This is a genomic window from Plantibacter sp. T3, from assembly GCF_902506515.1.
Classification (GTDB): Bacteria; Actinomycetota; Actinomycetes; order Actinomycetales; family Microbacteriaceae; genus Plantibacter; species Plantibacter auratus.
In genome coordinates this window covers 1,809,647-1,864,595 of sequence record NZ_LR733286.1, presented here as the reverse complement: position 1 = coordinate 1,864,595, position 54,949 = coordinate 1,809,647, and the positions used below count along the sequence as shown (strand labels likewise).

Below are 54,949 nucleotides of genomic sequence, written 5' to 3'. Positions count from 1 at the left end.
GTGCTTCACCTCGGCCACGATGCCGACGGGTCGTCGGTGCGCTTCGGCCGCGCTGCGCACGACCGCGACGAGGTCGGCGAACCGCAGGATGCCCTCGGTACCGTCGAATCCCGCACTCACCGTCCGTACCTCGGGGATCCGCTCACGTGCGGTCAGGGTCGACAGCTCGGCCCAGGTGAAGTCCTCGGTGAACCACCCGGTCAGCTCGTGGCCGTCGACGCGTTTCGTCGTCCGCCGGTCGGCGAACTCCGCTCGGGCGGCGACGTCGGTCGTCCCGGAGATCTCGTTCTCGTGTCGGACCACGAGGACGCCGTCCTTCGACGCGACGAGATCGGGCTCGACGGCGTCCGCACCGAGCGCGACGGCCAAGCGGTAGGAGGACTCGGTGTGCTCCGGGCGGTAACCGGGAGCCCCGCGGTGTCCGATGACGAGCGGGTTGGGCAGGGAGTCGATGCGCACGCCATCAGCCTAGGACGACGCTCCGGCGTGCGCGCAGGGAGCCGGCTGTCAGCCCGCCGCGAACATCGGCTGATTCAAAGGGAACTCGGATACTCTGGGTGTCAGCAGCGCCGCTTGGCGCGACACAGCCTCCACGACTGAGAGTAGGAATCAGCCATGGCCCTCGACAATCCCGCGTTCTCGAAGAACCCGGCATTCGCGAAGCAGGGAGGCGGGACGCTGCAGGCAGCTCAAGCAGCGAACCCCTCGCTGACCGCCGAACAGCTCCGCAAGATGTACGAGCAGCCCACCGCACCGGCGGGCGTCGGCACCGCCGACCGCATGACGATCGAGAACACGCTCGTCAAGACCCTCGGCTCGTTCGCCGTCCTCGTCGTGTTCGCCGTCATCTCCTGGATGTGGACGACCTCCCTCCTGCAGGCAGGCAGCGGCTACGCCCTCCCCATGATCATCGGCATGATCGGTGGCCTCGGCCTCGGTCTCGTGAACTCCTTCAAGAAGGAGCCGGTCCCGGCGCTCATCCTCGGGTACGCGGTCTTCCAGGGACTCTTCGTCGGCGGCATCTCGCGCGTCTTCGAGGCGAACCCGGCCTGGTCCGGCGTCGTCGTCCAGGCGGTCCTCGCGACCCTCGCCGTCGTCGGCGTGACCCTCGCCCTCTTCGCCAGCGGCAAGGTCCGCGCCTCGAAGAAGCTGACCAAGGTCTTCCTCGTCGCCATCATCGGCTACGGCGTCTTCCAGCTCCTCAACCTCGTGCTCATGTTCACGGGCGTGCTGAACAACCCGTTCGGCCTCTACGGCGCGACGATCTTCGGCATCCCGCTCGGGATCGTCATCGGCATCTTCGCGGTGCTGATGGGTGCGTACTCGCTGGTGCTCGACTTCGACTTCATCCAGCGTGGCGTGCAGAACCGCGCACCCGCAAAGTACGGCTGGACCGGCGCCTTCGGCATCATGGTCACGGTCATCTGGATCTACGTCGAGATCCTGCGTCTGCTGGCCATCTCCCGCAACTAGGAGCGCACGCACTGCAAGGCCCGTCCCGTTCGCGGGGCGGGCCTTCGTCGTTCCCCGGGCCGGTTGAGGTACTGCCCTTCGACAGGCTCAGGGACCGAACCCCTCGGACCGAGGCACCATCCCCGGTCCCACCCACCCCGGTCCCTGAGCCTGTCGAAGGGCGCGGACGATGGAAGGCCGCCCCGCGAACGGGACGGCCTTCCGATGGCTCAGGGAGCGATCACTCCCACTCGATGGTCCCCGGTGGCTTCGACGTGACGTCGAGCACGACGCGGTTGACGTCCTTCACCTCGTTGGTGATGCGGTTGCTGATGCGCGCGAGGACGTCGTACGGCAGGCGGGTCCAGTCGGCGGTCATGGCGTCTTCAGACGAGACCGGTCGCAGCACGATCGGGTGGCCGTAGGTGCGGCCGTCGCCCTGCACGCCCACGGAACGGACGTCCGCCAGCAGGACCACGGGGCACTGCCAGATCTCCTGGTCGAGCCCGGCCGCGGTCAGTTCCTCGCGGACGATCGCGTCGGCGTCGCGGAGGAGGTCGAGACGCTCGGCCGTGACCTCACCGACGATGCGGATACCGAGTCCGGGACCGGGGAACGGCTGACGTCCGACGATCTCCTCCGGGAGGCCCAGCTCGCGACCGATAGCCCGGACCTCGTCCTTGAACAGGGTGCGCAGGGGCTCGACGAGTTCGAACTGGAGGTCTTCCGGCAGGCCGCCGACGTTGTGGTGGCTCTTGATGTTGGCCGTACCGGATCCGCCGCCGGACTCGACGACGTCGGGGTACAGCGTGCCCTGGACGAGGAAGCGGATGGGCTCACCCTCGCTCTGGGCCTCCTTCACGAGGTCGATCTCGGCCTGTTCGAAGGACCGGATGAACTCGCGGCCGATGATCTTGCGCTTCTGCTCCGGGTCGCTGACGCCGGCGAGCGCCGACAGGAACTGCTCGCGGGCGTCGACCGTGACCAGCCGGACACCGGTCGAGGCGACGAAGTCCTCCTCGACCTGACGTCGCTCGTCCTTCCGGAGCAGGCCGTGGTCGACGAAGATGCAGACGAGCTGGTCGCCGACTGCCTTGTGCACGAGCGCCGCGGCGACGGCCGAGTCGACACCGCCGGAGAGTCCGCAGATGACCTTGGCGTCGCCCACCTGGGCGCGGATGCGGTCGACCTGTTCGGCGATGACGTTGCCGCTGTTCCAGTCGGCCGGGATGCCGGCCGCCCGGTGGAGGAAGTTCTCGAGCACCTGCTGGCCGTAAGCGGAGTGCTTGACCTCGGGGTGCCACTGGACGCCGTAGAGGCCGCGTTCCGCGTTCGCGAAGGCGGCGACCGGGGTCGAGGCGGTCGAGGCGAGGACCTCGAAGCCCTCGGGGGCCTTGGAGACGGAATCGCCGTGGCTCATCCAGACGTTCTGCTCGGTCGGGACGCCGTGCAGGAGGGTGCCAGGGACGTCGACGACGCTGGTCGCGTCGGTGGCGCCGTACTCCCGGAGACCGGTGTGCGCGACCTCGCCACCGAGCTGCTTGGCCATGACCTGAAAGCCGTAGCAGATGCCGAACGTCGGGACGCCGAGCTCGAGGATGCCCTCGTCGAGCGACGGGGCGCCCGGCTCGTACACGCTGGACGGGCCACCGGACAAGACGATCCCGACGGGGTTCTTGGCGGCGACCTCGGCGGCGGACACGGTGTGCGGCACGATCTCGGAGTACACGCCGGCTTCGCGGACGCGACGCGCGATCAGCTGCGCGTACTGCGCACCGAAGTCGACGACGAGGACCGGTCGGGCGGCGGTCTGCTCCGCTGCGGCTGCGGGGGTGGTTTCACTCACTGCATGGACTCCACGGGTTCGGCGGCCGCTGCTGCTTGGCGGCCGGAGAGGTAGCCCTTCACTTCCCGCGGGATGCGGCTCTCGAAGAAGAAGGACAGGAACGGGATGATGCCGCCGAGCGCGAGCCAGAGCAGACGCAGGACGTTCCACCGCATGAGGCTCCAGAGCCGGAACGCGGCGAACAGGTACACGACGTAGAACCAGCCGTGGATGATGAGGATGCCCGTGCTGAGGTTGACCGCGGTGGCGGTGCCGGAGGGCACGAAGGCGAGGAAGCCGTAAGCACCGCCGAGCTCGAGCTCGAGGCCGAACGCGTACTTCATGAGCATCTCGGCGCAGAGCGACAGGAGCAGCACACCGGTGATGGGGGCGGCCACCTGGTAGAACTTCAGCGCGCCTCGGATCGCGGGAAACGTCGACGGTTTCGGCTGGAGGGGCATGCCCCCATCTTACCCGCGGCCGCCAGGCGACCGGACATCACTGACGGAGCGCTGCGGCCTCCTCCTCGGCGTCCTCGAGCTCCTCGGTCTCGCGCTCCCAGGCGTCCTTGGCGAGCCGGAACCAGAGGAACACGGCGAAGCACGCGAAGACGACCCACTCGGCCGCGTAGAAGATGTTCAACCAGTTGAGCTGGATCTCCTGGCTGGGCGCGGGCGACGAGATGGGCTCGAGTCCGTCGGCGGCGACGTCGTCCACGACGAACGCGCTGAACACCCGCAGGCCGTCGGCGTCGTTCCAGCGGTTCAGCAGTGCGGCGACCGACATGTTGTCGAGGTCGGTCGGTGCGGCGTCCGCTGCCGGCTCCTCCGGGCCCTCCGGCGGGTTCAGCCGCCCTTCGAGCTCGACGGCGCCGGTGGGGGCGTCCGCGTTCAACGCCTCGGCGACGCGGTCGGCGGTCTCGCGGTCCTTCGTCCAGCCGAGCGCGACCGCGAGACCGGCATGGTCAGGGCGGTCCGTCGCGAGGTGGCCCGTCACCCAGTACCCGAGCGTTCCGTCGTTCACCCGGTTGCCCACCACGAGGTAGTCCTCCGGCACCCAGGTTCCCGACACGCTCACCCGCTGTCCGGCGTCGGCCTCTCGGATGCCGACACCCGGTTCGAGGACGTCCGCGAGCGGCCGGACCGACTCGGTCTCGGTCGGCACCACCTGCCCGGATTCGATGGCGCGTGCGAGCTGCCACTGCCCGAGCGCGGCGAACGCGCCCGCGACGGCGAGACAGAGGACGAGGACGCCGATCCACCGGGGACGCAGCATGACGGAGCGGAGCGTCGGACGGACCTGTCCGTGGTTGTCGGGGCCTGGTGCCGACGGGGCGGTGCTAGTAATCGGGCTCTCGCTTTCGTGCTGGTGGTTCCTGGTCGTTCATCGCCTGTTCGACGAGTCGGTCGATGGCCGCCTGATCGGTGTCGGCGGGTGTCGTGTCCTGGGCGTCGCCCGCACCCTCGACGAGCGCGATGGCCTCCTCCGCCGTCGTGTCGACCTGCTCCACTCGGCGCGCCTTCCGGCGGCGCGGACGCAGGATGACGGCGCCGATCTGCTCGGACCGACCGGCGACGATCGGGCCCATCACGGCCATGATGAGCACGTAGAGCCCGGCGAACGGTTGGATGAGCGGATTGAGCCCCGCGCTCAGCGAGAGCGTCGCGAGGATGAGGGCGAACTCGCCGCGATTCTGCAGGATGACCGCGGCGTTGATCCCAGCTTGCGGCCCGAGTCCGTTGAGCCAGGCGACGAACTGACCGGCCAGGACGTTGAGGACCACCGTCATGAGGACGGCGAGGAGCACCGGGACGAGGACGCTGCCGAACTTCGTCGCGTCGAGCGCGAGCCCGAAGTTCAGGAAGAAGAACGCACCGAACACGTCGCGGAGCGGGATCGCGATCTGCTCGATCTTGTTGCGGAACCGGGTGGCACCGAGAACCAGGCCGATGAGGAAGGCGCCGATCGCGTCGGTGACCCCGAGGAGCTCGCCGATACCGCCGAACGCGACCGCGAGGCCGAAGAACAGGATCGTGAAGAGCTCGTCGTCCTTGGTGCGGAACAGCCGCGATACGAACCGACCGCCGAACCGGGCGATCGCGAACATCACGAGGATGAACGTGAAGGCGATCGCGAGCTTGCCGATGACCGGCCACACCTCGGTCTCGCCGCTCAGGACGACACCGACGATGGCGAGGTAGATCGCGATGAAGATGTCCTCCACCACGGTGACGCCCAGGATCATCGGCGTCTCGTCGTTCGTCAGCCGTTTGAGCTCGATGAGGAGCTTCGTGACGATCGCGCTCGAGCTCGTCGCCGTGATGCCGGCGATGATGAGCGCCTCCCGCGTGCCCCACCCGACCAGGAACCCGAACACCAGCCCGGCGGCCATGTTGACGAGGATGTAGGAGCCGCCGGAGACGATGAGCTTCCCGGCGTTGCCGAAGAACTCGTCCTGATCGAACTCCAGGCCGAGGTTGAACAGCAGGAGCACGAGGCCGAAGACGGCGATGAGTTCGATCTGCGCGCTGGCGAAGTCGAGCGGGAACCAGCCCGTGTACGGACTCGCGAGCAGGCCGACCAGCATGTAGACGGGGATCGACGGGAGGCCGATCAGCTTGCCGAGGCGGCCGAGGATGTAGGCGATGACGAACAGGACGCCGAGGATGAGCAGATCCTGGCCGAGGTGGGGGTTGTCGGTCGCGGCGTGCAGCATGCCTACCCTCCGGGCGGAGCGTCGACGGCGACCTTCTTGACGGCGCCCGAACGGAAGTAGGCGAAGGCCTTGGCGACCTTCTCGGGACTGCCCGCGACGACGAGGGTGTCTCCGGGGAAGACCCGGAAGTCCGCAGCAGGGGCCGGGTTGGCGGAGTCGCCGCGCACGACGGCGACGACGGTCAGCCCGACCATGCCCTTCTCGGCGGGGTTGCCGAGCGGCTGCCCGGCGATGTGGTCTTCGTAGTCGACGGTGAACCAGTCGATGCTGAGCCCGGGGATCTGGTCGAGCGCGCTGAGCGACTCGGTGATCTGCGTGCCACCGAGGAGTTCGGCCAGCGTGTGCGCCTCGTCCTCGTTGAGCCGGAGCGACACCTTGCCGGCATCGGCGCCGTCCTCGTGGTCGGCGAAGGTGATGAGGTCGCTGTGGCCGGACCGGTGGGCGATGACGCCGACCTTGCCGCCGTCGTCCGTGACGAAGGTGTGGAGCACACCGACCCCGGGAAGTTTGACCCGCCGAACATCCACCATGGCTGTACTCCTCAGGCTTGTTGTGGCAGTCCTCCTAGTCTATCCGCCACACCTGGCCCGCTCGCCCGAGGCGCCCGCAGCCGTTGCGCTGCGGGCGATCACCGCCGGTTCAGGCCCCGGGGACGATGTCCGGTGCCTCCAGGCGCACGCGGTCGGCGGCCTCGTCGTTCGGCTGTTCCTGCGAGGCCCGCTCCGCCGCGACGCGCGTGAGGTAGTAGGAGACCTCCTTCTCGATGCGCTCCTCGTCCCACCCCAGGACCCCACCCATGAGCTTCGCCGCGACCGGGGCCGCCGAGACGCCGCGGTCCCAGGCCTCGATGGAGATGCGCGTCCGACGGGCGAGGACGTCGTCGAGGTGGAGAGCACCCTCGTGGGAGGCCGCGTAGACGACCTCCGCCCCGATGTAGTCGTCCGCCCCCGGCAGCGCTTCGGCGAGCGTCGGGTCATCCTTGATGAGGTCGAGCAGTTCGTCCGTCAGCACGCCGTAGCGGTTCAGCAGGTGCTCGATGCGAGCCGTGTGCACCCCGAAGGCCCGCGCGATCTTGCCACGCTTGTTCCAGGCCGCCTGGTACCCCTCGGCTCCGAGGAGGGCGATGTTCTCCGTCGCGCTGGCCGGGATCTTGCCGTCGAGTGCATCCACCGCGGCGTCGATCGCGTCCTTCGCCATGACCCGGTAGGTGGTCCACTTGCCGCCGGCGATGACCACGAGACCGGGCACGGAGTGCGCGACGAGGTGCTCGCGAGAGAGCTTCGACGTCTGCTCCGATTCGCCGGCCAGCAGCGGACGGAGGCCGGCGTAGACGCCCTCGACGTCCTCTCGGGTCAGCGGCACGGCGAGGATCGTGTTGACGTGGTCGAGCAGGTAGTCGATGTCGGCCGCGGTCGCCGCCGGGTGCGCCTTGTCGAGGTGCCAGTCCGTGTCGGTCGTGCCGATGAGCCAGTGCCGGCCCCACGGGATGACGAAGAGGACGCTCTTCTCCGTGCGCAGCAGGAGACCCATGTTCGACTGGAAGCGGTCGCGCGGGACGACGAGGTGGATGCCCTTCGACGCGCGGACCTTGAACTGGCCGCGCTCCCCCACCATCGACTGCGTGTCGTCGGTCCACACCCCGGTCGCGTTGACGACCTGCTTGGCACGGATCTCGAAGCGCTCGTCGGTCTGCAGGTCGTGCGCCTTGACGCCCACGACGCGCTGTCCGACCTTGACGAACCCCTCGACCCGCACGCGGCTCGCGACGTGCGCGCCGTAGGCCGACGCCGTCCGCGCGAGTGACGAGACGTACCGGGCGTCGTCGACCTGGGCGTCGTAGTAGGTGAGCCCGCCCACGAACGCGTCCGACTTCAGACTCGGGATCGAGGTCAGGACCTGACGCTTGGACAGGTGCCGGTGGTGCGGGACGCCGGGCGGACGGCCACCGCTCCAGCTGAAGAGGTCGTAGAGCAGCATGCCGGCGCCGATGTAGAGGCGTTCGAAGACCGGCTTGTTGAGCGGGTACAGGAACCGGACCGGCTTCACCAGGTGCGGCGCGATGCGCTGCAGCAGCAACCCGCGCTCGATGAGCGCCTCCCGCACGAGTCGGAAGTCGAGTTGTTCGAGGTAGCGGATACCGCCGTGCACGAGCTTCGAGGAGCGGCTCGAGGTGCCGCTCGCCCAGTCGCGTGCCTCGAGCAGACCGGTGCTCAGACCGCGCGTGACGGCGTCGAGCGCAGCACCGGTGCCCACGATGCCACCACCGACGACGAGGATGTCGAGCTCTTTCGACTTCAAGGCTTCGATCGCGGCGTCGCGCTCCTCCATCCCCAGCTTGGTGGAACGTGACACGTTGTTGTGGGTGGTGGCCATCGTCGAACTCCGCTCGCTGGAACCGCCCTCGCGATGATCCTGCCGGAGGCAGGTGCTCGTCCACGAGGCTCTGTCTCAGAGGCTAGTCGGCGCGATGCGACCCGACAACCGCTTGCGGAAGCGACTCGCTTCCGGCAGCGCTAAGCGCCCTGGTACGGCGCGACGACGACCTCGACCCGTTGGAACTCCTTGAGGTCGGAGTAACCGGTGGTGGCCATCGAGCGACGGAGCGCGCCGATGAGGTTGGCCGTGCCGTCCGACTTCGGCGACGGGCCGTAGAGGATCTCCTCGAGGGTCGCGACGGTGCCGACCTCGACACGTCGTCCGCGCGGCAGGTGCAGGTGGTGCGCCTCGGCACCCCAGTGCCAACCACCACCGGGTGCGTCCGTGGCGCGGGCCAATGCGGTCCCGAGCATGACGGCGTCGGCACCCATCGCGACGGCCTTGACGATGTCGCCCGAGGTTCCGAGACCGCCGTCGGCGATGACGTGCACGTAGCGGCCGCCGGACTCGTCGAGGTAGTCGCGACGCGCACCGGCGACGTCGGCCACGGCGGTCGCCATCGGGGCGTGGATGCCGAGCGAGGCCCGCGTGGTGGAGGCGGCACCGCCGCCGAAGCCGACGAGCACACCGGCCGCCCCGGTCCGCATGAGGTGCAGGGCCGCGGTGTAGGTGGCCGCGCCGCCGACGATCACGGGGACGTCGAGCTCGTAGATGAACTTCTTGAGGTTGAGCGGCTCCTGGTTCTTGGAGACGTGCTCGGCGGACACGGTGGTGCCGCGGATGACGAAGAGGTCGACCCCTGCGGCGACGACCGTCTCGTAGAGCTCCTGCGTGCGCTGCGGCGAGAGGGCGGCGGCGACGGTTACTCCGGCCGCGCGGATCTCGGCGAGCCGGGCCGTGACGAGTTCGGGCTTGATGGGCTCCGAGTAGATCTCCTGCATGCGCGCGGTCGCGCGGCCGACCGGCAACGACCGGATCTCAGCGAGCAGCGGCTCAGGGTCTTCGTACCGCGTCCAGAGGCCCTCGAGGTCGAGGACGCCGACGCCGCCGAGCTGGCCCATCATGATCGCGGTCGTCGGCGAGACGACGGAGTCCATCGGTGCTGCGAGCACCGGGATCTCGAACTGGTAGGCGTCGATCGACCAGGACACCGAGACGTCCTGTGGGTCGCGGGTCCGCCGCGACGGGACGACGGCGATGTCGTCGAACGCGTAGGCGCGCCGTGCGCGCTTTGACCGGCCGATCTCAATATCCATGCTCACCGCACCAGCCTACCGGTCGCCTGGAACGAGGACGGTCCGGCAGGCGGAAGCCTGCCGGACCGTCGGTGTTCGTGCGGGTGCCTACTTGCGGTAGTTCGGCGCCTCGACGACGATCTGCACGTCGTGCGGGTGCGACTCCTTGAGGCCCGCCGAGGTGATGCGGACGAACTTGCCCTTGGCCTTCAGCTCGCCGATGTTGCGCGCACCGACATAGAACATCGACTGACGCAGCCCGCCGATGAGCTGGTACGCGACGGCCGACACCGGGCCGCGGTAGGGCACCTGGCCCTCGATGCCCTCGGGGATCAGCTTGTCGTCGCTCGGCACGTCGGCCTGGAAGTAGCGGTCCTTCGAGTACGAGGTCTTCTCGCCTCGCGTCTGCATGGCTCCGAGCGATCCCATACCGCGGTAGTTCTTGAACTGCTTGCCGCCCACGAACACGAGGTCGCCGGGGCTCTCGTCGGTGCCGGCGAGGAGCGAGCCGAGCATGACGGTGTCGGCACCCGCGACGAGTGCCTTCGCGATGTCGCCCGAGTACTGCAGACCGCCGTCGGCGATGACCGGGACGTTCGCCTCGCGCGCCGCGAGCGACGCCTCGTAGACGGCCGTGACCTGCGGGACACCGACACCGGCGACGACGCGCGTGGTGCAGATTGAACCCGGACCGACGCCGACCTTGATCGCGTCAGCACCGGCCTCGATGAGGGCCTGCGCGCCGGAGCGGGTCGCGACGTTGCCGCCGATGACGTCGACACCGGCGAACGCCGGGTCGGCCTTGAGCTTGCGGATGATGTCGAGCACGCCGGCACTCTCACCGTTGGCAGTGTCTACCACGATGACGTCGACGCCGGCGTCGAGCAGCTGGCCCGCACGGGACCAGGCGTCGCCGAAGAAGCCGATGGCCGCACCGACCCGCAGACGACCGGTGTCGTCCTTCGTGGCCAGCGGGTACTTCTCGCTCTTGTCGAAGTCCTTGACGGTGATGAGGCCCTTGAGCTTGCCCGCCTCGTCGACGAGGGGCAGCTTCTCGATGCGGTGCTGCGCGAGGAGCGCCATCACCGCGTTGCGGTCGGTGCCGACGGGAGCGGTCACGAGACCGGTGCTCGTCATGACCTCGCTGACGCGGGTCGTGGCCTTCTCGAACGGCGACACGAAGCGCATGTCGCGGTTCGTGATGATACCGACGAGCACACCCTTGTCGTCGACGACCGGGAGGCCCGAGATGCGGAACTGACCGCACAGTTCGTCGACCTCGGCGACGGTGGCGTCGGCCGTGGTGGTGATCGGGTTCGTGATCATGCCCGACTCGCTCCGCTTCACGCGGTCGACCTGTTCGGCCTGGTCGGAGATCGACAGGTTGCGGTGCAGGATGCCGATGCCGCCCTCGCGAGCCATCGCGATCGCCATGCGGGCCTCGGTCACGGTGTCCATCGCGCTCGACAGCAGCGGCGTGTTCACGGTGATCCGCTTCGTCAGGCGGGACGAGGTCTCCGCCTCGCTCGGGATGACGTCGGTGTGCCCGGGCAGCAGCAGCACATCGTCATATGTGAGTCCTACGAATCCGAACGGATCAGGCTGGTCCATTTATCCCTCTCATAGCCACGAACACACCGGAGAAACGCAGACCTGCCGGTATCACCATCGTAACCGAGCAGGGCCTACCCCTATTCCACGATCCCGACAAATCGATGCGGAGAAATACGCACGGGCGAAACATGTAGGCAATAATCAGGTTCTATCGTCGAACAGCGTTGTCCGACGCAGGAGAACGGTCCACGGAAGTGGCCCGGCACTGGAGGTGCAGTGAAGTTCGCTGGAACGACCCGAAACCCGAGACTGGCACGGAGATTCGTGCTCCTCATCGCCCTGTTGTTCGGGGCCATCACCCTCACGTCCGTCATGAGCGCCGTCCCGGCCCATGCTGACGAGGTGGGCGAGGAGTACGACTTCTACTTCGCTGGGAACGTCAAGTACGACGACAAACCACTCGAAGGCGTGAACATCACGGTCGACGGCAACGGCTACAAGGCCGATGTCGACACCGACGCCGACGGCAAGTGGAAGATCGGCGTCCCCGAGAAAGGTACGTACAAGGTAACGCTCGACGAGGAGACCCTCCCGAAGGGCGTCATCGTCGCCGAGGGCGGCTCGACCATCGAGGCCGAGTTCGGTCTCACCCAATCGAAGTCGGTGAACTTCTTCCTCGGCGAGGGCGTCCGCGTCACCGTCAGCTTCTGGGATCAACTCGCAGAGCGACTCGTCAACGGCCTGAACTTCGGGCTCATGCTGGCCCTCGCGGCCATCGGAGCCTCCCTGGTGTTCGGCACCACCGGACTCAGCAACTTCGCCCACGCGGAGATGGTGACCTTCGGCGCGATCATGGCGCTCGTGTTCGGGGTGTTCCTGCAATGGCCGATCTGGTTGGCCATCATCATCGCCCTCGCGTTGAGTGCCGCGTTCGGCTTCGCGCTCGACGCCGGCATCTGGAGACCCTTGAGACGCAAGGGCGTCGGCATCGTGCAGGTGATGATCGTCTCGATCGGCCTGTCGCTGGCGCTCCGCTACGTCTTCCTCTACTTCGTCGGCGGCGGCACGTTCCAGCTGCCCGGTTCGGGAGAGGAGAACATCAAGCTGTTCGGCACGGTCTCGCTCAGCGTGACCGACATGATCAGCATGGCGGTCAGCGTCGTGGTGCTCCTCGGTGTGGCCTGGTGGCTCATCAAGACGAAGACCGGCAAGGCGACGCGAGCCATCTCGGACAACCCGAGCCTCGCAGCGGCCAGCGGCATCGACGTCGACCGCGTGGTCCGCATCGTCTGGATCCTCGCAGCGACCCTCGCCGGCCTCTCCGGCATCCTGTGGGCGTACTTCCGACCGGGCATCAAGTGGGACATGGGAGCGCAGCTGCTCCTCCTCATCTTCGCGGCCATCACCCTCGGCGGGCTCGGAACCGCCTTCGGCGCCATGGTCGGCGCCCTCATCATCGGCATCCTCGTCGAGGTCTCGACGCTCTGGATCCCGTCTGACATCAAGTACGTCGGCGCCCTCGTGGTGCTCATCGCGGTGCTCCTCGTGAGACCGCAGGGCATCCTCGGACGTCGCGAGAGAATCGGTTAGGGGCACGCGCATGGACTGGGGAAGCATTCTCTCGAACACGCTCGCTTGGGTCATCAGCCCGGAGACGATCGCGTACGCGCTCGCAGCACTCGGCTTGGCCGTGCACTTCGGCTACGGCGGTCTGTTGAACTTCGGTATGGCGGGGTTCATGGCGCTCGGCGCCTACGGCTACGCCATCTCGATCCTGAGCTTCAACCTCCCGTGGTGGGCGGGCATCATCGTCGGCTGTCTGGCCTCGGTGGTCTTCGCCTTCATCCTCGGCATCCCGACCCTGCGACTGCGGGCGGACTATCTGGCCATCGTCACCATCGCGGCGGCCGAGATCGTCCGACTCCTCTTCACCACGCAGGTCTTCGACGAGTTCACGAACTCGGCCGACGGACTCGGTAACTACCACGCAGGGTTCCGGGCCGCGAACCCGATCCCGGAGGGCATCTACGGCTTCGGCCCGTGGGAGCTCAACGCGAACCAGTGGTGGGTTCGGATCTTCGGCATCCTGCTGCTCGCCGTCGCCGCCCTCCTCGTGTTCCTCCTCATGCGCAGCCCGTGGGGCCGTGTGCTGAAGGGCATCCGCGAGGATGAGGACGCCGTGCGCGCCCTCGGCAAGAACGTGTTCGCCTACAAGATGCAGGCGCTCGTCGTCGGTGGTGTCTTCGGCGCACTCGGCGGGGTGGTGCTGGCACTCCCCTCCGCGGTCGTGCCGAGCGTGTACGTCACGAGTCTCACCTTCTTCATCTGGACGATCCTCCTCCTCGGTGGAGCCGCGACGGTCTTCGGGCCGCTGCTCGGCTCGGTGATCTTCTGGGTGATCATGGCGTTCCTCTCGAACGTCCTCCCGGCGCTCGTGAAGGCGGACGTCCTGCCGTTCATGAGCTCGACGCAGGCGTCGACGCTCCGCTACGTGCTGGTCGGTGTCGCGCTCATGCTGATCGTCATCTTCAGGCCGCAAGGCATCCTCGGAAACAAGAAGGAGCTGACCTTTGTCAAGTAACAGCTCACCCACCTCGCGACCGGTCAAGACCACCGGCCTCCACGTCGGCGAGATCGTCCCGGGCGTCAAGAAGGTCGACCCGATCCTCATCGCGGACCAGGTCACCCGGACCTTCGGCGGCCTGCAGGCGGTGAACGTGGAGCACCTGGAGGTGCCCCGCAACGCGATCACCGCCCTCATCGGCCCGAACGGTGCCGGTAAGACCACGCTGTTCAACCTGCTGACCGGCTTCGACAAGCCGAACACCGGGACGTGGAACTTCGACGGCAAGAGCCTCGGGGGCGTCCCGGCGTTCAAGGTCGCCCGCATGGGTCAGGTCCGGACCTTCCAGCTGACGAAGGCGCTCGGCCTGCTCACGGTGCTCGAGAACATGAAGCTCGGCGCGACCGGCCAGACCGGCGAGGGCATCTTCTCCAGCCTCGTGAAGCCGCTCTGGCGGAAGCAGGAGGAGGACCTCGAGGTCAAGGCGATGGACCTCCTGCGTCGCTTCAAGCTCGACACGAAGCGTGACGACTACGCGGCCAGCCTCTCCGGTGGGCAGCGGAAGCTCCTCGAGATGGCGCGGGCGCTCATGAGCGATCCGAAGCTCGTCATGCTCGACGAGCCGATGGCCGGCGTCAACCCGGCGCTCACGCAGTCCCTGCTCGACCACATCCTGGCGCTGAAGGACGAGGGCATGACCGTGCTGTTCGTCGAGCACGACATGCAGATGGTCCGGCACATCGCCGACTGGGTGGTCGTCATGGCCGAGGGTCGCGTCGTCGCCGAGGGCCCGCCCGACACCGTCATGGAGGATCCCGCCGTCATCGACGCCTACCTCGGGAGCCACCAGGACGTCGACCTCGGGGTCGTGACCGGCAGGATCGCCGGAGAGGACAGCGCTGCGGCCGAGGAGCTGCTCGCCGAGATCGAGGACGAACGGCTCGCGGCTGGTGCCGAGCCGGAGGAGGAGCGGAAATGAGCGACGTGAAGGGTGCGCCGGTCGGCGGCACTGCGGTCAAGACCGCCGAGATGGTCGTGGAGGTCACCGATCTGACCGCCGGGTACCTCCCCGGCGTGAACATCCTGAACAGTGCCAACCTGACCGCCCGGAAGGGCGAGCTCATCGGCATCATCGGACCGAACGGTGCGGGGAAGTCGACGCTGTTGAAGGCGATCTTCGGTCAGGTGAAGGTGCGCAGCGGACAGGTGCTGCTGAACGGCGAGGACATCACGGGGCTCCGGGCGAACAAGCTCGTGGCCCGCGGCGTCGGGTTCGTCCCGCAGACGAACAACGTGTTCCCGAGCCTCACCATCGAGGACAACCTCAAGATGGGGCTGTTCCAGAAGCCGAAGCAGTACAACGAACGCCTCGAGTTCGTCACCGGGATCTTCAGCGAACTCGGCAAGCGGCTCAAGCAGCGCGCCGGTTCACTGTCGGGTGGTGAGCGCCAGATGGTCGCGATGTCGCGGGCCCTCATGATGGATCCGCACGTGCTGCTTCTCGACGAGCCGTCCGCGGGATTGTCGCCGGTGCGCCAGGACGACGCGTTCATCCGGGTCTCGGACATCAACAAGGCCGGCGTCACCACGATCATGGTGGAGCAGAACGCACGTCGCTGTCTGCAGATCTGCGACCGCGGGTACGTGCTCGACCAGGGTCGTGACGCCTACACCGGGACGGGCCGCGAGCTCCTCTCGGATGACAAGGTGATCGGCCTCTACCTGGGCACGCTCGGCCAGGACGAGGACTGATCAGGGCGATCCCCACTCGCGGGTCGGCGGGTACTTCGGTACCCTCGAACATGCTCGTCCCGGCCGCGTGCCGAGCGACGGGCCAGAAGCCACCGGATCCCGACCGGTGAACGAACCACAACTCCTCCCTCCCCCGAGGGGCACCGTCGTACCAAGACGGCCTCCTGAGACGGGGACGGAGGAGTTGTGCATTCCCCCTCCTCCGCCTTTCGCCAGCGCGGTGCGCTGACGCGAGCGCGGTCCTGGCGCGTGAGCGCGGGTCTCCGGAGGCGCGCGCTCACGCGCTGGACCCGCGCTCACGCCGAATCCCCGCCCCCACGGCACAGCGACCCGCGCTGAGGCCGACGACCCGCGCTGGCGTCAGCGCACCGCGCTGGGCGCCGCTCCACCCTCGCTCCACCGGAGGCTGGCTGGGAGTAGTTCTCCACATCGCTTCCACGACACGAGGTGACGGCGGAGGCGAACGGGCACGGTGAGGCGATGGAATCCTTCGATCTCAACCTGCTCCTCCGCCCGAACGGACTCCTGCTCGTCCGCGACGCACGTCGGGTCGGTGCCGAGCGTCTGGTGAGCGCCGCCCACCGCGACGGCGACCTGGTGCGACTGCGGAAGGGCATCTACGTCCCTGAACCGATATGGAGTTCTCTGTCCCCCGATGACCGCTACCGGGTCCGGATCGATGCGGCGGCCGTCGCGCTCCGGAAGGACGCACTGTTCAGCCACTACTCGGCGGCGCGGTTGTGGGGACTCCCGATCGTGGGTCCGTGGCCTCCCGAGGTGCACACGCTGACGAGCGGTGATCGCGGAGGGCGTTCGGCACCCGGCATCATCCGTCACACGACGCAGGGCTCCGTCACGCGACGGATGCGGCACGGGCTCGCGGTCACGGACCCGGCACGGACCGTTGTCGATCTCGCTCGGATCGCCCGCCTCGAGGACGCCGTCGCCGTCGCCGACGCTGCCCTCCGGCTCAAGCTCACCGACGAGACGGCGCTCCGCTCGCTCGCACGAGACCTGCCGGGCCGTCGGGGAGGGCGCCAGGTGCGTTTTGCGATCGAGTTCGCGGACCCCCTCGCCGCGAACGGTGGTGAATCGAAGATGCGGGTCGTGATCGCGCAGCTCGGTTTCGCCCTGCCGGTGCTGCAGCAGGCCTTCTCCGACGCGGACGGACCGGTCGGTGTGGTCGATGCGGTCTGGCCGGACGAACGCATCATCCTCGAACTCGACGGCCGCCAGAAGTATGTACGGGAGGAGTTCACGCAAGGACGGGATGTGGCCGACATCGTCCTGGCGGAGAAGCATCGGGAGGATCGGCTGCGCGCGCTCGGCTACACGGTCGTCCGCGCCACCTGGGAGGACCTCGTCCATTCGAGCCGGCTCGCCGCGAAGCTCGAGCGCGCGGGACTGCAACGCGCGTTCCGTTGACTCGGGCGCCCAACTGGTCGCTGTCAGCGCGGTGCGCCGACGTGACCGCACCGCACCCTCCGTCAGCGCGGTGCGCCGGCAGGCGCCCCTCCGTCGCCAGCGCGGTGCGTCGGCGTGAGCGCGCCCCGCTGTGCCGCATGGGCTCTGAATCGGCGTGAGCGCGCCGCAGGCGCGTGGGCGCGGGTCTCTGGAGACCCGCGCTCACGCGCTGGACCCGCGCTCGCGTCAGCGCACCGCGCTGGCGCCACCACACACGGCACACCACACGCGGGGTGCATCGGACGGCCGGACACGACGAAGGCCCCGGATCACTCCGGGGCCTCGTCAGTCGCGTGGGCGATTAGTTGGTGCGGGTGTACTTGTTGTCGTCACCGTACTGGTAGATACCGATGGTCGCCTCGGTCGGGTCACCGTTCTCGTCGAACGTGATCGGACCGGAGTTGCCGTCGTAGTCGATCTTCTTGCCGTCGGCGATGGCCTTCGCACCCTCTTCGAAGGTGGTCACCTTCTCGCCCTTGTCCTTACCACCGGACACGGACTGGAGCTGGGCCGCCATGTCGGCACCCTCGGTCGAACCGGCCTGCAGCGCCGCGAGGGCGAGCAGGATGACGGCGTCGTAGGATTCAGCCGCGTAGCTGTAGTCCTTCAGCGGCTCGCCACCCTCGTCCTTCACGAACGCCTGGAGGCGGTCGGTGAAGTCACCGAGCTTCGCGGTGTCGAGACCGGGCAGCGTGCCCTTGGCGCCCGTCAGGGTGCCCGGAGCGAAGTCCGCGCTGTAGTCGGCGAGGTTGCCGTCGACGAAGTAGAGCTTGTCCGACGGGAAGCCTGCGAGACCGGGGACGATCGTCTTGGTCTCCTCGAACGCGATGATCGCGATCGCGTCGGGGTTCTCCGCCTTGACCGCGCTGATCTGCGCGTCGAACGAGGTGTCACCGGTGTTGTACGATTGCTCGGCGACCACTTCACCGCCGGCGCTCTCGAACGCCTCCTTGGTGAACTTCGCGAGACCGGTGCCGTAGGAGTCGTTCAGGTAGATGATGCCGAGGGTGGCGTTGCCGTCCTCCGCGATCAGGTTCCCGAGGACCTCGCCCTGCAGCACGTCGGACGGCGCCGTCCGCCAGTAGAGACCGTTGTCGTCCCACGTCGTGAAGTCCGCGGAGGTGTTCGCCGGGGAGAACTGGATGACGCCTGCGCCGGTGACTTCGTCGATGAAGAGCTTCGACACACCCGAGGACGCTGCACCGATGATGGCCGTGACACCCTCGGAGAGCAGACGGGGGACCTCGGTCGCGTACGCCTTGTTGTCGGAGTCACCCGAGTCGCCGAGCGTCAGGTCGATCTTGATGCCGAGGTCGGCGTCGTTGACCTCCTTGACCGCGAGACCGACACCGGCCTCCTCGGGCGGGCCGAGGAACGCGAGGTTACCGGTCTGCGGCAACGCCGTGCCGAGCTTCAGGGTCAGGTCGCCAGCAGGCTTGCTGCTGCTGCCGCTGTCGCCGCTACCACTTGAGGCGCAACCGCTCAGAACCAGCGCGCTGGCTCCGATCAGTGCGATACCACCGAGAACGATGGAACGTGGGCGGGAGCGAGCGGCCGTGGCCTTCGAAAAGACGCTCATGGTACTCCTTGCTTGTCAGAAGAGTGGCAGCTCCAGGGGCTGCCGTTGAGTCAAGTTATCCGCTGCACGTGCGCTGGACAATGTCGTTGACGTTACAAGCGTGTAACACGACCAAATCGTTACCTCAGGAGCGCCAGTTTCGCGCTTTTCCTGCAGTGGTCGCGCGATCAGCGCTGGAATCCGCTGTTCAGACCCTCGTCGAGCGGCGCCGTTCGGCGCCGGCGGCCCGACGACCCCGGGTGGAGGCGACGAGCATGTCGACGGTGAGGATCGCGAGCGCCAGCCACACGAGACCGAAGCCCAACCAGCGCTCCGGCGGCATCGCCTCGTGCAGGACCGCGACACCGACGACGAACTGGATGATCGGTGCGAAGTACTGGATGAAACCCATCCAGGTGAGCGGGAGGCGGCGGGCCGCCGCCGCGAACAGCAGGAGCGGGACGGCGGTGATGACGCCGGCGCCGACGAGCAGCAGAGCGTGCCCGACGCCCGCGGTGCCGATGGTCAGCCCACCGGTCACGCCGACCGCGATGAGCTGGGCGATCGCGACCGGCATCAGCCACACGGTCTCGAGCGTCAACCCGGACACGGCGTCGACCGAGCCGCCCACCAGTTTCTTGATGTAGCCGTAGAGGCCGAACGAGAAGGCCAGGATGAGGGCGATCCAGGGGACGCTGCCGTGTCCGATCGCGAGGACCAGGACCGCGATCACGCTCACGACCACCGCAGCCCATTGGGCTGGACGCAGCCGCTCGCGAAGGAAGAAGACGCCGAGGAAGACGGTCACGATCGGGTTGATGAAGTACCCGAGCGACGCCTCGACCACTTGGCCGTTGAGCGCACCGTAGACGTACGTCTGCCAGTTGACGTAGATGAGCGCCCCGGCGAGACCCATCGTCAGGACGATGCGACGCTGGCGGAGGATGCCGAACAGCCGACGCCAGGAACGGGTCGCCAGGATGAGGACGGCACAGAAGACGAGGGAGAACAGGATCCGCCACGCCACCACCTCGAAGGCGCCGGCCGGTGCGAGGGCGATGAAGTAGAGCGGGAGCGCTCCCCACAGGCAGTAGGCGGCGACCGCCGAGAGCAGTCCGGACCGGCTCCCCTGCTGGGGCACGGCGACGCTCGCACGTCGATCCCCTCCCCCGTCGACGGTGACGGGGTGGATGTCGACGTCGGCTGGATCGCTGGGGTTCTGCACTGGTCCAGGCTAGACCCGCGACTCCCCGCGACACCCTCCGGAAACGGACACAGCCCGAACGGCGAATGCCATTCGGGCTGTTGAGCGGCCTGAGCCGCCGGATCCGTGCGCTGGTGACTAGCGGACGACGACTGCGAGGACGTCGCGCGCGGACAGGACGAGGTAGTCCTCACCGGCGTACTTGACCTCGGTGCCACCGTACTTTGAGTAGATCACCTTGTCGCCGACGGCGACGTCGAGCGGGACGCGGTTGCCGTTGTCGTCGATGCGACCGGGTCCGACCGCCACGACCTCGCCCTCCTGGGGCTTCTCCTTGGCGGTGTCGGGGATGACCAGACCGGAAGCGGTGGTCTGCTCTGCCTCGACCTGCTTGATGACGATGCGATCCTCGAGCGGCTTGATGGAGACCGACACGGTTGACCTCTTTCTTGAAACGAAGACGTGGTTAGCACTCACACTGCGAGAGTGCTGATTCCAGTGTAGGCATGTTCTGGCACTCATGCAATGCGAGTGCCAATCAGCGACTGCTACCGTTGCCGGATGCATCCAGCTCCGCCCGAGGCCCGCTGACCATGGACCGTTCGGAACTCGTCGAACTCCTCACGGCCGACGGCCTCAGGCTCCTCGACTCCCTCCCCCCTTACCCGACGAAGGACGAGGCCGTCCGCCTGGTCGGGCGCCTGCGCAAGGAGGGCCACTCCCCCGAGCTGGTCGCGGCGGTCCTCACGCAGTCGCGATTGAGGCAGAAGGCTGTCGGCAAGTTCGGACCGTTCGCCGGCCGCATGCTGTTCACCGAGGCCGGGCTCGAACAGGCCACGCGCCTTCCCGTCGCCGCGCTGCACGCCGGGCGGTTCGCCCGGGCCGGCCTCACGCGCATCGCCGACCTCGGCAGCGGCATCGGCGCCGACTCGATGGCCATGGCCTCGCTCGACCTGGAGGTCACGGCGGTCGACATCGACGAGGTCACCGCGGCCATCGCCAGTTACAACCTCGCTCCGTTCCCCACGGCGACCGTGCGGAACGCCGCCGCCGAGGACGTCTCCCTCGACGACTTCGACGCGGTCTGGTTCGATCCCGCGCGGCGAACCGCAGGACACGCCGACACCGCGCGCCTGTCGAGTGCCGCCGACTACACCCCGTCCCTCGACCTGGTCTTCGGTGCGGCGGCCCGCCTTCCCACAGGCGTCAAGCTCGGGCCCGGATTCGACCGCTCCCTCATCCCCGACGACGCCGAGGCGCAGTGGGTGTCGGTCGACGGACAGCTCGTCGAGATGGCGCTCTGGTTCGGCCCGCTGGCCCGTCCGGATGTCCGACGGTCCGCGCTCCTCCTCGCGGACGGCGTCCACCACGAGTTGCACGCCGAGGCCGACGCCGACGACGCCCCGGTGCGGGAGCTCGGCGACTACGTGCACGAACCCGACGGATCTGTGATCCGGGCCCGACTCATCGGCGACCTCGCCATCCGGTTGGAGGCCGGCATGCTCGGCCAGGGCATCGCCTACCTGACCTCCGACACGGCGACGAGCTCGCCGTTCGCCACGACCTTCCGGGTGCTCGAACGGCTGCCGATGGACGAGAAGGTCCTCAAGCGCACGATGCGTGATCGCGGGATCGGTGTCCTCGAGATCAAGAAACGCGGCGTCGACGTCGACCCCGCGGCGTTCCGGAAGCGCCTCGCGCTGAAGGGCGACGGCTCGGCCACGATCATCCTCACGAGGATCGCCGGCAAACACAGTGCGCTGCTCGTCGAACGGGTGACGCCGGCCGCCGACGCCTGACCCGACGGCGTCCGTCGGGCCGCAGCGCCCCGAGGAGCATCAGGTCGAGACGTACCCGATGATCACGACGACGCTGTAGGCGAGCCAGCCGACCGAGCAGGCGAGGCCGACGAACCCGGTCACGAGGCCGGTGAGGGCGCGACCTCGGCCCCGCGGCTCGCGACGCCTGGCCCCGAACCCGAGCACGATCGCGGCGATCGACAGGGGGAAGCCCCAACCGACGAAGACGGAGACGACGAGCCCGACGACACCGGTGATGAGCGACCAGGTGCTCCGCGAGGTCCCGGTCGACGCGGCAGGGGTCTGCGTCTGCGACTGCTGGTACGCGGCGTAGCCACCCTGGCTCGGTGCCTGGTAGACCGCCGTCGGCACCGTCTGGAGATAGGTCGCGTGATCGCCCTGCCAACCCGCCGGAGGCGCCGAGGGGGACGCCCCCTGCTGGGCAGGGTGCGTCGGCGGCGCGACGGGCGCGTCCGAGCCGCGCTGCCCGTCCGTGGGCGGCGGGGAGGCCTGGCCCTGAGGCTGGTACGGCTGCTGGGGCTGAGGCTGGTACCGCTGCTGCTGGGGCTGAGGCTGAGGCTGGTACGGCTGCTGCTGGGCCTGCGGCGCGACGCCGGCCTGCTGAGAGCGCTGTGGCGGCTGGTACGGCGACCAGGGCTGCTGGGCCTGGGGCTGGGGCTGCTGCCCCCACGGCTGCTGCGGCTGCCCGTTCGGCTGCTCGGCCTGCGGCGGGCGTGACTGCCCGTCCGCCGCACCGTCCTGGTGCTGAGGTCGTCCGTCGGGGTGCTCGTGCTGATCCATCGCCGCTCCTTCGATCCGTGACCGGGTACCGGCCCATCCTATGCGCCGACGTCCGCGCACCCGGTCGAGGGCAGGACACGGCTGGTCGAGCGGTCAGTGCACCTGGATATCGGTGACCGGCAGGGTCGAGTCGGCGCCGAAAACGAGCGAGGACGGCTCGTGTCCGGCGGAGATGAGCTGCGCGGCGAGCGCGGCGATCATCGCGCCGTTGTCGGTGCACAGCTGCAACGGCGGGATGCGGAGTTCGATCCCGGCCGAGGCGGTGCGTTCGGCGGCCACCTCGCGGAGCCGCGCGTTCGCGATGACGCCACCCCCCAGCAGCAGGCGGGGCACGCCGAGCTCGGTGCACGCCTTGACCGCCTTCGAGACGAGCACGTCGACGACGGCCTCGCGGAAGCTGGCGGCGACGTCCGCGACAGGAACCGGCTCCCCAGCATCCTGCTTCGCCTCGACCCAGCGTGCCACGGCCGTCTTCAAGCCGGAGAAGGAGAAGTCGTAGCGATGCCGCTCCATGTCCTTCGGCAGACTGAGTCCACGGGGGAACCGGATCGCCTTCGGGTCGCCGCCGACGGCCGCCCGGTCGATCTGCGGCCCGCCCGGGTAGGGCAGACCCAGGATGCGCGCGACCTTGTCGAAGGCCTCGCCCGCCGCGTCGTCGATTGTCTCGCCGAGCAGTTCGACATCCGACACGAGGTCCCGTACGAGGAGCAGCGAGGTGTGCCCACCGGACACGAGCAGGGCGATCGTCGGGTACTCGATCGTCCCGTCTTCGGAGTCGAGGACGTCCGCGCCGACGTGACCGACGAGGTGGTTCACGGCGTACAGCGGTTTGCCGAGGGACACGGCGAGCGCCTTCGCTGCGCCGACGCCGACCATGAGCGCGCCGGACAGGCCGGGGCCACTCGTCACCGCGACGGCGTCGAGGTCGGCCAGGGCGATGCCGGCCTCGGCGAGCGCCGCCGTGAGCGTGGGCTCGAGGGCCTCGAGGTGGGCGCGTGCGGCGACCTCCGGGACGACGCCGCCGTACCGTGCGTGCTCGTCCATGCTCGAGGCGATGGTGTTCGCCAGCAGGTGGTGTCCGCGGACGATGCCGATCCCGGTCTCGTCGCAGCTCGTCTCGATGCCGAGGACGAGCGGTTCTGCACGGTTCACGCGATGCTCCCGGGGTGCTGGTCGGTCTGGTCGAGCGGGGACTGCCCGTGGGCGGGCATGGGTGGCCTCGGCTGGACCGTGAGTCGCATGACGATGGCGTCGACGTCGTCCGGCTGGTAGTAGCCGGGGCGGACGCCGAGTTCCTCGAAGCCGAGGCTCCGGTACAGTGCGATCGCCACGGGGTTGTCGGCCCTGACCTCAAGGAACACCTGGGCGACGTCCTGCTGCCGGGCCTGCTCGATGAGCGCCTGCATGAGGAGTCGTCCGAGCCCTCGTCCTCTGGCGTGCGCGGCGACGGCGATGGTCTGGATGTCGGCGTCGTCGGACCGGGACGGTGCGAAGAGACCGCCGTAGCCGGCGAGTGTCGCGTCGTCGGCGTCGACCTCCGTCGCGACGAGGTAGTACCCGTGCGGCGACGACAGTTCGGCGCGCATCATGTCCGCCGACCACGCGTCGTTCACGAAGACGGTGTGCTCGAGCTCCATGATGGCGTCGAGGTCGGCGACACCGGCGCGGCGCAGCGACCAGCTCACGCCGTCACCCGCTTGGCGCCCGCTGACATCGTGACGTCGGGCGAGCGGAGGTACAACGGCTCCTCCCCCGCGAACGCGCCGTCGGTGGCGAGGAGTGCGGCGGCGACCTGTCCCACTGCACCGGCGGGGACGACCAGCGCGTCGAGGCGCACGGACTCGGAGGTCGGCAGCTCGTCGGGTTTCGCGAGGGCCGGGCCCTGCACGCGGACCGGGAGGCCGGCTGCGTCGAGTCCGGCGTAGCTCGTCCAGTAGCGTTCGCGACGGCGGGCGTCGGTGACCACGAGGAGCGTGGCGTCGGGTGCGGCGGAACCGGAACGGTAGGCGTCGAGCGCGATCGCATCGTGGCTCACCACGGGGTGCACCGGCAGGCCTGCGCCGATCCCGAAGCTGCGGGCCGCGGCGATCCCGATCCGGAGTCCGGTGAACGGCCCTGGTCCCATACCCGCGACCAGCCCGGTGAGGGCGGTGACCTCGATACCGGCGTCGTCGAGACATCCGGCGATGAGCGTCCCGATGACCTCGGCGTGCCGCATCGGGTCGTCGGAGGACCGTTCGGCCAACACCTCGCCACCCAGGGTGACGACGGCGACGCTCGAACCCGCGGATGTATCGATCGCCAACAGCACGTCGTCCAGCCTACCCGGCGTCGATGGCGGGGTGCCGCGAGAGCGTCAGGGTCCGGCGTTCGATCGGCTCCTCGCCGGCGTCGTCCGTCGCGGGCTCGTCGCCGGCTCCGGTCGGACGTTCGATGACGAGCTCGAACCAGGTGGGGACCACGCCGTCGAGCAACCCGGCTCCCCATTCCACGACGACGACGGACCGGGCGAAGTCGATGTCGAGGTCGTCGAGTTCGAGCGCCGAGCCGAGCCGGTAGGCGTCCACGTGGACGAGCGGCGGACCGCCGACGAGGCTCGGGTGCGTCCTGGCGAGCACGAAGGTGGGGCTGGTCACGGGGCCGCGGACGCCGAGTCCCTCGCCGATCCCGCGCGTGAGGGTCGTCTTGCCCGCTCCGAGCGGCCCGGTCAGGACCAGGAGCTGCCCGGCACGCAGTTCCGTGCCGAGGCGGACGCCGTGCTCGTGCATCTCTTCGGGCGTCGCCACCTCGACGACGCCCGGGGTGAGGACGTGATCGGTCATGACCGCTCCCTGGTCGTCCGGACCACGCGCGGCCCGATGCGGGTGACGAGTTCGTAGTTGATGGTGCCGGCGGCCTCCGCCCACTCCTCGACGCGCGGCGCGCCGGACGCCGGATCGCCGAAGAGCACGGCGTCGTCACCCACGGCGACCGCGTCGTCACCGACGTCGACGACGAACTGGTCCATCGCGATCCGCCCGCACACCCGGTAGCGGCGTCCGTTGATCACGACCGGACCGGCGTTCGAGGCGCTTCGCGGCACACCGTCGGCGTATCCGAGCGGGATGAGGGCGAGCGTCGTCGCCGTGCTGGTCCGGTAGCTGTAGTCGTAGGACACCCCGGCACCCGGTTCGACCCGGCGCACGGCGGCGACCGTAGCCCGGAGGGTCATGACGGGCCGGAGGCCGAAGGCGGCGGCCGAGCGGTCGGCGTCCTCGGTGGGTTCGAAGGGCGAGAGACCGTACACGGCGAGTCCGAGGCGGACGGCGTCGTAGCGGAGGGACGGCTCGCCGAGCGCTGCCGCCGACGCGGCGAGGTGCAGACTCCGCGGGGCGAGACCGGCTTCCGTGGCGAGGGCCACACCGCGCTCGAAGCGCACGGCGGCGGCTCGGTCGTCGTCGGTGGAGGTGTTGGAGACGTGCGAGAACAGCCCGTCGACCCGGACGAGCCCGGCGGCCTCGGCGGCTGCGGCGGCTTGGAAGAGCTCCGGCCAGTCGGCTTCGGCCGCGCCGTTCCGGCTGAGCCCGGTCTCGAGTTTGAACTGGACGACCGGCACGACGGACGACCGATCCCGAGCGGCCTCGATCACGCGGTCGAGCTGCGCGACCGACGACAGACCGAGGTCGATCCCGGCGTCGAGTGCGGCGCCGAAGGCAGCCTGCGGGCCGTGCAGCCAGGCGAGGATCGGTGCCGTGATCCCGGCGGCACGCAGCGCGACGCCCTCCGTGATGTCGGCGACACCCAGGCGATCGGCCCCGGCCTCGACCGCCGCGCGGGCGATAGCCTCGGCACCGTGCCCGTAGGCGTCGGCCTTGACGACGACGATGAGTTCACCGACGCCGGTCAGCTCGCGCAGACGACGGATGTTGTGGCGCAGGGCGTCGAGGTCGATGATCGCCTCGCGGGTCGGTCGCTCGTCGTGCTCGGACACGGGCGTCATCCCTCCCGCTCCGCGACGACGAACGCGACGGCGACCCCGGCGTCGTGCGTCATGCTCAGGTGCATGCTCGTGATCCCCCGCTCGGCCACGACACCCGCCGTGACACCGGACAGCGCGAAGTCGGGCTTCCCCTCCGGGCCGTTCACGATCGCCATCTCCTGCCACCGGATACCGTCCGAGGAACCCAGTGCTTTGATGAGCGCCTCCTTGGCGGCGAACCGTCCGGCGAGGGACCGCAGCGGCAGGTCGCGTTCCGACGGGACGAAGAGCCTGGCCAGCAGGTTCGGGGTGCGCGTGATCGCCCGTTCGAACCGTGCGAGGTCGACCAGGTCCACCCCGATGCCGATGATCATCCCTCTACTCTACGGCCGTCCTGCGCGGCCCGGTGGCCCGCTCGACGGGCCACCTCGGACCCCGCGGACCGCCCCTACTCGACCGTGACGGACTTCGCGAGGTTGCGCGGCTGGTCGACGTCGAGGCCCTTCGCCGTCGCGAGCTCCATCGCGAAGATGTGCAGCGGGATGACGGCGAGCAGGGGCTCGAACAGCGGACCGGCGAGCGGGATCGGGATGACCTCGTCGGCCGAGGGCAGGACGGCGGCGTCGCCCTGCTCCGCGATCGCGATGACCCGGGCACCACGTGCGCGGATCTCCTCGATGGTCGAGATGACCTTCGGGTGCAGGATCGCCGAGCCACGTGGGCTCGGGACGACGACGAAGACGGGCTGGCCCGGCTCGATCAGGGCGATCGGGCCGTGCTTGAGCTCGCCACCGGCGAAGCCTTCAGCGTGGATGTACGCGAGCTCCTTGAGCTTCAGCGCACCCTCGAGCGCGATGGGGTAACCGACGTGGCGACCGAGGAAGAGCACCGCGCGGGAGTCGGCCATCCAGTGGGCGAGCTGCGCGATCTTCTCGGAGGCGCCGAGGATGCTGGCGATCTTGTCGGGCACGGCCTGCAGCTCCTCGACCTGCGCCGCCAGGAACTGCGGAGTCTGGGTGCCGCGGACCCGCGCGAGGTGCAGCCCGAACAGGTACAGCGCCGTGATCTGAGCGGTGAACGCCTTCGTGGACGCGACCGCGACCTCGGGCCCCGCGTGGGTGTACACCACGGCGTCCGACTCGCGCGCGATCGTGGCCCCCTGGGTGTTGCAGATCGACAGGGTCTTCGCGCCGGACTCGCTCGCGAAACGCACCGCCATGAGCGTGTCCATGGTCTCGCCCGACTGGCTCACCGAGATGACGAGCGTGCGCGCGTCGATGACCGGGTCGCGGTAGCGGAACTCGTGGCTCAGCTCGACGGTGACCGGGATCCCGGCCCAGCGCTCGATCGCGTAGGTGCCGACCGTGCCCGCGTAGGCAGCGGTGCCACACGCGATGATCACGATGCGGTTGATGTCGAGGAAGAGCTCGTCGAGACCGGCGAGTTCGGGGATGACGACCTGGCCACCGTCGACCCGCCCGCGGATCGTGTTCGCGACCGCGTCGGGCTCCTCGCTGATCTCCTTCGCCATGAAGCTCGACCAGCCGCCCTTGTCGGCCGCCGAAGCGTCCCACTGGATCTCGAACGGCTCGGTCACGACGTGGTTGCCGGAGAAGTCGGTGACCGTCACGTCGTCGGGCGTGATGACGACCATCTGGTCCTGGCCGATCGCGACCGCGCGCTGGGTGTACTGCACGAACGCGGCGACGTCCGACCCGAGGAAGTTCTCGCCGTCGCCGAGCCCGATGACGAGCGGCGAGTTCCGACGTGCACCGATGACGACGCCGGGCAGGTCCTGGTGCATGGCGAGCAGCGTGAAGGCGCCGTCCAGGCGAGCGACGACGCGACGGAAGGCTTCGGTGAGGTCGCCGGTGGAACGGTACTCGCGGCCGATCAGCACAGCGGCGATCTCAGTGTCGGTGTCGCTCTCGAAGGTGAAGCCGTCTGCGAGGAGCTCTGCGCGCAGCTCGGCGAAGTTCTCGATGATGCCGTTGTGGATGAGCGCGAGGCGTCCTTCGTCACCGAGGTGCGGGTGCGCGTTGCGGTCCGTCGGTCCACCATGGGTCGCCCAACGGGTGTGACCGATACCGGTCGAGCCCGGCGCGATGGGGTTCGCGGCGAGGTCCTCGGTGAGGACGGCCAGCTTCCCGGCGCGCTTCCGCGTGTTCAGCGAACCCGTCGCGTCGAGCACGGCGATCCCGGCGGAGTCGTACCCCCGGTACTCGAGCCGCTTGAGTCCGCCCATGAGGACGTCCACCGTCTTGTCGTTCCCGACGTACCCTACGATTCCACACATGTAGAGCAGCATAATCGGGCGATTTTGCGAGGATCCTGCACCAACCTCGAGGTGCCGGCGCTCAGCCTCGGAGCAGGACGGTCTTGCCGAGATCCACCGGTTCCCGGGCCCTTCCCCTGCCGCGGGTCAGAGCTTGCGGAGCAGCACCGAGGACACCGTGTGATCGGAGTCCTTCCGCAGCACCAGCTTGGCGCGTGAGCGGGTCGGGCGGATGTTGTCGATGAGGTTCGGCTCGTTGATCGAGCGCCAGAACCCACGCGCCTGATCGGCCGCCTCCTCATCGGAGAGCTCGGCGAACACGTTGAAGAAGGAGTTCGGGTTCGAGAACGCGCCCCGCTTGAGCGCCATGAAGCGGTCCACGTACCAGGACTCGATGTCGCGCGTCCGTGCGTCGACGTAGATGCTGAAGTCGAACAGGTCGCTGATCGCCAGTCCGCTCGCCGTCGCAGCCGGCTGCAGCACGTTCAAGCCCTCGACGATCAGGACGTCGGGGCGCCGGACGACGACCTGCGCCGTCGGGATGATGTCGTAGCGCAGGTGCGAGTAGAACGGTGCCCGCACCTCGGCGGCACCGCTCTTCACCGCGGTGATGAACCGCAGGAGCGCGCGCCGGTCGTAGGACTCGGGGAAGCCCTTGCGATCCATGATGCCGCGCCGCTGGAGCTCCTCGTTCGGGTAGAGGAAGCCGTCGGTCGTCACGAGTTCGACGTGCGGGGTGTCCGGCCAGCGCGACAGCAGTTCGCGCAGCAGCCGCGCGATCGTCGACTTGCCGACGGCCACGGAACCCGCCACACCGATCACGAACGGCGTCCGGAGCGCCTGGTCGCCGAGGAACCGGCTCGTCGCTCGCCCGAGGTCCTGGGTGCCCTTCGCGTACAGGCTCAGCAGCCGGCTGAGCGGCACGTAGACCTCCTCGACCTCCCGCATGTCGAGACGGTCGCCGAGGCCACGGATCTGCACGACCTCGGTCTCGCTGAGCGGTGTGGCCGTCTCCGGAGCGAGTCGCGCCCATTCGGCACGGTCGATCTCCACGTAGGGCGTCGGCTGCCCGGAGGCACCGCCCGTCGTCGTCGAAGTCATGCGATCACTCTTCCACAGCTGAGGTGCCGACCTGCCGCCGGACGACTCAGATGGCGAGTCGCTCGCGGACGACGTCGGCGAGGCGGTGCGCCAGGCGGTCGGCGGTCGGCTGGTCGGCCGCCTCGACCATGACCCGGACGAGCTGCTCGGTGCCGGACGGCCGCAACAGCACGCGTCCGTCGTCTCCGAGCTCGGCTTCGGCAGCCTGTACGGCAGCGTCGACGACCTCGTCGCCGACGAGGCGCGTGCGGTCGACACCCGTGACGTTGACGAGGATCTGCGGGTACACCTGCATCACCGCGGCGAGCTCCGCCAGCGTCTTCCCGGTGCGCGCCATCTCGGCCACGATGTGCAGGCCGGTGAGGATGCCGTCGCCGGTGGTCGCGTAGTCGGCCATGATCACGTGGCCCGACTGCTCACCGCCGAGCGAATAGGCGTTCGCGTTCATCGCCTCGAGGACGTAGCGGTCGCCGACCCCGGTCTGGACGACGTTGATGCCGTGCTCGCGCATCGCGACGTGCAGGCCGAGGTTGCTCATCACCGTGGCGACGAGCGTGTCGTCCTTGAGCTTGCCGCGCTCCTGCATCGAGACGGCGAGGATGGCCATGATCTGGTCGCCGTCGACGACCTTGCCCGCAGCGTCGACCGCGAGGCAACGGTCGGCGTCGCCGTCGTGTGCGATGCCGAGGTCGGCACCGTGCTCGAGGACCGCCTTGGACAGGAGGTCGAGGTGCGTGGAGCCGACGCCGTCGTTGATGTTCATGCCGTCGGGGTCGTTGCCGATGATCGTGACCGTGGCCCCGGCGTCGCGGAAGGTCTCCGGCGACACTCCCGCGGCCGCGCCGTGCGCGCAGTCGAGGACGACATGGATGCCGTCCAGGCGGTTCGGGAGGCTGCCGAGCAGGTGGAGGACGTAGCGGTCCTCGGCGTCGGCGAAGCGGATGATCCGGCCGACGTCTGCGCCGGTCGGGCTGAGCTTGGGGCGGTCGAGGTACTCCTCGATCCGGCGTTCCACGGCGTCGGGCAGCTTCGTGCCGCCGCGGGCGAAGATCTTGATCCCGTTGTCGGGCGCGGGGTTGTGCGAGGCGGAGATCATCACACCGAAGTCGGCGTCGATGTCGGCGATGAGGAACGCCGTCGCGGGCGTGGGCAGCACGCCTGCCTCGAGCACGTCGACGCCCGAGGACGCCAGGCCCGCCGCGACGGCGGCGGACAGGAACTCGCCGGAGATACGTGGGTCGCGTGCGAGCACGGCGACCGGACGCTTCCCGGCGGCACGGCGGGCCTCAGCACTACGGCCTTGCCCAAGCACCACTGCGGTGGCTTGGGCAAGGCCGAGAGCGAGGTCTGCCGTCAGGTCGGCGTTCGCGAGTCCGCGTACGCCGTCGGTACCAAACAGCTGAGGCATCGAGCTTCGCTTGTCTTGAGAGCGCTTAGCGCTTCGAGAACTGCGGAGCCTTACGGGCCTTCTTGAGTCCGGCCTTCTTGCGCTCCTTGACGCGAGCGTCACGGGAGAGGAAGCCGGCCTTCTTCAGGGTGGCGCGGTTGTTCTCCTCGTCGATCTGGTTCAGCGAGCGAGCGATGCCGAGGCGCAGCGCGCCGGCCTGGCCCGAGGGGCCACCACCGGAGATGCGTGCGATGACGTCGTAGCCGCCGGCCAGGTCGAGGACGGTGAACGGGTCGTTGATGAGCTGCTGGTGCAGCTTGTTCGGGAAGTAGTCCTCGAGCGTGCGGCCGTTGACCGTGATGGTGCCGCTGCCGGGGACGAGACGCACGCGGGCGATGGCCTGCTTGCGACGGCCGACGGCTGCGCCGGGGACGCTCAGCACGGCGCGAGGCGCCGTGACTGCTGCTTCAGGAGCCGACTCGGTGGAGTAGCTCTGCGGGGTCTCTTCGATGGAATCTGCGATGTTCGCCACTGTGTAATCCTTTTTTCTTGTCCGGTGCTTACTGGGCGACCTGGTCGAGCGTGAACGGCTTGGGCTGCTGAGCGGCGTGCGGGTGCTCGCTGCCCGTGTAGACCTTGAGCTTCTTCAGCTGGTCGCGGCCGAGCGTGTTCTTCGGCAGCATGCCGCGGATCGCCTTCTCGACGGCGCGGATCGGGTTCTTCTCGAGGAGCTCGGCGTAGGTGACAGCCGAGAGCCCGCCCGGGTAACCGGAGTGGCGGTAGGCCTTCTTCTGCAGGAGCTTGGCGCCGGTGAGGGCCACCTTGTCGGCGTTGATGATGATGACGAAGTCGCCACCGTCCATGTGAGGGGAGAAGGTCGCCTTGTGCTTGCCGCGCAGGAGCGCTGCAGCGTGGCTGGCCAGGCGGCCGAGGACCACGTCGGTGGCGTCGATGACGACCCAGTCGTGCGTGATCTCACTGGCCTTCGGGGAATACGTGCGCGTCACAATAGTGCTGCTTTCTGGTCGGAGTTGGTCGTTCGTGAATCCCGCTCCTGTTGGGTGTTCCGAACGGAACGCCCGAGGTGGAGGGCTCAACTTCGGGTACCGCGCCGCAGAAGGCGCAGGCACCAACGGGAGAGTCTACGCGACGACGTCCCGGCGGTCAATTCCCACCGGGAACCTCACTCGGCGCTCGCCTCCACCTGCTCGTGGCTCCGCCGCTGACGGGTCTCGGCGGCCCGCGCGTGCAGCAGCCCCGGCTCGGGGTAACCGATCTCGACGAGGGTGAGTCCGCGCGCCGGCATCACCCGGAAATCGATCTCCCGCCGCCCGCCGTCGCGGAGCCGGACGACCTCCTCGAGCGACATGCGCCCCTCCCCCACGGCGACGCAAGCGCCGACGAGCGCCCGCACCATGCTGTGGCAGAACGCGTCGGCGGTGAGGCTCGCCACGAGCACGCCCGCTTCGTCCCGCGCCCAGCTGAAGGACTGCAGGGTTCGGATGGTCGTCGCGCGTGGTCTCGGTTTGCAGTACGCCTGGAAGTCGTGGAGCCCGACGAGCGAGGTGGCCGCCCGGTGGAGCAGCTCGACGTCGAGCGACGCCGTCGTCCAGCTCGTCGTCCGCCGGAGGATCGGGTCCTTGCGGACGTCGGCGTCCGCGAGGCGGTAACGGTAGTGACGCCAGACCGCCGAGAAGCGCGCGTCGAATCCCTCCGGCGCCGGTTCCGCCGTGTGGATCACGACGTCGCGGTCCATCCCGAGCACGCCGTTCAGTCGACGCACGAGGAGCGAGCTCGCGGTCTCGTTCCGCGGCGTACCGTCGTGGAACTCGGCGTGGCGCCCCTGCAATCGTGTGATCTTCGCGAGCTGCGGCTCGGTGAGGTCGAGGTGCGCCACCTGACCGGCCGCGTGCACCCCGGCATCCGTGCGTCCGGCCACCACGAACCGCGGCATGGGCGGGACGGTCTTGCCGAGCACGCGATAGAGCGCCTCCTCCAGGACCCCCTCGACCGTCCGGAGCCCCGGTTGCTTCGCCCATCCGGCGAAGTCCGTGCCGTCGTAGGCGATGGCGAGCCGGAACCGCTGGGTCGGGAGGACGTCCGCTGCCGCGACCTGCTCAGCGCTCACGGACGTACGCCAGATCACGCGTCGTCGCGACGAAGCCCTGTCGTTCGTACAGCCCGAGTGCACCCGTGGGGCTGGCCGTGTCGACCTCCAGGGTCGCCCGCTCGAGGCCGGCTGCCTGGATCCGGCGAAGCGCGGTGGCCAGCAGAGCCGGTGCGAGTCGTCGGCCACGCCAGTCGCGCACGGTCCCGACGAGGGCGATGTACGCGCTGGTGAAACCCTGCGCGGACCAGCTGTCCTCGTCCACCTCGGCCAGCGTGAAGCCGACGACCCGTCCATCGTCGTCGATCGCTACCACCGAGAGGTCGTCGCGGAAGTGGGATCCGCCGACGAACTGCGCCCACATCGCCGGGACCGTCTCCAGGCTGCCCCAGTGGTCCCGGAACGAGTCGTTCCGAGCCTCCCTCGTGCGTTCGGCCACGTCCGGGTGGTACGCCTCGAGTCGGACACCGTCGGGCACGTCGATCTCGTCGATGGGCGCGGAGAGATCGCGTTCCATGATCGTGAAGTACCGCGCCACGCCGAAGCCGAACCGCTCCAACAGGCGCGCCGCCCCCGGGTTCCGTTCGTCGACGTAGGCACGGGAGGAAGCTGGAGCACCCGTCTCGACGGAGGCCAGCTGCTGCTTGGATCGTTCCAGCGACCACGCGAGCAGCACTCGGCCGATCCCCCGCTCACGCCATGCGGGATGCACGCCGCCGAAGACGTACGAATACACGGACACGTCTCGCGAGGGCGACAGGACCACCATCGCGTAGGCGACCAGCGTGCCGTCGGCGGCGATCGCCAGCAGGCTGTCCGCAGCCATGTCGATCCACGCGTGGTCGAACTGGTCCGCGATCTCATCGCGGCTCGTCACCCGGTGGGGGTTGTCGAACGGATCCATGGCACGGCACAGCGCCACGATGTCGTCGATGTCCGCGCGGACCGCCGGACGCCAGTGATCGACGTCGGGGTGCTGTGGCAGGGCCGGCAGGCCGGCCGGGACGGCGGGAGTGGTACTCATGTCTCCAGCCTAGGACACCGTCGCAGCGCCGCCAGGAACGACGGAACCCCGCCCTCCAGGTGGAGAGCGGGGTTCCGTTCGTGTGTCGCTGAACCTACTTGGCGTCCTTCGCGGGAGCCTCGTCGGTGGTCTCGCCGGCGTCGACGGACTCGCCGTCGGTCTCGGTCGCCTCGACGGCTTCCGTCGCCTCTGCGTCGGCTTCGACCTCGGCGGGGGTCTCCTCGGCCGGAGCCTCGTCGACCGGCGCTGCGGCGTGCTTCGCGGACTGCTTGGCCGGCTTCGCCTTCGGCGTGACGGGCTCGAGGACGAGCTCGATCACGGCCATCGGAGCGTTGTCGCCCTTGCGGTAACCGGTCTTGATGATGCGCGTGTAGCCACCCTGACGGTCGGCGACGAGGGGCGCGATCTCCGTGAAGAGCTCGTGGACGACGCTCTTGTCGGTGATCGTCGCGAGCACCCGACGGCGGGCGTGCAGGTCGCCGCGCTTCGCGAAGGTGATCAGGCGCTCAGCGAGCGGACGCAGGCGCTTCGCCTTGGTCTCGGTGGTCTGGATGCGCTTGTGGGTGAACAGCGCAGCAGCGAGGTTGGCGAGCAGGAGACGCTCGTGGGCAGGTCCGCCTCCGAGGCGGGGTCCCTTGGTGGGAGTAGGCATTCTTGTCTCTCTTCAGGTTGGAAAGTCGTCAGGTGGATCGCGTGCTAGGAGACGGTCTCGTCGTCGTAGCCGCTGTAGAAGTGGGCGCCGTCGAACCCGGGAACCGAGTCCTTCAGGGAGAGGCCCATTTCGGTGAGCTTGTCGCGAACTTCATCCACCGACTTCTGTCCGAAGTTGCGGATGTTCATGAGCTGCGTCTCCGACAGCGCGACGAGCTCGCTGACGTTGTTGATGCCCTCGCGCTTGAGGCAGTTGTACGAGCGCACGGAGAGGTCGAGGTCCTCGATCGGGATCGAGAGCTCGCCCGGCAGCACGGCGTCGACCGGCGCGGGGCCGATCTCGATGCCCTCTGCGGCGGTGTTGAGCTCACGAGCCAGGCCGAACAGCTCGGTCAGCGTACGACCGGCCGACGCGATGGCGTCGCGCGGCGTGATGGCCGGCTTCGACTCGACGTCGACGACCAGGCGGTCGAAGTCGGTGCGCTCACCGGCACGAGTCGCCTCGACGCGGTAGGTCACCTTGAGGACGGGCGAGTAGATCGAGTCGACGGGGATCTGACCGGCTTCGCTGAACTCGTTGCGGTTCTGCGTGGCCGACACGTAGCCGCGGCCACGCTCGATCGTGAGCTCGAGCTCGAACTTCGCCTTGTCGTTGAGGGTCGCGATGACGAGGTCCGGGTTGTGGACCTCGACGCCGGCCGGAGCCGAGATGTCGGCTGCGGTGACCTGGCCTGCGCCGGTCTTGCGGAGGTACGCCGTGATCGGCTCGTCGTGCTCGCTGGAGACGACGAGGCCCTTGATGTTCAGGATGATCTCGGTGACGTCTTCCTTGACACCGGGGATCGTGCTGAACTCGTGCAGCACGCCGTCGATGCGGATGCTGGTGACGGCTGCACCCGGGATGGACGACAACAGGGTGCGACGGAGCGAGTTCCCGAGGGTGTACCCGAAGCCTGGCTCGAGCGGCTCGATGATGAACCGGCTGCGGAACTCCGAGATGGATTCTTCGGTGAGCGTAGGGCGCTGTGCGATGAGCACTATGGATTCCTTTCGGCTAAGTGTCCGCTATATGACACTTGCGTTGGCGAGGTAGTGAATGGTGTTCGCTGGCCCTGGTCACCAGGACCATGCCGTGATCCGTCCGCGGCGATCAGACGATCGCTACGGACGGATCACGGCCGGTGAACCGAAGGAATTAGACGCGGCGACGCTTCGGGGGGCGGCAGCCGTTGTGTGCCTGAGGCGTGACGTCGTTGATCGAGCCGACCTCGAGGCCTGCGGCCTGGAGGGAACGGATCGCGGTCTCGCGGCCGGAGCCGGGTCCCTTGACGAAGACGTCGACCTTCTTCATCCCGTGCTCCTGCGCCTGACGCGCAGCCGACTCGGCGGCGAGCTGTGCGGCGAACGGGGTCGACTTGCGCGAACCCTTGAAGCCGACGCCACCGGACGAAGCCCAGCTGATGACCGCGCCCGAGGGGTCGGTGATCGAGACGATCGTGTTGTTGAACGTCGACTTGATGTGGGCCTGGCCCACGGCGATGTTCTTCTTTTCCTTCTTACGCGGCTTCCGAACGGCCGACTTTGGTGCTGCCATGAATATCTCCTGAGTCCTATGACGAGGCGACTAGGCGGGGCCTAGCGAGCCTTCTTCTTGCCGGCGACGGTGCGCTTCGGGCCCTTGCGGGTGCGCGCGTTGGTCTTGGTGCGCTGGCCGCGGACCGGAAGTCCACGACGGTGACGGATGCCCTGGTAGGACCCGATCTCCACCTTGCGGCGGATGTCGGCGGCGACCTCACGGCGGAGGTCACCCTCGACCTTGAAGGTGCCCTCGATGTAATCGCGCAGGGCGATCAGCTGGTCATCGGTGAGATCCTTCACGCGGATGTCTCCGCTGATGCCGGTGTCGGCGAGGGTCTTGAGTGACCGCGTGCGGCCAACACCGTAGATGTACGTCAGTGCAACTTCCACGCGCTTGTCGCGTGGGATGTCTACGCCGGCGAGACGTGCCATGGTGGCTTCTCCTAGGAGTTGTGGAGGTGTGGAGCAGTTCCGGTGCTCGGGCCTCCGACCCGAGGTGTCACCCGCGGCGCACGATGTGCTGCGGGATCTGGAACTGCCGTTAGAGGGGTGGTGCTGTGTTGCTCAGGGCTGCGTGCTGCAGATCCTCTGAGATCAACCCTGGCGCTGCTTGTGGCGCGGGTTCTCGCAGATGACCATGACGCGGCCGTTGCGACGGATGACCTTGCACTTGTCGCAGATCTTCTTGACGCTGGGCTTGACCTTCATAGTTCTCTCTTTTCGCTGTCATCGTGCCGGGCCCACCACCGGATGGTGGCGGCGCGTCCGGCCGTTACTTACAGCGCGACCTACTTGTAGCGGTAGACGATCCGACCACGGGTCAGGTCGTAGGGGGTCAGTTCCACGATCACGCGGTCCTCTGGGAGGATGCGGATGTAGTGCTGACGCATTTTGCCCGAAATGTGGGCAAGTACCTTGTGTCCGTTGGTCAGCTCAACGCGGAACATCGCGTTGGGCAGAGCCTCGACCACTTGGCCCTCGATCTCGATGACGCCGTCTTTTTTGGCCATAGCCTCACTGTCGCTCAGGTTGAGTCGCACTGGTCGTGCGGATGGATTGCGGTGCGGATGTCGGCTCGCCGAAGGCATGCAGAAAGCACCAAAGATCGATTCTATGCTATGTTTCCGGGTTTCGCCAACTCGACGTCGGCCAGTGCCCGTCAGTCGGTGCGGGAGCGCAGCGCGTCGTTGATCTGCGCCGTGAGACCGGCGTCCATCGGCAGCGGGCGTCCGTCCACGGCACGCACCGGCGCGGCCAGTCGGACGCTGGAGAGCAGCCACGCCGCCTCCGCGTCGAGCACGTCCTCCGGTGTCAGCATCCGGTACTCGTGCGGGAGCCCCTGCTCCTCGAGATGGGCCCAGAGCGCGAGCTGCGTGGTGCCGGGCAGGATCCCACTCGACGGAGGCGGTGTCACGAAACTGCCGCCGATCCGCACGACCACGGTGGAGGTGGGGCCCTCGAGGACGAAGCCGTCGCTGCTGACGAAGAGCACGTCGTCCGCTCCACGTCGGTGCGCCTCACGGAGCGCGGCCATGTTGACCGCGTACGACAGCGTCTTGGCGCCGGCGAGCAGCCAGCGCGAACGCTCCTGCACGTCGCTCGCGAGACCGCGGTCGAGCAGGACGACCTCGATGCCGTTCTCACGCTCGGGGAAGCCGTCAGCCGGCGTCGCCGAGATCCACGCGGTCGGGCGTCCGCCACTCCCCCGCGTCACGACGAGTCGGACGGCGCTCTGATCGACGTCGGGGAGTTCCGCGATCGCGCGCGAGATCGCGAGGCGCCACTGTGCGTGGTTCGGCGCGGGCAGATCGAGGATGGCCGCCGACTCGGTCAGCCGATCGAGATGCGCGTCGACCGACTGCGGGTGCCGGCCGACGACACCGATCGTCTCGAAGATCCCGTCCCCCCGCGCGGGGCCCAGATCGAAGACGCTCAAGACGCCGGACCCGTCGCCGGCCGGCGTGATCGTGGCCGCGAGGTCGGCGTCGTCGATGACGGTGTCCGCGGGGAGGACGTCGAGAAGGAACACGATCGGCACGCTCATGCCGAGCAACTCTACCGGGACGGACGAGGTCCGGACGGCGACCGGGCTGCCGCTCGGTCAGGCGGGACGGACGGGGGTGACGCCGAACGCGGCGAGAGCCGCGGCGCCGCCATCGTGAGCGGACAGGACCCAGATGCCGTCGCGGTGCACGGCGACGCTGTGCTCCCAGTGCGCAGCCGAACCACCGTCGAGCGTGGCGACGGTCCATTCGTCGTCGCGGACGAAGGTGTCGGCGCTCCCGGCGACCACCATCGGTTCGATGGCCACCACGAGTCCGGGCTTCACTTCGGGGCCACGCTGGCGGACACGGTAATTGAACACCGGTGGCGCCTCGTGCATCGTGCGTCCGATGCCGTGCCCGACGTAGTCGGTGAGGATCCCGTAGGGCTTCCCCTCGGGTGAGTGGTCCTCGACGTACTCCTCGATCGCTGCACCGACCTGGTTGAGGTGTCGGGCGGTCGCGAGCTCGGCGATTCCGGCCCACAGCGAACCCTCCGTCACCGCCGAGAGCCGCTCGCGCTCGGTGACGAGCTCCGGGCGCGTGGGGTCGGGCAGCACGATGGTCATCGCGGAGTCGCCGTTCCAGCCGTCGATCTCGGCGCCGCTGTCGATCGACACGATGTCGCCCGCCTGCAGCACGCGAGACCCGGGGATGCCGTGGACCACGTCCTCGTTGACCGAGGCGCAGACCGTGTGGCGATAGCCGGGGACGAGCTTGAAGTTGGAGTGCCCGCCGGCCGCGACGATGGCCGCCTCGGCAGCCGCGTCGAGTTGCAGCGTCGTCACCCCGGGGGCGACGAGCGCGCGCACTGCATCGAGCGAGGCCGCCGTGGCCAGCCCCGGCGCGATCATGGCGCGGATCTGGTCAGGGGTCTTGTAGATCGACTTCCGGAACACCGTGGTTGACGTGTCGGTGCGTCAGACGGCCGGGACGATGATGCCGCGGGCAGCAAGGGCGGCGTCGATCCGCGCGGTGACCTCGTCGACCTCACCGAGGCCGTCGACCGCCACGACGAGCCCGCGAGCGGTGAAGACCTCGATCAGCGGCGCGGTCTCCTGTGCGTAGAGGTCGAGCCGGTGGCGGATGACCTCCTCCGTGTCGTCGGTGCGACCCTGCTCGGCGGCACGCTTGAGGAGTCGAGCGACGACCTCTTCTGTGTCGGCCTGCAGCTGCACGACAGCGTTGAGGCTCGCGTCGTTCTCCGCGAGCAGCGCGTCGAGCGCGACCACCTGGTCGGTGGTCCGCGGATACCCGTCGAGCAAGAACCCCTCGACGGCGTCGGGCTGGTGGAGCCGGTCGCGGACGATCTCGTTCGTCAACGAGTCGGGAACGTACCCGCCCTCGCTCACGATCGCCTGGACCTGCTTCCCGAGCGCCGTACCCTCCTTGATGTTCGCGCGGAAGATGTCGCCCGTCGAGATCGCGGGGATGTCGAAGCGCTCCGCGAGGAAGGCCGCCTGTGTGCCCTTGCCGGATCCCGGAGGACCGACGATGAGCAGACGGGGCTTGCCGGCTGCCGCGCTCAACGCAGGAGCCCTTCGTAGTGACGCTGCTGGAGCTGCGAGTCGATCTGCTTGACCGTCTCGAGCCCGACACCGACGATGATGAGGATCGATGCGCCGCCGAACGGGAAGTTGGCGTTCGCGCCCACCAGCGCCAGGGCGATGAGCGGAAGGAGGGCGATCAACCCCAGGTAGATCGATCCGGGCAGGGTCACGCGGGTCAGGACGTAGTCGAGGTATTCGGCCGTCGGGCGGCCGGCACGGATGCCGGGGATGAACCCGCCGTACTTCTTCATGTTGTCGGCGACCTCTTCGGGGTTGAAGGTGATCGCGACGTAGAAGTAGGTGAAGCCGACGATGAGCAGGAAGTACATCAGCATGTACAGCGGGTGGTCACCCTTGGTGAGGTACTGCTGGATCCACAGGACCCAGGGCGCCGGGGTGCCGGTCGTCGGCTGGTTGAACTGCGCGATGAGGGCCGGCAGGTACAGGATCGACGACGCGAAGATGACGGGCACCACACCGGCCATGTTGACCTTGATGGGGATGTACGTGTTGTTGCCGCCGTACGTCCTGCGTCCGACCATCCGCTTCGCGTACTGCACCGGGATGCGACGTTGCGACTGCTCGACGAAGACGACGAGTCCGACGATCACGAGGCCGACTGCGAGCACGAGGAGGAAGACCTCCGGGCCCTTCGCGGTCCAGATGGCGGCCAGCGAGCCCGGGAAGGTGGCTGCGATCGAGGTGAAGATGAGGAGCGACATGCCGTTGCCGACGCCGCGCTCGGTGACGAGCTCGGCCATCCACATGACGAGGCCGGTGCCCGCGGTCATGGTGACGACCATGAGGAGCATGCCGTACCAGGTGCCGCCTTGGGCGGTGATGAGGTCGGCGCAGACGCCGCCCTGGTTGCCGAACAGTGCACCGCTCTTGGCGACCGTGATGAGCGTCGTCGACTGGAGGATGCCGAGGAAGATCGTGAGGTAACGCGTGTACTGCGTCAGCTTGCCCTGGCCGGCCTGGCCTTCTTTGTGCAGCGTCTCGAAGTGCGGGATGACCACGCGGAGGAGCTGGACGATGATCGACGCGGTGATGTAGGGCATGATGCCCAGCGCGAAGATGGAGAGTTGGAGGAGCGCGCCACCGCTGAAGAGGTTGACGAGCTCGTAGAGGCCTGATGCGCCGGCGGCCTGCTGGTTCGCGAGGCACTGCTGCACGTTCGGGAAGTTCACGAACGGAGCGGGGATGAAGGACCCCAGCCGGTAGATGGCGATGATCCCGAGCGTGAACCCGATCTTGCGACGAAGATCCGGGGTCCGGAAGATCCGGCCGATGGCGCTGAACAAAAGGGGCCTCCTGTGAGATGTTGCGGGGTCGGCCCGGGTGACCGGCATGATGCCGGCCACCCGAGTGAGCTCCTGTGCGGAGCCGGCCGAGGGCTACTTGACGCTGCCCCCGGCTGCCACGATCTTCTGCTCAGCTGAGCCGGAGACCTTGTCAACCGCGACATTCAGCTTAACCGAGATGTCACCGTTTCCGAGAACCTTGACCTTCTCGTTCTTCCGGACGGCACCCTTGGCGACGAGGTCGACCGTGGTGACGTCGCCACCCTTCGGGTACAGCTCGGCGAGCTTCTCCAGGTTCACGACCTGGTATTCGACGCGGAAGGGGTTCTTGAAGCCACGGAGCTTCGGGGTGCGCATGTGCAGCGGCATCTGCCCACCCTCGAAGCCGACCTTGACGTTGTAACGCGCCTTCGTACCCTTGGTACCGCGACCCGCGGTTTTACCCTTGGACGCCTCACCACGGCCCACGCGCATCCGGGACTTCTTGGCCCCGGCGGCCGGACGCAGGTGGTGCACCTTCAGGACCTGCTCGCGCTTCTCAGCGGGCTCGTCCTTCGCGGGCTTCTTGGCTGCAGCGGCCTTGGGGGCCGCCTTCGCCTTGGGCTCGGCCTTCGCGGCAGCCGTCTTCGGAGCTGCCTTCGCAGCGGCCTTGGGGGCCTTCTCCTCAGTGGTTTCGTTCTTCTCAGCCATTAGTCGATCTCCTCAACCTGTACGAGGTGAGCAACAGTGTTCACGTAACCGCGGTTCTGCGCGTTGTCCGGACGGACGACGACAGCACCGATGCGACGGAGACCCAGGCTGCGAAGCGTGTCGCGCTGGTTCTGCTTCTCACTAATTCTGCCCTTGATCTGGGTGATCCTCAGCTGGGCCATCAGGCACCTACCTTCGCAGCAGCGGCCGCCTGAACGGCCTCTGCCTCTGCACGGAGCAGGCGGGCCGGAGCGACCTGGTCGAACTCGAGACCACGACGGGCTGCAACGGCACGAGGTTCCTCGAGCTGCTTCAGCGCCGTGACGGTCGCGTGGACGATGTTGATCGTGTTGGACGAACCGAGCGACTTGCTCAGCACGTCGTGGATGCCGGCGCACTCGAGGACGGCGCGGACGGGACCGCCGGCGATGACACCGGTACCAGCGGCGGCGGGGCGCAGGAGCACCACACCGGCTGCTGCCTCACCCTGGGTGGGGTGCGGGATGGTCGAGCCGACGCGCGGGACGCGGAAGAAGTTCTTCTTCGCCTCTTCGACGCCCTTCGCGATCGCGAGCGGGACTTCGCGAGCCTTGCCGTAGCCGACGCCGACCATGCCGTTGCCGTCACCGACGACCACGAGGGCGGTGAAGCTGAAGCGACGACCACCCTTCACGACCTTCGAGACACGGTTGATGGTCACGACGCGCTCCAGGAACTGGCTCTTGTCGCTGTCGCGGCTACCGCGGTCGCGGTTGGGGTTGCGCTCGCGGCCTCCGCGGCGCGCCTCGCGCGGCTCGCGGTCGCCGGTGGGCGCCGTCGATGCCGCGGTCTCGACCGGGGCCTCGGCCACGGTCGCCACAGGCTCTTGCTGCTGCTTGTTGTCTTCGCTCACAGGTTCAATCCGCCCTCTCGAGCACCATCGGCAATTGCTGCCACGCGACCTGCGTAGCGGTTGCCTCCACGGTCAAATACGACATCGTCGATGCCGGCTGCCTTGGCACGCTCGGCGATGAGTTCGCCGACCTTGCGCGACTTGGCGGTCTTGTCGCCGTCGAACGTCCGGAGGGTGTCCTCCATGGTCGAGGCGGAGACGAGGGTGTGACCCTTCGTGTCATCGACAACCTGCACGAACACGTGACGGGCTGAACGGTTGACGACGAGGCGCGGACGGACCGCGGTGCCCTCGACCTTCTTGCGCAGACGCGTGTGGCGACGGCCACGTGCGGCAGTCTTCGTTGGACGAGCCATGGTTACTTACCAGCCTTTCCGGCCTTGCGACGCACGATCTCGCCGGCGTAGCGCACACCCTTGCCCTTGTACGGCTCGGGCTTGCGGATCTTACGGATGTTGGCGGCGACCTCGCCGACGGCCTGCTTGTCGATACCGGCGACCGTGAGCTTGTTGTTGCCCTCGACGGTCAGCGTGATGCCGACCGGCGGCTCGACGGTGACGGGGTGCGAGAAGCCGAGCGCGAACTCGACGGCGCTGCCCTTCTGAGCGACGCGGTAACCGGTACCGACGACCTCGAGGCCCTTGGTGTAGCCCTGGGTGACGCCGATGATCTGGTTCGCGATGAGCGTGCGGGTCAGGCCGTGGAGCGAGCGCGAGTTGCGCTCGTCGTCGGGACGCGTGACGAGCAGCTGTGCGTCTTCGAGCTTGACCTCGATGGGGCTCGCGACGGTGAGCTGGAGCTCACCCTTCGGGCCCTTGACGGTGACGTTCTGACCGGCGACGTCGATGGTGACGCCTGCCGGGATGTCGATGGGGAGTCTTCCAATACGAGACATGACTGGCTACCACACGTAGGCGAGGACTTCCCCACCCACGCCCTTCTTCTCGGCCTGGCGGTCCGTGAGGAGGCCGCTGGAGGTGGACAGGATGACGACGCCGAGGCCGCCGAGGACCTTGGGGATCTCGTTCGACTTCGCGTAGACGCGGAGGCCGGGCTTCGAGACGCGCTTGATGCCGGCGATGGAACGCTCGCGGTTCGGGCCGAACTTGAGGCTCAGCGAGAGCGTCTGTCCGACGGCCGCGTCAGCGACCTCCCAGCCGGAGATGTAGCCCTCGGACTTGAGGATCTCGGCGATGTTCACCTTGAGCTTGGAGTGCGGCATCGACACGGTGTCGTGGTGCGCCGAGTTCGCATTGCGCAGTCTGGTCAGCATGTCTGCGACCGGATCTGTCATGGTCATATCGAGTGTTTCCTTTGTTCACCAGGTTTCGACATCCTGTGCAAGGGTGCCGACCTGTGGTGGTTGAACCGTTCTGGGCAGGAGTGCCCCGAACGGGCGGAAGCCCGGTCCTCGACATACACCGAGGACCGGGCAGAAGCTCAGCCTACTTGGACTCAGCCGCCTTGAACGGGAAGCCGAGCGCCTTGAGCAGCGCGCGACCCTCGTCGTCGTTCTTGGCCGTGGTCACGACAGTGATGTCGAAGCCGCGGACACGATCGATCTTGTCCTGGTCGATCTCGTGGAACATCGACTGCTCCTGGAGACCGAAGGTGTAGTTGCCGTTGCCGTCGAACTGCTTGTCCGAGAGGCCGCGGAAGTCGCGGATACGCGGAAGAGCGAGGCTCAGCAGGCGGTCGAGGAACTCCCAAGCGCGGTCGCCACGAAGCGTGACGTGGGCGCCGATGGGCTGACCCTCGCGCAGCTTGAACTGCGCGATGGACTTGCGTGCCTTGGTGACCTGCGGCTTCTGGCCGGTGATCTTGGTGAGGTCCGAAACAGCGCCGTCGATGACCTTGCTGTCGCGAGCGGCCTCGCCCACACCGGTGTTGACGACGACCTTCACGAGTCCGGGCACCTGGTGCACGTTCGTGAAGCCGAAGTCCTTCTGCAGCTGCGGAAGGATCTCAGCGCGGTACTTCTGCTTGAGACGGGGCTGGATTTTGCCAGTCGCCACTTCTGTGTCGGTCATTACAGGTCCTTACCTGACTTCTTGGCGTAACGAACGCGGACCGTCTTGGTGACGCCGTCCTTCGTGACTTCCTCGTTGCGGTGGCCGACCTTGGTCGGGCCCTTGGTCTCCGGGTCGACGAGCGCGACGTTGGAGATGTGGATCGAAGCCTCGACGGTCTCGATGCCGCCGGTCTTGGTTCCACGCTGGGTCTGGCCGACACGGGAGTGCTTCGTGACGTAGTTGACGCCCTCCACGATCACCCGGTTCTTGTCCGCCAGGACCTCGATGACGCGACCCTGCTTGCCGCGGTAACCACCGCGGTCCTGCTTCGGGCCGGAGACGACCTGAACCAGGTCGCCCTTCTTGATCTTTGCCATGACTTAGATAACCTCCGGCGCCAACGAGACGATCTTCATGAACTTCTTGTCACGAAGCTCGCGACCGACCGGTCCGAAGATGCGGGTACCACGGGGGTCCCCGTCAGCCTTCAGGATGACAGCGGCGTTCTCGTCGAACTTGATGTACGAACCGTCGGAACGACGGGTCTGCTTGCGGGTGCGGACGATGACCGCCTTGACGACGTCGCCCTTCTTGACGTTGCCACCGGGGATCGCGTCCTTGACGGTCGCGACGATGGTGTCACCGAGGCCCGCGTAGCGGCGGCCGGAGCCACCGAGCACGCGAATGGTCAGGAGCTCCTTGGCGCCGGTGTTGTCGGCGACCTTGACTCGTGATTCTTGCTGAAGCATTGTTCGCTTTCCTCTCAGTAAGCCGCGAGGCCTACTTGGCCTTCTCGAGAATCTCGACCAGACGCCAGCGCTTGGTGGCGCTGGTGGGGCGGGTCTCGCTGATCAGGACGAGGTCGCCGATGCCGGCGGAGTTCGCCTCGTCGTGAGCCTTGACCTTGGAGGTGCGGCGGATGACCTTGCCGTAGAGCGGGTGCTTCACGCGGTCCTCGACCTCGACGACGATGGTCTTCTCCATCTTGTCGCTGGTCACCAGACCACGGCGGGTCTTGCGGTAGCCACGAGCAGCGGCGTCCTTGACGTCGTGCTCGGCCGACTCGTGACCCTCGGGGGCCTTGTCAGTAGCGGTAGCCATGTCTAGGCCTCCTTCGTGGTCTCGGCGTCGGCTGCAGCGGTGTCCTCGGACTTCGGTGCGGCCTTGGCCTTCTTGGTCTTCTTCTCAGCCTTGGCCTCGACGACCTCGACGGTCGGCGTGGCACGGATGCCGAGCTCGCGCTCACGGATGACCGTGTAGATGCGAGCGATGTCGCGCTTCACGGCGCGCAGGCGGCCGTGGTTCTCGAGCTGACCCGTTGCCGACTGGAAGCGCAGGTTGAACAGCTCTTCCTTGGCCTTGCGGAGCTCCTCGAGGAGGCGCTGGTCTTCAAAGGTGTCGAGCTCGACGGGGGTGAGCTCCTTGGATCCGATCGCCATTATGCGTCGCCCTCCTCGCGCTTGATGATGCGTGCCTTGAGGGGCAGCTTGTGGATTGCACGGGTGAGCGCCTCGCGGGCCAGGGTCTCATCGACTCCGGCGACCTCGAACAGCACACGACCCGGCTTGACGTTCGCGACCCACCACTCGGGCGAACCCTTACCGGAACCCATGCGGGTTTCGGCGGGCTTCTTGGTCAGCGGACGGTCGGGGTAGATGTTGATCCACACCTTTCCGCCACGCTTGATGTGACGCGTCATGGCGATACGAGCGGACTCGATCTGACGGTTGGTCACGTAAGCGGGCGTCAGGGCCTGGATACCGTACTCACCGAACGACACCTTGGTGCCACCGGTCGCCTGGCCGGAACGGCCGGGGTGGTGCTGCTTCCGGTGCTTGACTTTGCGTGGGATCAACATGGTTATGCCTCAACTCCTGCGGCGGCGGGCGCCTCAGCAGCTGCCTTGGGGGCGCTGCTCGGACCGGCGTTCCGACGGGGGCGGTCGCCACCGTCGCGACGTTCCGGACGCGTCGACTTCTGGTTGGCCTGCTCGCGAGCAAGCTCCTTGTTGGTGATGTCGCCCTTGTAGATCCAGACCTTCACGCCGATGCGGCCGAACGTGGTCTTCGCCTCGTAGAAGCCGTAGTCGATGTTCGCGCGGAGCGTGTGCAGCGGCACACGGCCTTCGCGGTAGAACTCGGAACGGCTCATCTCGGCGCCGCCGAGGCGGCCGGACACCTGGATGCGGACACCCTTGACGGTGGACGTGCGCTGAGCGCCCTGCAGGCCCTTACGCATCGCGCGGCGGAAGGCCACACGTGCGGAGAGCTGCTCGGCGATGCCCTGCGCGACGAGCTGAGCGTCGGCCTCGGGGTTCTTGACCTCGAGGATGTTCAGCTGGATCTGCTTCTTCGTGAGCTTCTCGAGGTCGGCGCGGATGCGCTCGGCCTCGGCGCCACGGCGACCGATCACGATGCCCGGACGGGCGGTGTGGATGTCGACGCGGACGCGGTCACGGGTGCGCTCGATCTCGATGCGGCTGACACCAGCGCGGTCGAGCGAGGTCGCCAGCAGACGGCGGATCTTGACGTCTTCCGCGACGAAGTCGCTGTAACGCTGACCCTTCTTCGTGCTGTCGGAGAACCAACGCGACACGTGGTCGGTCGTGATTCCCAGACGGAAGCCGTATGGATTGACTTTCTGACCCATTACTTGCTCACCTTCTTGGCCTTGGCAGCGCCGGCAGTCTCATCAGGCGTCGAGAGCTCGACGGTGATGTGGCTGGTGCGCTTGAGGATGCGGAACGCGCGGCCCTGTGCGCGGGGACGGAAACGCTTGAGGGTTGCACCCTCATCGACGTACGCCTTCGCGATGTACAGGTCCTGCTCGTCAAGGAACACGTTGTCCTTGTCGGCCGTGACGCGAGCGTTCGCGATGGCCGAGGCAACGAGCTTGTAGATGGGCTCGCTGGCGCTCTGTGGTGCGAACTTCAGGATGGCCAAGGCCTCCTGAGCCTGCTTGCCACGGATGAGCGCGACGACACGACGGGCCTTCTGGGGGGTGACGCGGATGTGTCGCACGCGGGCGATCGACTCCACCATTTCTCTTCCTCCTTCACGTCACCGCGTTAGCGGCGACGGCCCTTCTTGTCGTCCTTCACGTGTCCACGGAAGGTGCGGGTGGGCGCGAACTCGCCGAGCTTGTGCCCGACCATCGTCTCGGTGACGAACACCGGGATGTGCTTGCGACCGTCGTGGACGGCGATGGTGTGACCCAGCATCGCCGGGATGATCATCGATCGACGCGACCAGGTCTTGATCACGTTCTTGTTGTTGGCCTCGTTCGCCGTGACGACCTTGCGGAGCAGGTGGTCGTCGACGAAGGGGCCCTTCTTGAGACTGCGTGGCATCTTCTCTTACTCCTACTTACGCTTCTTGCCGGCGGTACGACGACGAACGATGAGCTTGTCGCTTTCCTTGTTGGGGTGGCGCGTGCGGCCTTCCTTCTGGCCCCACGGGCTGACCGGGTGACGTCCACCGGAGGTCTTGCCCTCACCACCACCGTGCGGGTGGTCGATCGGGTTCATCGCGACACCACGGACGGTCGGGCGGACGCCCAGCCAGCGCTTACGGCCGGCCTTACCCCAGTTGATGTTCGACTGCTCGGCGTTGCCGACTTCACCGATGGTGGCGCGGCAGCGCAGGTCGACGTTGCGGATCTCGCCGGACGGCAGACGGAGCTGCGCGTACGGGCCGTCCTTCGCGACGAGACGCACCGATGCACCCGCGGAGCGGGCCATCTTCGCGCCGCCGCCGGGACGGAGCTCGATCGCGTGGATGACCGTACCGGTGGGGATGTTCTTCAGCGGCAGGTTGTTCCCGGGCTTGATGTCCGCGCCGGCACCCGACTCGACCACGTCGCCCTGGCTGAGCTTGTTCGGAGCGAGGATGTACCGCTTGGTGCCGTCCACGAAGTGGAGCAGCGCGATACGCGCGGTGCGGTTGGGGTCGTACTCGATGTGAGCGACCTTGGCGTTGACGCCGTCCTTGTCGTTGCGACGGAAGTCGATCAGACGGTACTGGCGCTTGTGGCCACCACCGATGTGACGCGTCGTGATGCGGCCCTGGTTGTTGCGACCACCGGTCTTCGACAACGGACGAAGCAGCGACTTCTCCGGCGTGGTGCGGGTGATCTCCGCGAAGTCCGCGACAGACGAACCGCGACGACCAGGAGTCGTGGGCTTGTACTTACGAATAGCCATTTCTTATTCCTCTTCGTTCCCGGCCGTCTTAGCCAACAGCCGTGAAGATGTCGATGGAACCCGACTTGAGCGACACGATGGCGCGCTTGGTGTCCTTGCGCTTGCCGGTGCCGAACTTGGTGCGACGGGTCTTGCCCTGACGGGTGAGGGTGTTGATCGAAGCGACCTCGACACCGAAGATCTTCTCGATGGCGAGCTTGATCTCGGTCTTGTTCGAGCGCGGGTCGACGAGGAAGGTGTACTTGCCCTCGTCGATCAGGCTGTAGCTCTTCTCGGAGACGACCGGCGCGAAGATGACGTCGCGGGGGTCCTTGTTGATCGCGGTCATGCCGAGACCTCCTCGGTTGCGGCCGTGTTGCCGGTCTTGCTGGCGACGAATGCCTCGAAGGCGGCCTTGGTGAAGACGATGTCGTCGGAGACGAGCACGTCGTATGCGTTCAGCTGGTCGTACGACAGCACGTGCACGTTCTGCAGGTTGCGGACGCTGCGGAGGCTGACCTCGTCGTCGCGCTGGAGGACGATCAGGACGTGCTTCGAGGAAGCGACGTTCGTCAGGTACTCCGACACGGCCTTCGTCGACGGCTTCTCACCGATCGAGAGGGAGTCGACGACGTGCAGGCGGCTGCCGCGTGCGCGGTCGGAGATGGCGCCGAGGAGAGCCGCGGCGATCATCTTCTTGGGGGTGCGCTGTGCGTAGTTGCGGGGCACTGGACCGTGGACGATGCCACCGCCGGTCATCTGAGGTGCACGGATGGAGCCCTGACGAGCGTTACCCGTACCCTTCTGCTTGAACGGCTTGCGGCCGGCACCGGACACTTCGCCGCGGCGCTTGGTCTTGTGCGTCCCCTGGCGGGCGGCAGCGAGCTGCGCGACGACCACCTGGTGGATGAGCGGGATGTTGGTCTGAACGTCGAACACCTCGGCAGGAAGGTCGACGGTGCCGGCCTTCTTGAGCTTGGTGTCGAGCACGTCGAGAGTAGCGATAGCCATGGAACTACGCTCCCTTCACTGCGGTGCGGACGAATACGATGCGGCCACGAGCGCCGGGAACGGCACCCTTGACGAGCAGCAGGCCCTTCTCGGCGTCGATGGCGTGAACCCGGAGGTTCAGCACGGTGACGCGCTCGCCACCCATACGACCGGCCATGCGCATGCCCTTGAAGACACGGCTCGGGGTCGAGGAGGCGCCGATGGAGCCCGGCTTGCGGTGGTTGCGGTGAGCACCGTGAGATGCGCCCGTTCCCTTGAAGTTGTGACGCTTCATGACACCGGCGAAACCCTTACCCTTCGAAGTGCCGACGACGTCGACCTTCTGGCCGGCCTCGAAGACACCGTCGACGGTGAGCTCCTGGCCGAGCGAGTACTCGGATGCGTCGGCGGTGCGGACCTCGGTGAGGTGACGACGCGGCGTCACGCCGGCCTTGTCGAAGTGACCCGCGTCAGGCTTGCTGACCTTGCGGGGATCGATCTGGCCGTACGCGATCTGCACGGCGTCGTAGCCGTCGACCTCGGGGGTGCGAACCTGCGTGACCACGTTGGGCGTGATCTCGATGACGGTGACGGGAACGAGCTTGTTGTTCTCGTCCCACACCTGGGTCATGCCGAGCTTGGTGCCGAGCAGACCCTTGCTGGTCTTCGTGTTAGACATGTCTTCCTTCCGTCTCTACCGAGCTCAGAGCTTGATCTCGATGTTGACGTCCGCCGGCAGGTCGAGACGCATGAGCGAGTCGACGGCCTTCGGGGTCGGGTCGATGATGTCGATCAGACGCTTGTGGGTGCGCATTTCGAAGTGCTCCCGGCTGTCCTTGTACTTGTGCGGCGAACGGATCACGCAGACCACGTTCTTCTCCGTCGGAAGCGGCACGGGGCCGACGACGGTTGCGCCTGCACGGGTGACCGTGTCGACGATCTTGCGCGCCGAAGTATCGATGACCTCGTGGTCATACGACTTCAGTCGGATGCGGATCTTCTGTCCCGCCATGTGTGACTCACTCTCTGTCTCGCGTCGTGCGGATCGCTCCGTATTGGACGCATATCGTGCGCTTTGCAACGTTCGGTTGCTCCGCGCCATTGGCACTACTGGTGTCGCACCACTGTTCTGCTGTCAACGACCACTCGTGTCTTGCGACCCTCGTGGTCATCCACCGGCATCCACCCCGACTCGTGGTCGGCGCTGGGCGTAGCACTGCTACGACCTGGATTGCGATGAAGTGATTGGTGTTCTGCTACCCGCGGCCTAGGCTCGATCCCTGTCGCGTTGCCGCGTCTGGGAGCTCCTATGCACTACCTGGCAGTGATCCGCCGGAGCGCGCACAGGCACGCTCGTCCGAAATACTGAACTGGACTAGTTTGCCACGGATCCACCATGCGTGCAACCCGGGCGTGTCGCGATCGGCGGATGGTCAGGATCCGCCCAGTCTCGGGTGTCGTGAGCACCGAGTCGCGGCTGTTCAGCAGGGCTCGACGACGTTGTCGACCTCGACCGCACGCACCCCCGGGGTGCCCTCGAACCGCACCGCGTCGACCGTCGCGCCGGACACGTCCGCATCGACGTCCAGCGTCACCGTCGCGCCCGGCGCGATCGCCACCACCACATAGGCCACCGGGCGTCCGTCGTCCGATCCGGCCGCGTACGGGACCTCGACGCCGTCAACCCGGACCGAGCGGATGACGGCGCCGTCGGGCGCGTAGGCCATGACCCGCAGGCGCATCCAACCACGTGGGAGCCCCTCACGCTCGTGGAACCCCGCGATGTAGTCGAACGCCTCCGTGTCGAGCTCCGGCTCCGTGTCGATCGTGTTGGAGAGTTCCGACGTGACCATCACCGTGCGGGTTCCGTCGACGTCGCACGACCCCGCACGGACACGGACCTGCTGTCGGAGGTAGTACTCGAGCTTGGACCCGACCGCGTCCGAGAGGTACAGCCCGAACGGCACCGAACGAGACGAACGCTCGGGCAGACCGCCGCTCACCCCGGCGAGCACCAGAGCCCGCTCCTCGACGCGGTCGGGACTCCAGGCGAGCAGACGCCGCTCGTCGACCGCCTGGACCCAGCCGTCGATCGCCCGGGGCACCTCCATGGACCCCGCCTGCAGCTGCGACGCGAGCGCCTGCACGACGGCGGTGAAGGTCGCGTCCTGGGCTCGGTTCGCCTCGTCACTGAGACCGGGGTGGTCTCGGTACACGCCGTTCAGGAGCTCGTCGACCACCGTCTCGCTCGACACCTCCGTGCCGTCGGCCAGCACCACGGGGCCGGTCGCTCGCAGCAGGTGGGACAACGCGACCGGATCCACGGCCAGCACCAGGTCCGGCACGACGCCCTGGCTCTCCTCCCACAGCCGCGAGGCCACCTGCGCACCGTACGGGAAGTCCGGCCGCGCCGTCACCTCATGGATGGAGGTACCTGCGGCAGCGTAGCCCTCGGTCCGGTAGAGCGCGTCGGCATCGGCCGGCAGGGGCACCACCGGATCGGCGTGCGACACGAAGTCCGCGCCGCCGAGGGTCCTGGTCACGCTGAGCACCCCCTCCTCGACGTGCACGAGCACCGAAGCTCCTGCGATGCCGCCGAGGGCCCGGCTCTCCGCCGAGTTCTGGAACAGCACGACAACGTCTCGCGGACCCTCCTCCCCCAGGAACCCGGGCAGCGCCCGAAGCACCGGTGCGAGCCGCGCGGCGAGCGATGAGGCCTCGCGCAGCGGTCCGTCGAGTCCACCCAGCGCCGACACCACCTGCGGCAGGAGCACCGAACGGTCGAGACGGTCGAGGCGCGCCACCTGCTCCTCGAGTCGCTCGAGCGCACGCGCCGAGCTCCGGGCGAGTCTCCCCACCCGCTCCGTGTCCAGTCGCCCGTCGACCGCCAGTCCGTCGAGGGACAGGGCGAGGACCGGCTCGACGACCTCGTCGACGACCACGTGCGCCGCCTCGACGGCCGTGCGCACCGCCTCGAAGTTCGCCCCGGAGACGGGCACGCGTTCCGCAAGCCACCAGTCAGGCCGCTGCGTCGACGCCAGTGCCCGCTCGAGCGCATCTCCTGCACGCTCCACGGCGGCAGGATCGATCGCGTCGGTGCCGCCGCCATAGCCGTCCGCCCGGATCGTCTCGAGCTCCGGCAGGACCGACTCGAGCTCCTCCCGGACGGACATGGCCTCCACCGCCGCCGACACGGAGGCTCCAGCGATGCCGAGCAGGACGGACAGGGCGACGGCGCTCGGGATCAGGACACGTGGGCGCGACAGACGACGCGGGCGGGTGGACGAACGGGACACGGTCACCTCGGGCGGCTCGATGCAGAATGGGTCGCCCGATATCTTACATATGAGTCGCTGGATTGCCGACCGGCCGACGGCGCGCGCGACGAAGGGCCCGGAGCGAAATGCTCCGGGCCCTTCGTGTGGAACCGTGCCGACCCTGAGGTCGATCAAGGCTTCGCGTCAGCGGATGCTTACGCGAGCACCTTGGTGACGGTGCCGGCGCCGACGGTGCGGCCACCCTCGCGGATGGCGTAGCCGAGGCCGACCTCCATGGCGATGGGCTGGATCAGCTCAACGGTCATGTCGGTGGTGTCGCCGGGCATGACCATCTCGGTGCCCTCGGGCAGCGTGATGACGCCGGTGACGTCGGTGGTGCGGAAGTAGAACTGCGGACGGTAGTTCGCGTAGAACGGGTTGTGACGCCCACCCTCATCCTTGGACAGGATGTACGCGGTGCCCTCGAAGTTCGTGTGCGGCGTGACCGAACCCGGCTTCACGACGACCTGGCCGCGCTCGACGTCTTCACGCTTCGTGCCACGGAGCAGGAGACCACAGTTCTCGCCGGCCCATGCCTCGTCGAGCTGCTTGTGGAACATCTCGATACCCGTGACGATCGTCTTCTGCGTCGGGCGGATGCCGACGATCTCGACCTCGGAGTTGATCGCGAGCGTGCCACGCTCGGCGCGGCCCGTGACGACGGTTCCACGACCGGTGATCGTGAAGACGTCCTCGATCGGCATGAGGAAGGGCTTGTCCTTGTCGCGCACGGGGTCGGGGACGTTGGCGTCCACGGCGTCCATGAGGTCGAGGATGCTCTGCACCCACTTCTCGTCGCCCTCGAGCGCCTTGAGGCCCGAGACGCGGACGACCGGTGCGTCCTCAGCGAAGCCCTGCGAGGCGAGGAGCTCGGAGACCTCGAGCTCGACGAGCTCCAGGATCTCCTCGTCGTCGACCATGTCGGACTTGTTCAGCGCGACGAGCAGGTAGGGGACGCCGACCTGCTTGGCGAGCAGCACGTGCTCACGCGTCTGAGCCATCGGGCCGTCAGTGGCGGCGACGACCAGGATCGCGCCGTCCATCTGCGCAGCACCGGTGATCATGTTCTTGATGTAGTCGGCGTGACCGGGGGCGTCGACGTGCGCGTAGTGGCGCTTCGGGGTCTCGTACTCGACGTGCGAGATGTTGATCGTGATACCACGCTGACGCTCTTCCGGCGCGGAGTCGATCGACGCGAAGTCGCGCTGCACGTTGGTCGCGGACGGGAACTTGTCCGCCAGGACCTTCGAGATCGCCGCGGTAAGCGTGGTCTTGCCGTGGTCGACGTGACCGATCGTACCGATGTTGACGTGCGGCTTGGTCCGCTCGAACTTGGCCTTTGCCACTGTGAGTCCTCCTCAGGACGTTGTGCGGGACGCCGGGCACCATTCGATGCCCGACGCACTGCAGGGATGTGTATTCATGTTACGCGATCCGCCCGGGTGTTCGCACACCCGGCCGGACCGCGGTGAAGAGAGAGTGAGTGACTACTCGCCCTTGTTCTTCTGGATGATCTCGTCGGCGACAGCCTTCGGGACCTCCGCGTAGCTCTCGAACGTCATCGAGTACACGGCACGACCAGAGGTCTTCGA

General features: G+C 67.8%; 66 protein-coding genes (2 of these 66 cut by a window edge). 7 read left to right on the top strand and 59 right to left on the bottom strand.

The genetic code is table 11. The annotated features are described in order from the left end of the window. Window positions 1-453 carry the beginning of a glycerophosphodiester phosphodiesterase family protein gene (locus GV015_RS08980; RefSeq protein ID WP_159880205.1) on the bottom strand. Its footprint begins 627 nt before the window's first position, so the window shows 453 of its 1,080 coding nt (coding positions 1-453); it begins with the start codon at window positions 451-453; its stop codon lies off the left edge, out of view. A 162-nt stretch (window positions 454-615) separates the two neighbouring features. Between GV015_RS08980 and GV015_RS08975 the strand changes: the two genes are divergently transcribed. Next, window positions 616-1,473, top strand: coding sequence for a Bax inhibitor-1/YccA family protein (locus GV015_RS08975; RefSeq protein WP_064296659.1), 858 nt, complete (start codon window positions 616-618; stop codon window positions 1,471-1,473). A gap of 220 nt (window positions 1,474-1,693) precedes the next feature. Here GV015_RS08975 and guaA read toward each other — a convergent pair whose 3' ends face one another. The 8 genes from guaA to guaB all read right to left on the bottom strand — a co-directional run bounded on the left by guaA (window position 1,694) and on the right by guaB (window position 11,215). Next, the gene (guaA, locus tag GV015_RS08970; protein WP_124768837.1) at window positions 1,694-3,298 is read right to left on the bottom strand and encodes a glutamine-hydrolyzing GMP synthase; all 1,605 of its coding nucleotides are present in this window, start codon (window positions 3,296-3,298) and stop codon (window positions 1,694-1,696) included. Next, the gene (locus GV015_RS08965) at window positions 3,295-3,738 is read right to left on the bottom strand and encodes a DUF3817 domain-containing protein (protein ID WP_159877985.1); all 444 of its coding nucleotides are present in this window, start codon (window positions 3,736-3,738) and stop codon (window positions 3,295-3,297) included. The genes guaA and GV015_RS08965 overlap by 4 nt, the downstream gene beginning before the upstream one ends. A 37-nt stretch (window positions 3,739-3,775) precedes the next feature. After that, complete coding sequence (locus tag GV015_RS08960) at window positions 3,776-4,552, bottom strand: SURF1 family protein (protein ID WP_159877982.1); 777 nt, start codon at window positions 4,550-4,552, stop codon at window positions 3,776-3,778. A gap of 64 nt (window positions 4,553-4,616) precedes the next feature. Continuing rightward, window positions 4,617-5,993, bottom strand: a complete 1,377-nt coding sequence (locus GV015_RS08955) for a cation:proton antiporter (RefSeq protein ID WP_124768835.1) — start codon at window positions 5,991-5,993, stop codon at window positions 4,617-4,619. A gap of 2 nt (window positions 5,994-5,995) precedes the next feature. Continuing rightward, the gene (locus GV015_RS08950) at window positions 5,996-6,523 is read right to left on the bottom strand and encodes a cation:proton antiporter regulatory subunit (protein WP_056008027.1); all 528 of its coding nucleotides are present in this window, start codon (window positions 6,521-6,523) and stop codon (window positions 5,996-5,998) included. Window positions 6,524-6,632: 109 nt separating this feature from the next. Beyond that, window positions 6,633-8,366, bottom strand: a complete 1,734-nt coding sequence (locus GV015_RS08945) for a glycerol-3-phosphate dehydrogenase/oxidase (protein ID WP_201299379.1) — start codon at window positions 8,364-8,366, stop codon at window positions 6,633-6,635. 140 nt (window positions 8,367-8,506) lie between these two features. After that, window positions 8,507-9,625 (bottom strand): GuaB3 family IMP dehydrogenase-related protein, encoded by a 1,119-nt coding sequence (locus tag GV015_RS08940; RefSeq protein ID WP_064296664.1) that lies wholly within the window; start codon window positions 9,623-9,625, stop codon window positions 8,507-8,509. A gap of 87 nt (window positions 9,626-9,712) precedes the next feature. Beyond that, a complete protein-coding gene (gene guaB / locus GV015_RS08935) occupies window positions 9,713-11,215 on the bottom strand; it encodes an IMP dehydrogenase (protein ID WP_079705279.1) in 1,503 nt (500 codons plus the stop codon). Window positions 11,216-11,530: 315 nt separating this feature from the next. On the opposite strand from guaB, the gene GV015_RS08930 reads away from it, so the two are divergent. The 5 genes from GV015_RS08930 (at window position 11,531) to GV015_RS08910 (ending at window position 16,898) form a co-directional block, all read left to right on the top strand. Beyond that, on the top strand, window positions 11,531-12,748 hold the full coding sequence (locus tag GV015_RS08930) for a branched-chain amino acid ABC transporter permease (protein WP_079706237.1): 1,218 nt from the start codon (window positions 11,531-11,533) through the stop codon (window positions 12,746-12,748). A gap of 10 nt (window positions 12,749-12,758) precedes the next feature. After that, window positions 12,759-13,739 carry a branched-chain amino acid ABC transporter permease gene (locus tag GV015_RS08925; protein WP_124768833.1) on the top strand — a complete coding sequence of 327 codons (981 nt, stop codon included), beginning with the start codon at window positions 12,759-12,761 and terminating at the stop codon, window positions 13,737-13,739. Beyond that, on the top strand, window positions 13,729-14,700 hold the full coding sequence (locus GV015_RS08920) for an ABC transporter ATP-binding protein (protein WP_064296668.1): 972 nt from the start codon (window positions 13,729-13,731) through the stop codon (window positions 14,698-14,700). The genes GV015_RS08925 and GV015_RS08920 overlap by 11 nt, the downstream gene beginning before the upstream one ends. Then, a complete protein-coding gene (locus GV015_RS08915; protein WP_064296669.1) occupies window positions 14,697-15,473 on the top strand; it encodes an ABC transporter ATP-binding protein in 777 nt (258 codons plus the stop codon). Before GV015_RS08920 ends, GV015_RS08915 begins: the two co-directional genes overlap by 4 nt. Before the next feature lie 480 nt (window positions 15,474-15,953). Continuing rightward, window positions 15,954-16,898 (top strand): hypothetical protein, encoded by a 945-nt coding sequence (locus GV015_RS08910; protein ID WP_124768832.1) that lies wholly within the window; start codon window positions 15,954-15,956, stop codon window positions 16,896-16,898. 340 nt (window positions 16,899-17,238) lie between these two features. Here GV015_RS08910 and GV015_RS08905 read toward each other — a convergent pair whose 3' ends face one another. The 3 genes from GV015_RS08905 to groES form a co-directional block, all read right to left on the bottom strand. Further along, complete coding sequence (locus GV015_RS08905; protein ID WP_079705276.1) at window positions 17,239-18,516, bottom strand: ABC transporter substrate-binding protein; 1,278 nt, start codon at window positions 18,514-18,516, stop codon at window positions 17,239-17,241. 187 nt (window positions 18,517-18,703) lie between these two features. Beyond that, window positions 18,704-19,636: an EamA family transporter RarD gene (gene rarD, locus GV015_RS08900; protein WP_159880203.1), complete on the bottom strand. Its 933-nt coding sequence runs from the start codon at window positions 19,634-19,636 to the stop codon at window positions 18,704-18,706. 201 nt (window positions 19,637-19,837) lie between these two features. Then, window positions 19,838-20,134 carry a co-chaperone GroES gene (groES, locus tag GV015_RS08895; protein WP_056008047.1) on the bottom strand — a complete coding sequence of 99 codons (297 nt, stop codon included), beginning with the start codon at window positions 20,132-20,134 and terminating at the stop codon, window positions 19,838-19,840. Between the two features lie 158 nt (window positions 20,135-20,292). Between groES and GV015_RS08890 the strand changes: the two genes are divergently transcribed. Beyond that, on the top strand, window positions 20,293-21,498 hold the full coding sequence (locus GV015_RS08890) for a class I SAM-dependent methyltransferase (RefSeq protein ID WP_159877980.1): 1,206 nt from the start codon (window positions 20,293-20,295) through the stop codon (window positions 21,496-21,498). Between the two features lie 39 nt (window positions 21,499-21,537). Here the strand turns inward: GV015_RS08890 and GV015_RS08885 are convergent, their stop codons facing one another. From GV015_RS08885 to fusA, 47 genes are all read right to left on the bottom strand, one after another. Further along, window positions 21,538-22,299 (bottom strand): DUF4190 domain-containing protein, encoded by a 762-nt coding sequence (locus GV015_RS08885; RefSeq protein ID WP_159877978.1) that lies wholly within the window; start codon window positions 22,297-22,299, stop codon window positions 21,538-21,540. Between the two features lie 93 nt (window positions 22,300-22,392). Then, window positions 22,393-23,451, bottom strand: a complete 1,059-nt coding sequence (gene tsaD / locus GV015_RS08880; protein ID WP_159877976.1) for a tRNA (adenosine(37)-N6)-threonylcarbamoyltransferase complex transferase subunit TsaD — start codon at window positions 23,449-23,451, stop codon at window positions 22,393-22,395. Continuing rightward, complete coding sequence (gene rimI, locus GV015_RS08875; protein WP_236555387.1) at window positions 23,448-23,984, bottom strand: ribosomal protein S18-alanine N-acetyltransferase; 537 nt, start codon at window positions 23,982-23,984, stop codon at window positions 23,448-23,450. The genes tsaD and rimI overlap by 4 nt, the downstream gene beginning before the upstream one ends. Beyond that, window positions 23,981-24,610, bottom strand: a complete 630-nt coding sequence (gene tsaB, locus GV015_RS08870) for a tRNA (adenosine(37)-N6)-threonylcarbamoyltransferase complex dimerization subunit type 1 TsaB (RefSeq protein ID WP_159877974.1) — start codon at window positions 24,608-24,610, stop codon at window positions 23,981-23,983. The genes rimI and tsaB overlap by 4 nt, the downstream gene beginning before the upstream one ends. A gap of 10 nt (window positions 24,611-24,620) precedes the next feature. Continuing rightward, window positions 24,621-25,121, bottom strand: coding sequence for a tRNA (adenosine(37)-N6)-threonylcarbamoyltransferase complex ATPase subunit type 1 TsaE (tsaE, locus tag GV015_RS08865; RefSeq protein WP_159877971.1), 501 nt, complete (start codon window positions 25,119-25,121; stop codon window positions 24,621-24,623). Then, entirely contained in the window at window positions 25,118-26,269 is a 1,152-nt protein-coding gene (gene alr / locus GV015_RS08860) for an alanine racemase (protein ID WP_236555385.1), read from the bottom strand. Before alr ends, tsaE begins: the two co-directional genes overlap by 4 nt. A gap of 5 nt (window positions 26,270-26,274) precedes the next feature. Continuing rightward, a complete protein-coding gene (locus tag GV015_RS08855; RefSeq protein ID WP_159877967.1) occupies window positions 26,275-26,631 on the bottom strand; it encodes a holo-ACP synthase in 357 nt (118 codons plus the stop codon). 74 nt (window positions 26,632-26,705) lie between these two features. Continuing rightward, entirely contained in the window at window positions 26,706-28,553 is a 1,848-nt protein-coding gene (gene glmS, locus GV015_RS08850) for a glutamine--fructose-6-phosphate transaminase (isomerizing) (protein WP_159877965.1), read from the bottom strand. A gap of 126 nt (window positions 28,554-28,679) precedes the next feature. Beyond that, window positions 28,680-29,633, bottom strand: coding sequence for a type I pantothenate kinase (gene coaA, locus GV015_RS08845; protein ID WP_064296681.1), 954 nt, complete (start codon window positions 29,631-29,633; stop codon window positions 28,680-28,682). Window positions 29,634-29,679: 46 nt separating this feature from the next. After that, a complete protein-coding gene (gene glmM, locus GV015_RS08840; protein ID WP_159877963.1) occupies window positions 29,680-31,041 on the bottom strand; it encodes a phosphoglucosamine mutase in 1,362 nt (453 codons plus the stop codon). A 25-nt stretch (window positions 31,042-31,066) separates the two neighbouring features. Then, window positions 31,067-31,552: a 30S ribosomal protein S9 gene (gene rpsI, locus GV015_RS08835; protein ID WP_064296683.1), complete on the bottom strand. Its 486-nt coding sequence runs from the start codon at window positions 31,550-31,552 to the stop codon at window positions 31,067-31,069. A gap of 28 nt (window positions 31,553-31,580) precedes the next feature. Beyond that, on the bottom strand, window positions 31,581-32,027 hold the full coding sequence (gene rplM, locus GV015_RS08830; RefSeq protein ID WP_071259493.1) for a 50S ribosomal protein L13: 447 nt from the start codon (window positions 32,025-32,027) through the stop codon (window positions 31,581-31,583). A 176-nt stretch (window positions 32,028-32,203) separates the two neighbouring features. Then, window positions 32,204-33,148 (bottom strand): tRNA pseudouridine(38-40) synthase TruA, encoded by a 945-nt coding sequence (truA, locus tag GV015_RS08825; RefSeq protein ID WP_159877961.1) that lies wholly within the window; start codon window positions 33,146-33,148, stop codon window positions 32,204-32,206. Then, window positions 33,138-34,151, bottom strand: coding sequence for a GNAT family N-acetyltransferase (locus GV015_RS08820; RefSeq protein ID WP_159877959.1), 1,014 nt, complete (start codon window positions 34,149-34,151; stop codon window positions 33,138-33,140). The genes truA and GV015_RS08820 overlap by 11 nt, the downstream gene beginning before the upstream one ends. A 94-nt stretch (window positions 34,152-34,245) precedes the next feature. Then, a complete protein-coding gene (rplQ, locus tag GV015_RS08815; protein ID WP_064296687.1) occupies window positions 34,246-34,803 on the bottom strand; it encodes a 50S ribosomal protein L17 in 558 nt (185 codons plus the stop codon). 44 nt (window positions 34,804-34,847) lie between these two features. After that, a complete protein-coding gene (locus GV015_RS08810; protein ID WP_056008091.1) occupies window positions 34,848-35,840 on the bottom strand; it encodes a DNA-directed RNA polymerase subunit alpha in 993 nt (330 codons plus the stop codon). 157 nt (window positions 35,841-35,997) lie between these two features. After that, window positions 35,998-36,396 (bottom strand): 30S ribosomal protein S11, encoded by a 399-nt coding sequence (gene rpsK, locus GV015_RS08805; protein ID WP_056008094.1) that lies wholly within the window; start codon window positions 36,394-36,396, stop codon window positions 35,998-36,000. A gap of 41 nt (window positions 36,397-36,437) precedes the next feature. Next, window positions 36,438-36,812, bottom strand: coding sequence for a 30S ribosomal protein S13 (rpsM, locus tag GV015_RS08800; RefSeq protein ID WP_064296688.1), 375 nt, complete (start codon window positions 36,810-36,812; stop codon window positions 36,438-36,440). 162 nt (window positions 36,813-36,974) lie between these two features. Then, window positions 36,975-37,088 (bottom strand): 50S ribosomal protein L36, encoded by a 114-nt coding sequence (gene rpmJ, locus GV015_RS08795; protein ID WP_021759549.1) that lies wholly within the window; start codon window positions 37,086-37,088, stop codon window positions 36,975-36,977. A gap of 80 nt (window positions 37,089-37,168) precedes the next feature. After that, window positions 37,169-37,390 (bottom strand): translation initiation factor IF-1, encoded by a 222-nt coding sequence (infA, locus tag GV015_RS08790; RefSeq protein WP_017885304.1) that lies wholly within the window; start codon window positions 37,388-37,390, stop codon window positions 37,169-37,171. A 149-nt stretch (window positions 37,391-37,539) separates the two neighbouring features. Beyond that, complete coding sequence (locus GV015_RS08785; RefSeq protein ID WP_236555382.1) at window positions 37,540-38,424, bottom strand: aminodeoxychorismate lyase; 885 nt, start codon at window positions 38,422-38,424, stop codon at window positions 37,540-37,542. A 57-nt stretch (window positions 38,425-38,481) separates the two neighbouring features. Next, a complete protein-coding gene (gene map / locus GV015_RS08780) occupies window positions 38,482-39,321 on the bottom strand; it encodes a type I methionyl aminopeptidase (protein WP_159877957.1) in 840 nt (279 codons plus the stop codon). A 21-nt stretch (window positions 39,322-39,342) separates the two neighbouring features. Next, window positions 39,343-39,951, bottom strand: a complete 609-nt coding sequence (locus tag GV015_RS08775; RefSeq protein WP_159877955.1) for an adenylate kinase — start codon at window positions 39,949-39,951, stop codon at window positions 39,343-39,345. Next, entirely contained in the window at window positions 39,948-41,276 is a 1,329-nt protein-coding gene (gene secY, locus GV015_RS08770) for a preprotein translocase subunit SecY (protein ID WP_064296691.1), read from the bottom strand. The genes GV015_RS08775 and secY overlap by 4 nt, the downstream gene beginning before the upstream one ends. Before the next feature lie 93 nt (window positions 41,277-41,369). Continuing rightward, entirely contained in the window at window positions 41,370-41,966 is a 597-nt protein-coding gene (gene rplO, locus GV015_RS08765; protein WP_079705265.1) for a 50S ribosomal protein L15, read from the bottom strand. After that, window positions 41,966-42,148: a 50S ribosomal protein L30 gene (rpmD, locus tag GV015_RS08760; protein ID WP_079001710.1), complete on the bottom strand. Its 183-nt coding sequence runs from the start codon at window positions 42,146-42,148 to the stop codon at window positions 41,966-41,968. Before rpmD ends, rplO begins: the two co-directional genes overlap by 1 nt. Beyond that, window positions 42,148-42,816: a 30S ribosomal protein S5 gene (gene rpsE, locus GV015_RS08755; protein ID WP_229939737.1), complete on the bottom strand. Its 669-nt coding sequence runs from the start codon at window positions 42,814-42,816 to the stop codon at window positions 42,148-42,150. Before rpsE ends, rpmD begins: the two co-directional genes overlap by 1 nt. Before the next feature lie 38 nt (window positions 42,817-42,854). Beyond that, window positions 42,855-43,214 (bottom strand): 50S ribosomal protein L18, encoded by a 360-nt coding sequence (rplR, locus tag GV015_RS08750; protein WP_064296693.1) that lies wholly within the window; start codon window positions 43,212-43,214, stop codon window positions 42,855-42,857. Between the two features lie 2 nt (window positions 43,215-43,216). Then, entirely contained in the window at window positions 43,217-43,753 is a 537-nt protein-coding gene (gene rplF, locus GV015_RS08745; RefSeq protein WP_064296694.1) for a 50S ribosomal protein L6, read from the bottom strand. 6 nt (window positions 43,754-43,759) lie between these two features. Further along, complete coding sequence (gene rpsH / locus GV015_RS08740; RefSeq protein ID WP_064296695.1) at window positions 43,760-44,158, bottom strand: 30S ribosomal protein S8; 399 nt, start codon at window positions 44,156-44,158, stop codon at window positions 43,760-43,762. A gap of 145 nt (window positions 44,159-44,303) precedes the next feature. Next, the gene (gene rplE, locus GV015_RS08735) at window positions 44,304-44,888 is read right to left on the bottom strand and encodes a 50S ribosomal protein L5 (protein WP_056008119.1); all 585 of its coding nucleotides are present in this window, start codon (window positions 44,886-44,888) and stop codon (window positions 44,304-44,306) included. Next, the gene (gene rplX, locus GV015_RS08730) at window positions 44,888-45,247 is read right to left on the bottom strand and encodes a 50S ribosomal protein L24 (protein ID WP_056008121.1); all 360 of its coding nucleotides are present in this window, start codon (window positions 45,245-45,247) and stop codon (window positions 44,888-44,890) included. The genes rplE and rplX overlap by 1 nt, the downstream gene beginning before the upstream one ends. A gap of 3 nt (window positions 45,248-45,250) precedes the next feature. After that, window positions 45,251-45,619: a 50S ribosomal protein L14 gene (rplN, locus tag GV015_RS08725; RefSeq protein WP_064296696.1), complete on the bottom strand. Its 369-nt coding sequence runs from the start codon at window positions 45,617-45,619 to the stop codon at window positions 45,251-45,253. A gap of 31 nt (window positions 45,620-45,650) precedes the next feature. Then, window positions 45,651-45,971, bottom strand: coding sequence for a 30S ribosomal protein S17 (rpsQ, locus tag GV015_RS08720; RefSeq protein WP_056008125.1), 321 nt, complete (start codon window positions 45,969-45,971; stop codon window positions 45,651-45,653). Window positions 45,972-45,973: 2 nt separating this feature from the next. Continuing rightward, a complete protein-coding gene (gene rpmC / locus GV015_RS19265) occupies window positions 45,974-46,309 on the bottom strand; it encodes a 50S ribosomal protein L29 (RefSeq protein WP_079705264.1) in 336 nt (111 codons plus the stop codon). Next, a complete protein-coding gene (rplP, locus tag GV015_RS08710) occupies window positions 46,309-46,728 on the bottom strand; it encodes a 50S ribosomal protein L16 (RefSeq protein WP_056008131.1) in 420 nt (139 codons plus the stop codon). The genes rpmC and rplP overlap by 1 nt, the downstream gene beginning before the upstream one ends. Window positions 46,729-46,730: 2 nt before the next feature. Then, the gene (rpsC, locus tag GV015_RS08705; RefSeq protein ID WP_064296699.1) at window positions 46,731-47,519 is read right to left on the bottom strand and encodes a 30S ribosomal protein S3; all 789 of its coding nucleotides are present in this window, start codon (window positions 47,517-47,519) and stop codon (window positions 46,731-46,733) included. Next, window positions 47,519-47,911, bottom strand: coding sequence for a 50S ribosomal protein L22 (gene rplV / locus GV015_RS08700; protein WP_056008137.1), 393 nt, complete (start codon window positions 47,909-47,911; stop codon window positions 47,519-47,521). Before rplV ends, rpsC begins: the two co-directional genes overlap by 1 nt. A gap of 26 nt (window positions 47,912-47,937) precedes the next feature. Beyond that, window positions 47,938-48,219 (bottom strand): 30S ribosomal protein S19, encoded by a 282-nt coding sequence (gene rpsS / locus GV015_RS08695; protein WP_064296700.1) that lies wholly within the window; start codon window positions 48,217-48,219, stop codon window positions 47,938-47,940. 12 nt (window positions 48,220-48,231) lie between these two features. Then, window positions 48,232-49,071 carry a 50S ribosomal protein L2 gene (gene rplB, locus GV015_RS08690; protein WP_064296701.1) on the bottom strand — a complete coding sequence of 280 codons (840 nt, stop codon included), beginning with the start codon at window positions 49,069-49,071 and terminating at the stop codon, window positions 48,232-48,234. 28 nt (window positions 49,072-49,099) lie between these two features. Then, complete coding sequence (rplW, locus tag GV015_RS08685) at window positions 49,100-49,399, bottom strand: 50S ribosomal protein L23 (protein ID WP_056008147.1); 300 nt, start codon at window positions 49,397-49,399, stop codon at window positions 49,100-49,102. Beyond that, the gene (rplD, locus tag GV015_RS08680) at window positions 49,396-50,061 is read right to left on the bottom strand and encodes a 50S ribosomal protein L4 (RefSeq protein ID WP_079705263.1); all 666 of its coding nucleotides are present in this window, start codon (window positions 50,059-50,061) and stop codon (window positions 49,396-49,398) included. The genes rplW and rplD overlap by 4 nt, the downstream gene beginning before the upstream one ends. Before the next feature lie 4 nt (window positions 50,062-50,065). Next, window positions 50,066-50,719: a 50S ribosomal protein L3 gene (rplC, locus tag GV015_RS08675; RefSeq protein WP_056008154.1), complete on the bottom strand. Its 654-nt coding sequence runs from the start codon at window positions 50,717-50,719 to the stop codon at window positions 50,066-50,068. A 24-nt stretch (window positions 50,720-50,743) separates the two neighbouring features. Beyond that, complete coding sequence (gene rpsJ, locus GV015_RS08670; protein WP_005050520.1) at window positions 50,744-51,052, bottom strand: 30S ribosomal protein S10; 309 nt, start codon at window positions 51,050-51,052, stop codon at window positions 50,744-50,746. 469 nt (window positions 51,053-51,521) lie between these two features. Next, a complete protein-coding gene (locus GV015_RS08665; protein WP_159877953.1) occupies window positions 51,522-53,336 on the bottom strand; it encodes a DUF4012 domain-containing protein in 1,815 nt (604 codons plus the stop codon). A gap of 176 nt (window positions 53,337-53,512) precedes the next feature. Continuing rightward, window positions 53,513-54,703 carry an elongation factor Tu gene (gene tuf / locus GV015_RS08660; RefSeq protein ID WP_064296705.1) on the bottom strand — a complete coding sequence of 397 codons (1,191 nt, stop codon included), beginning with the start codon at window positions 54,701-54,703 and terminating at the stop codon, window positions 53,513-53,515. Window positions 54,704-54,844: 141 nt separating this feature from the next. Next, window positions 54,845-54,949: the end of an elongation factor G gene (gene fusA, locus GV015_RS08655; RefSeq protein WP_079705261.1), read on the bottom strand. It continues 2,010 nt past the right edge of the window; 105 of the gene's 2,115 nt are visible here — the last part of the coding sequence; the start codon falls outside the window, past its right edge; its stop codon occupies window positions 54,845-54,847.

Excerpts from the sequence above, each read along its gene's own strand:
- GV015_RS08975 (WP_064296659.1), top strand. The coding sequence starts at position 616 with ATGGCCCTCGACAATCCCGCGTTCTCGAAGAACCCGGCATTCGCGAAG.
- GV015_RS08965 (WP_159877985.1), bottom strand. The coding sequence starts at position 3,738 with ATGCCCCTCCAGCCGAAACCGTCGACGTTTCCCGCGATCCGAGGCGCG.
- GV015_RS08960 (WP_159877982.1), bottom strand. The coding sequence starts at position 4,552 with ATGCTGCGTCCCCGGTGGATCGGCGTCCTCGTCCTCTGTCTCGCCGTC.
- GV015_RS08955 (WP_124768835.1), bottom strand. The coding sequence starts at position 5,993 with ATGCTGCACGCCGCGACCGACAACCCCCACCTCGGCCAGGATCTGCTC.
- GV015_RS08950 (WP_056008027.1), bottom strand. The coding sequence starts at position 6,523 with ATGGTGGATGTTCGGCGGGTCAAACTTCCCGGGGTCGGTGTGCTCCAC.
- GV015_RS08945 (WP_201299379.1), bottom strand. The coding sequence starts at position 8,366 with ATGGCCACCACCCACAACAACGTGTCACGTTCCACCAAGCTGGGGATG.
- GV015_RS08940 (WP_064296664.1), bottom strand. The coding sequence starts at position 9,625 with ATGGATATTGAGATCGGCCGGTCAAAGCGCGCACGGCGCGCCTACGCG.
- guaB (WP_079705279.1), bottom strand. The coding sequence starts at position 11,215 with ATGGACCAGCCTGATCCGTTCGGATTCGTAGGACTCACATATGACGAT.
- GV015_RS08930 (WP_079706237.1), top strand. The coding sequence starts at position 11,531 with ATGAGCGCCGTCCCGGCCCATGCTGACGAGGTGGGCGAGGAGTACGAC.
- GV015_RS08925 (WP_124768833.1), top strand. The coding sequence starts at position 12,759 with ATGGACTGGGGAAGCATTCTCTCGAACACGCTCGCTTGGGTCATCAGC.
- GV015_RS08915 (WP_064296669.1), top strand. The coding sequence starts at position 14,697 with ATGAGCGACGTGAAGGGTGCGCCGGTCGGCGGCACTGCGGTCAAGACC.
- GV015_RS08910 (WP_124768832.1), top strand. The coding sequence starts at position 15,954 with ATGGAATCCTTCGATCTCAACCTGCTCCTCCGCCCGAACGGACTCCTG.
- GV015_RS08905 (WP_079705276.1), bottom strand. The coding sequence starts at position 18,516 with ATGAGCGTCTTTTCGAAGGCCACGGCCGCTCGCTCCCGCCCACGTTCC.
- GV015_RS08890 (WP_159877980.1), top strand. The coding sequence starts at position 20,293 with ATGGACCGTTCGGAACTCGTCGAACTCCTCACGGCCGACGGCCTCAGG.
- GV015_RS08885 (WP_159877978.1), bottom strand. The coding sequence starts at position 22,299 with ATGGATCAGCACGAGCACCCCGACGGACGACCTCAGCACCAGGACGGT.
- tsaE (WP_159877971.1), bottom strand. The coding sequence starts at position 25,121 with ATGACCGATCACGTCCTCACCCCGGGCGTCGTCGAGGTGGCGACGCCC.
- GV015_RS08855 (WP_159877967.1), bottom strand. The coding sequence starts at position 26,631 with ATGATCATCGGCATCGGGGTGGACCTGGTCGACCTCGCACGGTTCGAA.
- glmS (WP_159877965.1), bottom strand. The coding sequence starts at position 28,553 with ATGTGTGGAATCGTAGGGTACGTCGGGAACGACAAGACGGTGGACGTC.
- coaA (WP_064296681.1), bottom strand. The coding sequence starts at position 29,633 with ATGACTTCGACGACGACGGGCGGTGCCTCCGGGCAGCCGACGCCCTAC.
- glmM (WP_159877963.1), bottom strand. The coding sequence starts at position 31,041 with ATGCCTCAGCTGTTTGGTACCGACGGCGTACGCGGACTCGCGAACGCC.
- GV015_RS08820 (WP_159877959.1), bottom strand. The coding sequence starts at position 34,151 with ATGAGTACCACTCCCGCCGTCCCGGCCGGCCTGCCGGCCCTGCCACAG.
- rplQ (WP_064296687.1), bottom strand. The coding sequence starts at position 34,803 with ATGCCTACTCCCACCAAGGGACCCCGCCTCGGAGGCGGACCTGCCCAC.
- rpsK (WP_056008094.1), bottom strand. The coding sequence starts at position 36,396 with ATGGCAGCACCAAAGTCGGCCGTTCGGAAGCCGCGTAAGAAGGAAAAG.
- rpsM (WP_064296688.1), bottom strand. The coding sequence starts at position 36,812 with ATGGCACGTCTCGCCGGCGTAGACATCCCACGCGACAAGCGCGTGGAA.
- rpmJ (WP_021759549.1), bottom strand. The coding sequence starts at position 37,088 with ATGAAGGTCAAGCCCAGCGTCAAGAAGATCTGCGACAAGTGCAAGGTC.
- infA (WP_017885304.1), bottom strand. The coding sequence starts at position 37,390 with ATGGCCAAAAAAGACGGCGTCATCGAGATCGAGGGCCAAGTGGTCGAG.
- GV015_RS08785 (WP_236555382.1), bottom strand. The coding sequence starts at position 38,424 with ATGAGCGTGCCGATCGTGTTCCTTCTCGACGTCCTCCCCGCGGACACC.
- rplO (WP_079705265.1), bottom strand. The coding sequence starts at position 41,966 with ATGGCTGAGAAGAACGAAACCACTGAGGAGAAGGCCCCCAAGGCCGCT.
- rpmD (WP_079001710.1), bottom strand. The coding sequence starts at position 42,148 with ATGGCCCAGCTGAGGATCACCCAGATCAAGGGCAGAATTAGTGAGAAG.
- rplR (WP_064296693.1), bottom strand. The coding sequence starts at position 43,214 with ATGGCTCGTCCAACGAAGACTGCCGCACGTGGCCGTCGCCACACGCGT.
- rplF (WP_064296694.1), bottom strand. The coding sequence starts at position 43,753 with ATGTCTCGTATTGGAAGACTCCCCATCGACATCCCGGCAGGCGTCACC.
- rpsH (WP_064296695.1), bottom strand. The coding sequence starts at position 44,158 with ATGACCATGACAGATCCGGTCGCAGACATGCTGACCAGACTGCGCAAT.
- rplE (WP_056008119.1), bottom strand. The coding sequence starts at position 44,888 with ATGACCGACACAGAAGTGGCGACTGGCAAAATCCAGCCCCGTCTCAAG.
- rplX (WP_056008121.1), bottom strand. The coding sequence starts at position 45,247 with ATGGCAAAGATCAAGAAGGGCGACCTGGTTCAGGTCGTCTCCGGCCCG.
- rplN (WP_064296696.1), bottom strand. The coding sequence starts at position 45,619 with ATGCTTCAGCAAGAATCACGAGTCAAGGTCGCCGACAACACCGGCGCC.
- rpsQ (WP_056008125.1), bottom strand. The coding sequence starts at position 45,971 with ATGGCTACCGCTACTGACAAGGCCCCCGAGGGTCACGAGTCGGCCGAG.
- rpmC (WP_079705264.1), bottom strand. The coding sequence starts at position 46,309 with ATGGCGATCGGATCCAAGGAGCTCACCCCCGTCGAGCTCGACACCTTT.
- rplP (WP_056008131.1), bottom strand. The coding sequence starts at position 46,728 with ATGTTGATCCCACGCAAAGTCAAGCACCGGAAGCAGCACCACCCCGGC.
- rpsC (WP_064296699.1), bottom strand. The coding sequence starts at position 47,519 with ATGGGTCAGAAAGTCAATCCATACGGCTTCCGTCTGGGAATCACGACC.
- rplV (WP_056008137.1), bottom strand. The coding sequence starts at position 47,911 with ATGGTGGAGTCGATCGCCCGCGTGCGACACATCCGCGTCACCCCCCAG.
- rpsS (WP_064296700.1), bottom strand. The coding sequence starts at position 48,219 with ATGCCACGCAGTCTCAAGAAGGGCCCCTTCGTCGACGACCACCTGCTC.
- rplB (WP_064296701.1), bottom strand. The coding sequence starts at position 49,071 with ATGGCTATTCGTAAGTACAAGCCCACGACTCCTGGTCGTCGCGGTTCG.
- rplW (WP_056008147.1), bottom strand. The coding sequence starts at position 49,399 with ATGACCGCGATCAACAAGGACCCCCGCGACGTCATCTTCGCGCCGGTC.
- rplD (WP_079705263.1), bottom strand. The coding sequence starts at position 50,061 with ATGGCTATCGCTACTCTCGACGTGCTCGACACCAAGCTCAAGAAGGCC.
- rplC (WP_056008154.1), bottom strand. The coding sequence starts at position 50,719 with ATGTCTAACACGAAGACCAGCAAGGGTCTGCTCGGCACCAAGCTCGGC.
- rpsJ (WP_005050520.1), bottom strand. The coding sequence starts at position 51,052 with ATGGCGGGACAGAAGATCCGCATCCGACTGAAGTCGTATGACCACGAG.